At 72.6% G+C, this 57,671-nt stretch carries 44 protein-coding genes and 3 pseudogenes (1 of these 47 running past the window's edge); 21 read left to right on the top strand and 26 right to left on the bottom strand.

Going from position 1 to position 57,671, the window contains the following annotated elements:
• The 7 genes from gap to uvrA all read right to left on the bottom strand — a co-directional run.
• Positions 1-85, bottom strand: partial view of a type I glyceraldehyde-3-phosphate dehydrogenase gene (gap, locus tag ACIQ87_RS13155; protein ID WP_392878528.1) — the start only. The gene continues 923 nt to the left of window position 1, outside the view; the window shows 85 of its 1,008 coding nt (coding positions 1-85); its start codon is at positions 83-85; its stop codon lies beyond the left edge, outside the window.
• A gap of 360 nt (positions 86-445) precedes the next feature.
• The gene (whiA, locus tag ACIQ87_RS13150; protein ID WP_360340925.1) at positions 446-1,426 is read right to left on the bottom strand and encodes a DNA-binding protein WhiA; all 981 of its coding nucleotides are present in this window, start codon (positions 1,424-1,426) and stop codon (positions 446-448) included.
• A complete protein-coding gene (gene yvcK, locus ACIQ87_RS13145) occupies positions 1,417-2,514 on the bottom strand; it encodes a uridine diphosphate-N-acetylglucosamine-binding protein YvcK (protein WP_402405799.1) in 1,098 nt (365 codons plus the stop codon). Before yvcK ends, whiA begins: the two co-directional genes overlap by 10 nt.
• A 63-nt stretch (positions 2,515-2,577) precedes the next feature.
• Entirely contained in the window at positions 2,578-3,462 is an 885-nt protein-coding gene (rapZ, locus tag ACIQ87_RS13140) for an RNase adapter RapZ (protein ID WP_380455137.1), read from the bottom strand.
• 118 nt (positions 3,463-3,580) lie between these two features.
• Positions 3,581-5,632, bottom strand: a complete 2,052-nt coding sequence (gene uvrC, locus ACIQ87_RS13135; protein WP_402405546.1) for an excinuclease ABC subunit UvrC — start codon at positions 5,630-5,632, stop codon at positions 3,581-3,583.
• A 93-nt stretch (positions 5,633-5,725) separates the two neighbouring features.
• Positions 5,726-6,163, bottom strand: coding sequence for a Rieske (2Fe-2S) protein (locus tag ACIQ87_RS13130; RefSeq protein WP_402405544.1), 438 nt, complete (start codon positions 6,161-6,163; stop codon positions 5,726-5,728).
• Positions 6,164-6,289: 126 nt separating this feature from the next.
• Positions 6,290-9,202 (bottom strand): excinuclease ABC subunit UvrA, encoded by a 2,913-nt coding sequence (uvrA, locus tag ACIQ87_RS13125; protein WP_402405542.1) that lies wholly within the window; start codon positions 9,200-9,202, stop codon positions 6,290-6,292.
• 269 nt (positions 9,203-9,471) lie between these two features.
• On the opposite strand from uvrA, the gene ACIQ87_RS13120 reads away from it, so the two are divergent.
• On the top strand, positions 9,472-10,224 hold the full coding sequence (locus ACIQ87_RS13120; protein WP_402405540.1) for a maleylpyruvate isomerase family mycothiol-dependent enzyme: 753 nt from the start codon (positions 9,472-9,474) through the stop codon (positions 10,222-10,224).
• Positions 10,225-10,269: 45 nt separating this feature from the next.
• On the top strand, positions 10,270-10,923 hold the full coding sequence (locus tag ACIQ87_RS13115) for an MBL fold metallo-hydrolase (protein ID WP_402405538.1): 654 nt from the start codon (positions 10,270-10,272) through the stop codon (positions 10,921-10,923).
• Positions 10,924-10,996: 73 nt separating this feature from the next.
• Here the strand turns inward: ACIQ87_RS13115 and ACIQ87_RS13110 are convergent, their stop codons facing one another.
• The 4 genes from ACIQ87_RS13110 to zapE form a co-directional block, all read right to left on the bottom strand.
• A complete protein-coding gene (locus ACIQ87_RS13110; protein ID WP_402405536.1) occupies positions 10,997-11,986 on the bottom strand; it encodes a TerC family protein in 990 nt (329 codons plus the stop codon).
• A 192-nt stretch (positions 11,987-12,178) separates the two neighbouring features.
• A complete protein-coding gene (locus ACIQ87_RS13105; protein ID WP_402405534.1) occupies positions 12,179-12,757 on the bottom strand; it encodes a TerD family protein in 579 nt (192 codons plus the stop codon).
• A gap of 266 nt (positions 12,758-13,023) precedes the next feature.
• On the bottom strand, positions 13,024-15,114 hold the full coding sequence (gene uvrB / locus ACIQ87_RS13100; RefSeq protein ID WP_402405532.1) for an excinuclease ABC subunit UvrB: 2,091 nt from the start codon (positions 15,112-15,114) through the stop codon (positions 13,024-13,026).
• A 36-nt stretch (positions 15,115-15,150) separates the two neighbouring features.
• Positions 15,151-16,194: a cell division protein ZapE gene (gene zapE / locus ACIQ87_RS13095; RefSeq protein WP_402405798.1), complete on the bottom strand. Its 1,044-nt coding sequence runs from the start codon at positions 16,192-16,194 to the stop codon at positions 15,151-15,153.
• A gap of 147 nt (positions 16,195-16,341) precedes the next feature.
• Here zapE and ACIQ87_RS13090 point away from each other — a divergent pair, with 147 nt between their 5' ends.
• The 4 genes from ACIQ87_RS13090 (at position 16,342) to msrB (ending at position 19,634) form a co-directional block, all read left to right on the top strand.
• The gene (locus tag ACIQ87_RS13090) at positions 16,342-17,127 is read left to right on the top strand and encodes a pyrimidine reductase family protein (RefSeq protein ID WP_402405530.1); all 786 of its coding nucleotides are present in this window, start codon (positions 16,342-16,344) and stop codon (positions 17,125-17,127) included.
• Positions 17,128-17,184: 57 nt separating this feature from the next.
• Positions 17,185-17,646 carry an indole-3-glycerol phosphate synthase gene (locus ACIQ87_RS13085; protein ID WP_392878555.1) on the top strand — a complete coding sequence of 154 codons (462 nt, stop codon included), beginning with the start codon at positions 17,185-17,187 and terminating at the stop codon, positions 17,644-17,646.
• A 111-nt stretch (positions 17,647-17,757) separates the two neighbouring features.
• The gene (murC, locus tag ACIQ87_RS13080) at positions 17,758-19,188 is read left to right on the top strand and encodes a UDP-N-acetylmuramate--L-alanine ligase (RefSeq protein WP_402405528.1); all 1,431 of its coding nucleotides are present in this window, start codon (positions 17,758-17,760) and stop codon (positions 19,186-19,188) included.
• A gap of 41 nt (positions 19,189-19,229) precedes the next feature.
• Positions 19,230-19,634, top strand: coding sequence for a peptide-methionine (R)-S-oxide reductase MsrB (gene msrB, locus ACIQ87_RS13075; RefSeq protein ID WP_392878559.1), 405 nt, complete (start codon positions 19,230-19,232; stop codon positions 19,632-19,634).
• Positions 19,635-19,709: 75 nt separating this feature from the next.
• On the opposite strand, the gene ACIQ87_RS13070 is transcribed toward msrB, so the two are convergent.
• The 7 genes from ACIQ87_RS13070 to ACIQ87_RS13040 form a co-directional block, all read right to left on the bottom strand.
• Complete coding sequence (locus ACIQ87_RS13070) at positions 19,710-20,903, bottom strand: cytochrome P450 (protein WP_402405526.1); 1,194 nt, start codon at positions 20,901-20,903, stop codon at positions 19,710-19,712.
• Positions 20,900-21,466, bottom strand: coding sequence for a GTP-binding protein (locus ACIQ87_RS13065; RefSeq protein ID WP_402405796.1), 567 nt, complete (start codon positions 21,464-21,466; stop codon positions 20,900-20,902). Before ACIQ87_RS13065 ends, ACIQ87_RS13070 begins: the two co-directional genes overlap by 4 nt.
• Positions 21,467-21,536: 70 nt before the next feature.
• Positions 21,537-21,890, bottom strand: coding sequence for a DUF742 domain-containing protein (locus ACIQ87_RS13060; RefSeq protein WP_402405524.1), 354 nt, complete (start codon positions 21,888-21,890; stop codon positions 21,537-21,539).
• A complete protein-coding gene (locus tag ACIQ87_RS13055) occupies positions 21,887-22,318 on the bottom strand; it encodes a roadblock/LC7 domain-containing protein (RefSeq protein ID WP_392878565.1) in 432 nt (143 codons plus the stop codon). Before ACIQ87_RS13055 ends, ACIQ87_RS13060 begins: the two co-directional genes overlap by 4 nt.
• A complete protein-coding gene (locus ACIQ87_RS13050; RefSeq protein ID WP_402405522.1) occupies positions 22,315-24,243 on the bottom strand; it encodes an ATP-binding protein in 1,929 nt (642 codons plus the stop codon). Before ACIQ87_RS13050 ends, ACIQ87_RS13055 begins: the two co-directional genes overlap by 4 nt.
• 101 nt (positions 24,244-24,344) lie before the next feature.
• Positions 24,345-25,355, bottom strand: coding sequence for an MBL fold metallo-hydrolase (locus ACIQ87_RS13045; protein WP_402405520.1), 1,011 nt, complete (start codon positions 25,353-25,355; stop codon positions 24,345-24,347).
• Between the two features lie 158 nt (positions 25,356-25,513).
• Complete coding sequence (locus tag ACIQ87_RS13040; protein WP_402405519.1) at positions 25,514-26,470, bottom strand: GNAT family N-acetyltransferase; 957 nt, start codon at positions 26,468-26,470, stop codon at positions 25,514-25,516.
• Between the two features lie 360 nt (positions 26,471-26,830).
• Between ACIQ87_RS13040 and ACIQ87_RS13035 the strand changes: the two are divergent.
• From ACIQ87_RS13035 to ACIQ87_RS13020, 4 genes and pseudogenes are all read left to right on the top strand, one after another.
• Positions 26,831-28,125: pseudogene (locus ACIQ87_RS13035) on the top strand (DUF692 family multinuclear iron-containing protein).
• A gap of 30 nt (positions 28,126-28,155) precedes the next feature.
• Positions 28,156-29,199: a TIGR04222 domain-containing membrane protein gene (locus ACIQ87_RS13030; protein WP_402405517.1), complete on the top strand. Its 1,044-nt coding sequence runs from the start codon at positions 28,156-28,158 to the stop codon at positions 29,197-29,199.
• A 113-nt stretch (positions 29,200-29,312) separates the two neighbouring features.
• Positions 29,313-30,095, top strand: a complete 783-nt coding sequence (locus ACIQ87_RS13025) for a TIGR04222 domain-containing membrane protein (RefSeq protein WP_402405515.1) — start codon at positions 29,313-29,315, stop codon at positions 30,093-30,095.
• Positions 30,096-30,156: 61 nt separating this feature from the next.
• Entirely contained in the window at positions 30,157-30,711 is a 555-nt protein-coding gene (locus tag ACIQ87_RS13020) for a hypothetical protein (RefSeq protein ID WP_402405514.1), read from the top strand.
• Between the two features lie 67 nt (positions 30,712-30,778).
• Here ACIQ87_RS13020 and hemQ read toward each other — a convergent pair whose 3' ends face one another.
• Both hemQ and hemG read right to left on the bottom strand, forming a co-directional pair.
• Positions 30,779-31,504 (bottom strand): hydrogen peroxide-dependent heme synthase, encoded by a 726-nt coding sequence (hemQ, locus tag ACIQ87_RS13015; RefSeq protein WP_402405512.1) that lies wholly within the window; start codon positions 31,502-31,504, stop codon positions 30,779-30,781.
• The gene (hemG, locus tag ACIQ87_RS13010; protein ID WP_402405510.1) at positions 31,501-32,931 is read right to left on the bottom strand and encodes a protoporphyrinogen oxidase; all 1,431 of its coding nucleotides are present in this window, start codon (positions 32,929-32,931) and stop codon (positions 31,501-31,503) included. Before hemG ends, hemQ begins: the two co-directional genes overlap by 4 nt.
• A gap of 140 nt (positions 32,932-33,071) precedes the next feature.
• On the opposite strand from hemG, the gene ACIQ87_RS13005 reads away from it, so the two are divergent.
• Positions 33,072-33,512, top strand: a complete 441-nt coding sequence (locus ACIQ87_RS13005; RefSeq protein WP_402405508.1) for a DUF523 domain-containing protein — start codon at positions 33,072-33,074, stop codon at positions 33,510-33,512.
• A 35-nt stretch (positions 33,513-33,547) separates the two neighbouring features.
• Here ACIQ87_RS13005 and hemE read toward each other — a convergent pair whose 3' ends face one another.
• Positions 33,548-34,561, bottom strand: a complete 1,014-nt coding sequence (gene hemE / locus ACIQ87_RS13000; RefSeq protein ID WP_392878862.1) for a uroporphyrinogen decarboxylase — start codon at positions 34,559-34,561, stop codon at positions 33,548-33,550.
• 236 nt (positions 34,562-34,797) lie between these two features.
• On the opposite strand from hemE, the gene ACIQ87_RS12995 reads away from it, so the two are divergent.
• The 5 genes from ACIQ87_RS12995 (at position 34,798) to ACIQ87_RS12975 (ending at position 41,649) form a co-directional block, all read left to right on the top strand.
• Positions 34,798-35,460, top strand: a complete 663-nt coding sequence (locus ACIQ87_RS12995; protein WP_402405506.1) for a DUF3000 domain-containing protein — start codon at positions 34,798-34,800, stop codon at positions 35,458-35,460.
• Positions 35,461-35,780: 320 nt separating this feature from the next.
• On the top strand, positions 35,781-36,497 hold the full coding sequence (locus ACIQ87_RS12990) for a LuxR C-terminal-related transcriptional regulator (RefSeq protein WP_392878593.1): 717 nt from the start codon (positions 35,781-35,783) through the stop codon (positions 36,495-36,497).
• 233 nt (positions 36,498-36,730) lie between these two features.
• Entirely contained in the window at positions 36,731-37,984 is a 1,254-nt protein-coding gene (locus tag ACIQ87_RS12985; RefSeq protein ID WP_402405504.1) for a ribonuclease D, read from the top strand.
• Positions 37,985-38,254: 270 nt separating this feature from the next.
• The gene (locus ACIQ87_RS12980) at positions 38,255-39,499 is read left to right on the top strand and encodes a thiolase family protein (protein WP_402405503.1); all 1,245 of its coding nucleotides are present in this window, start codon (positions 38,255-38,257) and stop codon (positions 39,497-39,499) included.
• A gap of 2 nt (positions 39,500-39,501) precedes the next feature.
• Entirely contained in the window at positions 39,502-41,649 is a 2,148-nt protein-coding gene (locus tag ACIQ87_RS12975; protein WP_402405501.1) for a 3-hydroxyacyl-CoA dehydrogenase NAD-binding domain-containing protein, read from the top strand.
• A gap of 194 nt (positions 41,650-41,843) precedes the next feature.
• On the opposite strand, the gene ACIQ87_RS12970 is transcribed toward ACIQ87_RS12975, so the two are convergent.
• The 3 genes from ACIQ87_RS12970 to ACIQ87_RS12960 form a co-directional block, all read right to left on the bottom strand.
• A complete protein-coding gene (locus ACIQ87_RS12970; protein ID WP_402405500.1) occupies positions 41,844-43,370 on the bottom strand; it encodes an ArnT family glycosyltransferase in 1,527 nt (508 codons plus the stop codon).
• A gap of 149 nt (positions 43,371-43,519) precedes the next feature.
• Positions 43,520-45,427 carry a 1-deoxy-D-xylulose-5-phosphate synthase gene (gene dxs, locus ACIQ87_RS12965; RefSeq protein WP_402405498.1) on the bottom strand — a complete coding sequence of 636 codons (1,908 nt, stop codon included), beginning with the start codon at positions 45,425-45,427 and terminating at the stop codon, positions 43,520-43,522.
• A 288-nt stretch (positions 45,428-45,715) separates the two neighbouring features.
• Positions 45,716-46,894, bottom strand: coding sequence for an ROK family protein (locus ACIQ87_RS12960; protein ID WP_402405496.1), 1,179 nt, complete (start codon positions 46,892-46,894; stop codon positions 45,716-45,718).
• Positions 46,895-47,364: 470 nt separating this feature from the next.
• On the opposite strand from ACIQ87_RS12960, the gene ACIQ87_RS12955 reads away from it, so the two are divergent.
• Entirely contained in the window at positions 47,365-49,032 is a 1,668-nt protein-coding gene (locus ACIQ87_RS12955) for a PQQ-binding-like beta-propeller repeat protein (RefSeq protein WP_402405494.1), read from the top strand.
• A gap of 159 nt (positions 49,033-49,191) precedes the next feature.
• Entirely contained in the window at positions 49,192-51,771 is a 2,580-nt protein-coding gene (gene pepN, locus ACIQ87_RS12950) for an aminopeptidase N (protein ID WP_402405493.1), read from the top strand.
• A 235-nt stretch (positions 51,772-52,006) separates the two neighbouring features.
• Here the strand turns inward: pepN and ACIQ87_RS12945 are convergent, their stop codons facing one another.
• The gene (locus tag ACIQ87_RS12945; RefSeq protein WP_402405492.1) at positions 52,007-52,180 is read right to left on the bottom strand and encodes a hypothetical protein; all 174 of its coding nucleotides are present in this window, start codon (positions 52,178-52,180) and stop codon (positions 52,007-52,009) included.
• A gap of 74 nt (positions 52,181-52,254) precedes the next feature.
• Positions 52,255-54,357 carry a 4-alpha-glucanotransferase gene (gene malQ, locus ACIQ87_RS12940; RefSeq protein WP_402405794.1) on the bottom strand — a complete coding sequence of 701 codons (2,103 nt, stop codon included), beginning with the start codon at positions 54,355-54,357 and terminating at the stop codon, positions 52,255-52,257.
• A 493-nt stretch (positions 54,358-54,850) separates the two neighbouring features.
• Here malQ and ACIQ87_RS12935 point away from each other — a divergent pair.
• The 3 genes and pseudogenes from ACIQ87_RS12935 to ACIQ87_RS12925 all read left to right on the top strand — a co-directional run.
• Positions 54,851-54,964, top strand: a pseudogene (locus tag ACIQ87_RS12935) (site-specific integrase); the annotation flags it as partial.
• A 111-nt stretch (positions 54,965-55,075) separates the two neighbouring features.
• Positions 55,076-56,297: pseudogene (locus ACIQ87_RS12930) on the top strand (IS256 family transposase).
• 197 nt (positions 56,298-56,494) lie between these two features.
• The gene (locus ACIQ87_RS12925; protein WP_402405491.1) at positions 56,495-57,580 is read left to right on the top strand and encodes an IS630 family transposase; all 1,086 of its coding nucleotides are present in this window, start codon (positions 56,495-56,497) and stop codon (positions 57,578-57,580) included.
• Positions 57,581-57,671: the final 91 nt, after the last annotated feature.

Below are 57,671 nucleotides of genomic sequence, written 5' to 3'. Positions count from 1 at the left end.
CGATGTCCGCGCCCTGGGCCTTGACCGCGCGGAAGAAGTTGCGGCCGATGCGGCCGAAGCCGTTGATGCCTACCCGGATCGTCACGAACCGATCTCCTCGTTAGGTACGCCGGGCGCGAGGCCCGGCGGGGGTGAGATTTGGGAAGTCCCCGACCGCCTACGACCCTACCCCTCCGGGGCCTCGCACGGCACATCGCACCGCCTGCCGAGACCGGGCGTGGCGCGGCCGAAACCCGATTTCAGGCCGTCCGGCCTTGCTTCGCCGGGCAGTTGGTCCCGGGCCAGTGGTCTCTACCAATTCGGGAGTGCCGGCGGGTCCGGAAACCCGTCCGGGACGCCCTCCGCGGCCCCGTCCTGGAAGCCGCCGGACGGCGGTCCCGGAACGCCGACGGCCGGCGCCCCGGGAGCGGGGTGCCGGCCGTGTGTTCGTCACGGAACGTGAACGTCAGTTCAGCGCCATCTCGTCGGTGAGGCTCGCCTCGGTGCTCGGCAGGCCGAGCTCGGAGGCCCGCTTGTCGGCCATCGCCAGCAGCCGGCGGATCCGGCCGGCCACCGCGTCCTTGGTCAGCGGCGGGTCGGCGAGCGCGCCCAGCTCCTCCAGCGAGGCCTGCTTGTGCTGCATCCGCAGCTGGCCGGCCGCGGCCAGGTGCTCCGGCACCTCGTCGCCGAGGATCTCCAGCGCGCGGGCCACCCGGGCGCCGGCCGCCACCGCGGCGCGGGCCGAGCGGCGCAGGTTGGCGTCGTCGAAGTTGGCCAGCCGGTTGGCGGTGGCGCGCACCTCGCGCCGCATCCGGCGCTCCTCCCAGGCGAGCACCGACTCGTGCGCGCCGAGCCGGGTCAGCAGGGCGCCGATCGCGTCGCCGTCGCGGATCACCACCCGGTCCACGCCGCGCACCTCGCGGGCCTTGGCCGGGATGCCGAGCCGGCGGGCGGCGCCGACCAGGGCGAGGGCGGCCTCGGAGCCGGGGCAGGTGATCTCCAGCGAGGAGGAGCGGCCCGGCTCGGTGAGCGAGCCGTGCGCCAGGAAGGCCCCGCGCCAGGCCGCCTCGGCGTCGCAGGTGGCCCCGGAGACGACCGCCGGGGGCAGGCCCCGGATCGGGCGGCCGCGGCCGTCCACGAGCCCGGTCTGGCGCGCGAGCAGCTCGCCGTCCTTGACCACCCGGACCACGAAGCGGCTGCCGCGGCGCAGCCCGCCGGGGGCCATCACCACGAGGTCCGAGGAGTGCCCGAAGATCTCCAGCAGGTCCTTGCGCAGCCGCCGTGCCGCCGCTCCGGTGTCCAGCTCCGCCTCGATCACGATGCGGCCGCTCACGATGTGCAGCCCGCCCGCGAAACGCAGGATCGCCGACACCTCCGCCTTGCGACAGCAGGCCCGGGTGACCGGGAGCCGGCTGATCTCGTCCTTCACCGCTGGAGTCATCGCCATGGCCCGATCCTTCCATGTGTCCGGAAAATCCGGTCGTACGCTGCCGCCAACAGCTCGGGGTCGTGTCGCGGTGTCCCGTCGGTACGGGCCACCGAGCCGAGCACCAGAGCCGCGCCCATCCGCTCGGCGGCCTTCTCCAGGCCGTCCAGGTCGGCCTGGCCGAAGGCCCCGCCGGTGACGGCGCGCTCGTCCACCAGGATCGCATCCACCACGAGGTCCGGAGCGTGGTCGGCGATGACCTCCAGGTGGCGCTGGGGGGTGAAGCCCTCGGTCTCGCCGGGCTGGGGGGCCAGGTTCAGGGTGAGCAGGCGGCGGGCGCGGGTCTCGGTGAGCGCCTTGGCCAGGTCGGGCACCAGCAGGTGCGGCAGCACGCTGGTGAACCAGGAGCCGGGGCCGAGCACCACCCAGTCCGCCTCCCGGACGGCGGTGACCGCCTCCGGGACGGCGGGCGGCCCGTCCGGCAGCAGCCGGATCGACTGCACGGTGCCCGGGGTCACCGCGACGTCGGCCTGGCCGCGGACCGCCGTGACCTCGGCGGGGTACCGCGGGTCGTGGCCGCGGACGGTCGCCTCGATGTCCAGCGGCACCGCCGACATCGGCAGCACCCGGCCCTGCACGTTGAGCAGCCGGCCGACCCAGTCCAGTGCCGCCACCGGGTCGCCGAGCTTCTCCCAGAGCGCGACGATCAGCAGGTTGCCGACGGCGTGGCCGCCGAGCTCGCCGTTGCCGGTGAAGCGCTGCTGGATCACCTCGGACCAGGTGCGGCCCCAGTCGTCGTCCCCGCACAGCGCGGCCAGCGCCTTGCGCAGGTCGCCGGGGGGCAGCACGCCGAGCTCCTCGCGCAGCCGGCCGCTGGAGCCGCCGTCGTCGGCGACGGTGACCACGGCGGTGAGGTCGGTGGTGAGCCGGCGCAGCGCGGACAGCGAGGCGGACAGGCCCTGGCCGCCGCCGAGCGCGGCGATCCTGGGCGCCGGATTGGCGCGGGCGGGACTGCTGCGCGGGCGGCCCGGCGCCGTGGGCCGGGCCGGGCTGCCCGCCCGGTCACCGGTCCTGCTCTGCGGCTGCCGCCCGGGCACGTATCCCGCCACAATCACCTCGCGTTCCTCGGCCCGCCGACCACTCCACCGGCGGGCCCGGCAGGGAGGCGGCGGTTACTCCCGTCCCATGTCACGGTGAACGAGCACCGTCTCGACTCCGTCGGCGATGAGACGCTTGGTCAGACGCTCGGACATGGCGACGCTGCGGTGCTTGCCACCGGTGCAGCCTACGGCAAGCGTCATGTAGCGCTTCCCCTCGCGGCGGTATCCCTCGGTGATGACGCGCAGCAGCTGGGCGTAACCGTCCAGGAACTCGTTGGCTCCGGGCTGCTGGAAGACGTAGTCGGCGACGTCCGCGTCGGTGCCGGTGCGGGCCCGCAGTTCGGGCACCCAGTGCGGGTTGGGCAGGAAGCGGCAGTCCACCACGAGGTCGGCGTCGACGGGCAGGCCGTACTTGAAGCCGAAGGACATCACGGTGGCGCGCAGCTCGGGCTCGTCGTGGTCGGCGAACTGGGCGTCCAGCTTGGCGCGCAGCTGGTGCACGTTGAGGTTGGAGGTGTCGATCACCAGGTCGGCCTCGCCGCGCAGGTCGCGCAGCAGGTCGCGCTCCTGGGCGATGCCGTCCACGATCCGGCCGTCGGCCTGCAGCGGGTGCGGGCGGCGGACGCTCTCGAAGCGGCGCACCAGCGCCTCGTCGGAGGAGTCCAGGAAGACGACCCGGAGCCGGACGCCGCGCTTCTCCAGCTCGTCCAGCGAGGTGAGCAGGTCGTCGAAGAACTGCCGGCCGCGGACGTCCACGACCACGCCGATCCGGGCGACGTTGCCCTGGGAACGGGCGCCCAGGTCGACCATGGTCGGGATCAGGGCCGGCGGCAGGTTGTCTACCACGAACCAGCCGAGGTCCTCCAGGCACTTGGCGGCGGTGGAGCGGCCGGCTCCGGACATGCCGGAGATGATCACCAGCTCCGGCGCGTTCTCGGCCACGTCTGACACGGTCACTTCGGTTCCCCGCTCTCGGTCTTTCTGCTGGGGAGAACGCGTACGGCTCGGCCGCCCTTCCCCGGCCCGGGCAGGCGGGCGGGGCCGGGGCACACCGGCTGACGGGCGGCGTCGGCCGTCATGGCGTCTCCTGGGATGGTGCGGTCTGGGGTGCTGCTGCCACCGGCTCGGTAGTCTCGTCGACCCCGTCCTCGATGATCTCGCCGGTCGCGGTGTTGACCGCGGGTGCGGCGGGTGTACGGGACGACAACGCCTCCGCAACAGTCTGCGCGGTGCGGCGTCCGATGCCGGGTACCTCGCAGAGCTCGTCCACGGTGGCGGCCCTGAGCTTCTTCAGCGAACCGAAGTGCTTGAGCAGCGCCCGGCGGCGAGTCTCGCCGAGGCCCGGGACGGAGTCCAGTTCCCCGGCGGTGAGTCGCTTGGAACGCTTGTTGCGCTGATAGCTGATCGCGAAGCGGTGCGCCTCGTCGCGGACCCGCTGGAGCAGGTAGAGGCCCTCGCTGGAGCGGGGCAGCACCACCGGGTCGTCCTCGCCGGGCAGCCAGACCTCCTCCAGGCGCTTGGCCAGGCCGCACAGCGCGACGTCGTCGATGCCGAGCTCGTCCAGGGCACGTCTGGCGGCGGCGACCTGCGGCTGTCCGCCGTCGACGACCAGCAGCTGGGGCGGGTAGGCGAAGCGCTTGGGGCGGCCGTCCTCGGTGCGCGGGCCGTCCTCGGGCCCGTCGTCCTCCAAGGGGCCCTCCCCGGGCTCGGGGACGGCCCACTCGCCGGTCTGCTCGCGCTCCTGGAGGTAGCGGCGGAAGCGCCGGCTGATCACCTCGTGCATGGAGCGGACGTCGTCCTGGCCCTCGAAGCCCTTGATCTGGAAGCGCCGGTACTCGCTCTTGCGGGCCAGGCCGTCCTCGAAGACGACCATGGAGGCGACCACGTCCTCGCCCTGGAGGTGGGAGATGTCGTAGCACTCGATGCGCAGCGGGACGGAGTCCAGCTCCAGCGCGTCGGCGATCTCCTGGAGGGCGCGGCTGCGGGTGGTGAGGTCGGAGGCGCGCTTGGTCTTGTGCAGCGCGAGCGCCTGCTGGGCGTTGCGCTGCACGGTGGCCATCAGGTCCTTCTTGTCGCCGCGCTGGGGGATCCGCAGGTCGACCTGGCTGCCGCGCAGGCCGCCGAGCCAGTCGCGCAGCGGCTCCACCGGGTCGGGCAGGGCGGGGACGAGCACCTCGCGCGGGACGGACTCGCCGCCGCCGTAGAGCTGCTGGAGGGCGTGCTCGACCAGGCCGGCGGTGTCGACGTCCTCGACCTTGTCGGTGACCCAGCCGCGCTGGCCGCGCACCCGGCCGCCGCGGACGTGGAAGATCTGCACGGCGGCTTCGAGTTCGTCCTCGGCGACGGCCAGCAGGTCGGCGTCGGTGGCGTCGGCGAGCACGATGGCGTTCTTCTCCATCGCGCGCTTGAGGGCGCCGATGTCGTCCCGCAGCCGGGCCGCCTTCTCGTACTCCAGGTCGGCGGCGGCCTCGCGCATCTGCTCTTCCAGCCGGCGCAGGTAGTTGCCGGTGCGCCCGGCCATGAAGTCGCAGAAGTCCTCGGCCAGCGCCCGGTGTTCGTCCGCCGAGACCTTGCCGACGCAGGGCGCGGCGCACTTGCCGATATAGCCGAGGAGGCAGGGCCGGCCGACCTGGCGGGCGCGCTTGAAAACGCCGTTGGAGCAGGTGCGGACGGGGAAGACGCGCAGCAGCAGGTCGACCGTCTCGCGGATCGCCCAGGCGTGGCCGTACGGGCCGAAGTAGCGCACGCCCTTCTTGTGCGCCCCGCGCATCACCTGGACCCGCGGGTACTCCTCGTTGAGGGTGACGGCGAGTTCCGGATAGCTCTTGTCGTCGCGGTACTTGACGTTGAACCGCGGGTCGAACTCCTTGATCCAGGAGTACTCCAGCTGGAGCGCCTCGACCTCGGTGCCGACCACGGTCCACTCCACCGAGGCGGCGGTGGTGACCATGGTCGCGGTGCGTGGGTGGAGGCCGGCCAGGTCCTGGAAGTAGGAGGACAGGCGCGGCCGCAGGCTCTTGGCCTTGCCGACGTAGATGACCCGGCCGTGGGCGTCACGGAACCGGTAGACGCCGGGGGACGTCGGGATCGCACCGGGCGCGGGGCGGTAGGTGCTCGGGTCAGCCATGGGTCCACCGTACCGACTGCGGCCGGGGCCGCGGGGCGGAGATCGTCAGGGGGGACCGTGGCGGTCGTGAGGCGGTCAACTCGGTCAACTCGGTCAGCTCGGGGTCACCTTGAGGTTGCCGCCCTCGACCGTGACGGTGTAGGCGGGCAGCGGGGTGGAGGCCGGTCCGTCCTGCACGGCGCCGTCGGCGATGGCGAAGCGGCTGCCGTGGCAGGGGCACTGGATCTGGGCGTTCTTCACCTGGTCCACGAGGCAGCCGGCGTGGGTGCACCGGGCGTTGAACGCCTTGTACTGGCCGGCGGTGGGCTGGGTCACCACGATCTTCTGCTCGCGGTAGACCTTGCCGCCGCCCTCCGGCACGGCCGAGGCCGGGCCGAGGTCGACCGGGCCCTTGAGGGCGCCCTTGTCGGAGGAGGACGAGGAAGAGCATCCGCTGACCGCCACGGTGCCGCCGGCCGCCAGGACGGCCGCGGCCCCGCAGAGCAGGGTGCGGCGGGAGGCGGCGGGGCTGGTCTCGGGGGCCTCGGACATCGGTGCGCTCCTACGGTTTGCTGCTGCTGCGAGGGACCACGGAAGTCTATGCGGCGCCCGCCCCGCCGTTCCCGGGGCGCCCCTGACTGTCAGGGTGACCGGGAACGGCGGGGCGGGCGGGCGGCGCTACTTCTTCGCGGCGGCCGCGCGCTTGCGCGGCGCCTTCTTCGCCGGGGCGGCGGCCGGGGCGTCCGTGAAGCCGGCCGGCAGGATGTCCCGCAGGAACTTGCCGGTGTGGCTCTCGGGGACGGCGGCGATCTGCTCCGGGGTGCCCTCGGCGACCACCGTGCCGCCGCCGGAGCCGCCTTCGGGGCCCATGTCGACGACCCAGTCGGCGGTCTTGATCACATCGAGGTTGTGCTCGATGACGATCACCGTGTTGCCCTTGTCGACCAGCCCGCTGAGCACCTTGATCAGCTTGCTGATGTCCTCGAAGTGCAGGCCGGTGGTGGGCTCGTCCAGCACGTAGACCGTCCGCCCGGTGGAGCGCTTCTGGAGCTCCGAGGCGAGCTTGACGCGCTGCGCCTCGCCGCCGGACAGGGTGGGCGCGGACTGGCCGAGCCGGACGTAGCCGAGGCCGACGTCGTTGAGCGTCCGCAGGTGCCGGGCGATCGCCGGGACGGCCTCGAAGAAGTCCAGCGCCTCCTCGATCGGCATGTCCAGCACCTCGGCGATGGACCTGCCCTTGTAGTGGACCTCCAGCGTCTCCCGGTTGTACCGGGCGCCGTGGCAGACCTCGCACGGCACGTAGACGTCCGGCAGGAAGTTCATCTCGATCTTGATGGTGCCGTCGCCCGAGCAGTTCTCGCAGCGGCCGCCCTTGACGTTGAAGGAGAACCGGCCGGGCAGGTAGCCGCGGACCTTGGCCTCCTGCGTCTCCGCGAAGAGCCGGCGGACGTGGTCGAACACCCCGGTGTAGGTGGCCGGGTTGGAGCGCGGGGTACGGCCGATCGGCGACTGGTCGACGTGCACCACCTTGTCCACCTGGTCGGTGCCGGTGATCCGGGTGTGCCGGCCGGGCACGCTGCGGGCGCCGTTCAGCTCCCGGGCGAGGTGGGTGTACAGGATGTCGTTGACCAGCGTCGACTTGCCGGAGCCGGAGACGCCGGTGATCGCCGTGAAGGTGCCGAGCGGGAAGCCGACCGTGACGTCCTTGAGGTTGTGCTCGCGGGCGCCGTGGACGGTCAGCTGGCGCTTCTTGTCCCGCTCGCGGCGGGCGTCCGGGATCGGGATGGACCGCTTGCCGGAGAGGTACTGGCCGGTCAGCGACTCCTTGTTGGTGAGCAGCTGCTTCAGCGAACCGGAGTGCACCACCTTGCCGCCGTGCTCGCCGGCGCCCGGGCCGATGTCGACCACCCAGTCCGCGGTCTTGATGGTGTCCTCGTCGTGCTCCACGACGATCAGGGTGTTGCCGATGTCGCGCAGCCGCACCAGCGTCTCGATCAGCCGGTGGTTGTCCCGCTGGTGCAGGCCGATGGACGGCTCGTCCAGCACGTACAGCACGCCGACCAGGCCGGAGCCGATCTGGGTGGCCAGCCGGATGCGCTGGGCCTCGCCGCCGGACAGGGTGCCGGCCGCGCGGTCCAGCGAGAGGTAGTCCAGGCCGACGTCGACCAGGAAGCGCAGCCGCTCGTTGACCTCCTTGAGGACCCGCTCGGCGATCTGCTTGTCCCGGGCGTTGAGCTTCATCGCGCCCAGGAACTCGGAGCAGTCGCTGATCGACATCGAGGAGACGTCGGCGATCGACTTGTCCTGGACGGTGACCGCGAGCACCACCGGCTTGAGCCTGGTGCCCCGGCACGTCGGGCAGGGCACCTCGCGCATGTAGCCCTCGAAGCGCTCGCGGCTGCTGTCGCTCTCCGCCTCGGTGTGCCGGCGCTGGATGAACGGGATCGCGCCCTCGAAGCCGGTGCTGTACGAGCGCTCCCGGCCGAAGCGGTTGCGGTAGCGGACCTGCACCTGGTGCTTGTGCCCGTGCAGCAGCGCCTTCTTGGCCCGGGCGGGCAGCCCGGCCCAGGGGATGTCGGTGCGGAAGCCGAGCTCCTCGGCCAGCGCGTCGATCAGGCGCTGGAAGTACTCCTTGGCGTGCCCGGCCGACCACGGGTGGATCGCGCCCTCGTCGAGCGAGCGCTCGACGTCCGGCACGACCAGCTCCGGGTCGACCTCCATCCGGTTGCCCAGGCCCGAGCAGTCCGGGCAGGCGCCGAAGGGCGAGTTGAAGGAGAACGAGCGCGGCTCCAGCTCCTCGAACGACACGTCGTCGTACGGGCAGTAGAGGTGCTCGGAGTACATCCGCTCGCGCTCCGGGTCGTCCTCGGGGAGGTCGACGAAGTCGAGGACGACCATGCCGCCGGACAGCCGCAGGGCCGTCTCCACCGAGTCGGTGAGCCGCCGCTTGGCGCTGTCCTTGACGGTCAGGCGGTCGATCACCACCTCGATGGTGTGCTTCTCCTGCTTCTTGAGCTTCGGCGGCTCGGCGAGCTGGATCGTCTCGCCGTCGACGCGGGCGCGGGAGTAGCCCTTGGACTGGAGGTCGGCGAAGAGGTCGACGAACTCGCCCTTGCGCTCGCGCACCACCGGGCTCAGCACCTGGAATCGGGTGCCTTCGGCGAGCTCCAGCACCTTGTCGACGATCGCCTGCGGCGACTGCTTGGCGATCGGGCGGCCGCAGTGCGGACAGTGCGGCTTGCCGATCCGGGCGAACAGCAGACGCAGGTAGTCGTAGACCTCGGTGATGGTGCCGACGGTCGAACGGGGGTTGCGGTTGGTGGACTTCTGGTCGATCGAGACGGCCGGGGAGAGGCCTTCGATGAAGTCCACGTCGGGCTTGTCCATCTGCCCGAGGAACTGACGGGCGTAGGAGGACAGCGACTCGACGTAGCGGCGCTGGCCCTCGGCGAAGATCGTGTCGAAGGCGAGCGAGGACTTGCCGGAGCCGGAGAGGCCCGTGAAGACGATGAGGGAGTCGCGGGGCAGGTCGAGCGAGACGTTCTTGAGGTTGTGCTCACGAGCACCGCGGACGATGAGGCGGTCGGCCACTGCTTCTGGCGCCTTTCTCCGGGGCGAGACGGCTTGCGGTGTGTATCGGTACTTCTTCCAGGATGCGGCAGCAAGCCTATAGCTCAGACGTTCGAATATCGACTCTGTCCAGCGGGGACCACCCGAACGAGTGATGGCCACCCCGGGACGGTCCGCACCCGGACCGAAATACCCCCTGCTCAGGGCCCCGATTCGGCGGTAGCGTCGCCTGGTCAACGAGCGAAGCCCCGCTTGGGCAACGCGCCGTCTCGTCACAGAAGGCAGATTCGATGACCGACCCGCAGCCGACCGACCCGCAGTCCGCCGCCGCCTCCGCCGCCCGGCACCTCGCCCAGGTCGAGGAGAGCACCCGGCACCTGCTGCACACCGCGGCCGAACTGAAGCCCGAGGCCCTCGCCGAACCCTCCGCGCTGCCCGGCTGGACCCGCGGCCACGTGCTGGCCCACCTCGCCCGCAACTCCGACTCCCTGGTCAACCTGCTGACCGGCGCCCGCACCGGCACCGACATCCCCCAGTACGCCAGCCACGAGGCCCGCGACGAGGGCATCGAGCGCGACGCGCCGCGGCCGCTGGAGGTCCAGCTCGCCGACCTGCGCGACTCCCACGCCCGCTTCGCCGAGGCCGCCGCGCTGCTGGGCCCCGAGGCCTGGGCCGCCCAGGTCAGGCACCGCTTCGGCTACGTCTTCCCGGCCTGCGACATCCCGGCCAAGCGCGTGGTGGAGCTGGAGTACCACCACGTCGACCTGGACGCCGGGTACACCCCCGCGCACTGGCCGGAGCCCTTCGCCGTCGCCCAGTTCCGCAAGCTCGCCGGGGGGCTGGCCGAGGAGGCCGGGCTGTCCGCCGTCGAGCTGGTCTCGGACGACACCGGGGACCGCGCCGTGATCGGCACCGGCGAGGTGTCCCTGACCGTCGAGGGCCCGGTCCGCGCGCTGACCGCCTGGCTCTCCGGCCGCTCCGCCGGGGACGGCCTGCGCCGCACCCCCGACACCGCCCTCCCCCAGCTTCCCCCGATGGGCTGACGGCGCGAGGATGATCCCAGGAGCCACTGCAGAGGGAGCGAACGGATGACGTACCACGGAGCGGTCAAGGTCGGCGGAGCGCCGGACGTGCGGGAACTGGCCCACCTGATCATCACCAAGGTGGCCGTCGGCCCGTACGACAACAACGCCTACCTGCTGCGCTGCCGGGCCACCGACGAGCAGCTCCTGATCGACGCGGCCGCCGACGCGCCGGTGCTGCTGGAGACCGTCGGGGACGACCTCGAGACGGTGGTCACCACCCACCGGCACCACGACCACTGGGGCGCGCTGGCCGAGGTCGTCGCCACCACCGGTGCCCGGACGGCCGCCGGCGAGCACGACGCCGAGGGCATCGACGTCCCCACCGAGCTGCTGCTCGCCGACGGCGACAAGCTGCGGGTCGGCGACGTGGAGCTGACCGTCCGGCACCTGGTCGGCCACACCCCCGGCGCGATCGTGCTGGTCTACGACGACCCGCAGGGCCACCCGCACGTCTTCACCGGCGACTGCCTGTTCCCCGGCGGCGTGGGCAACACCTGGGGGGACCCGGAGGCCTTCAGGTCCCTCTACCGGGACGTCACCGGGAAGATCTTCGACGTCCTGCCGGACGAGGCCTGGGTCTACCCCGGCCACGGCAACGACACCACCCTCGGGGCCGAGCGCCCGCACCTCGAGGAGTGGCGCGAGCGCGGCTGGTAGCCCGCCCCGCCCGAACGGCCGGGGCCCCCGCGACCGGTGGCGGTCGCGGGGGCCCCGGCGTGCTCCCAGCGGATCAGGCCTCGAGCTTCTCGCGCTCCTCGCGCTCCTCGCGCTCGGCCTTCTTCGAGGCCCGCAGGCTGGTGAAGGTGGTGATCGCCAGCACCACCACGATGAAGCCCAGCGAGAACGGGATGCCGATCTCCGGGGCCCACGTCGCGCCGGCCTCGTGGGCGGCGTGCAGCACCAGCTTCACGCCGATGAAGCCGAGGATCACCGACAGGCCGTACGACAGGTGGACCAGCTTCTTCAGCAGGCCGCCGATCAGGAAGTACAGCTGGCGCAGCCCCATCAGGGCGAAGGCGTTGGCGGTGAAGACGATGTACGGGTCCTGGGTCAGACCGAAGATCGCCGGGATCGAGTCCAGCGCGAACAGCACGTCGGTGGTGCCGATCGCCAGCATGACGATCAGCATCGGGGTGATCAGCCGGCGGCCGTTCTCCCGGACGAACAGCCGGGTGCCGCGGTAGTCCTCGGTGGCCGGGAAGCGGCGGGTGATCGACTTGAGGACGCGGTTCTCCTCGAACTCCTCCTCGCCCTCCTCCTCGGCGCGGGCCTCCTTGATCAGCTTCCAGGCCGTCCAGATCAGGAAGCCGCCGAAGACGAAGAACACCCAGGAGAACTCGGAGACCAGCGCGGCGCCGCCGGCGATGAACACCGCCCGGAGCACCAGCGCGATGATCACACCGAACATCAGCACGCGCTGCTGGTAGATCCTGGGCACCGCGAACTTGCCCATGATCAGGATGAACACGAAGAGGTTGTCGACACTGAGCGACTTCTCGGTGATGTAGCCGGCGAAGAACTCACCGGCGGGCTCCCCGCCGGAGTGCCACCAGAGGAAGCCACCGAAGAGCACCGCGAGGGCGACCCAGACGGCCGTCCAGATCCCGGCCTCCTTGATCGAGACCTCGTGCGGCTTGCGCCCTCCGATGAAGAAGTCGGCCACGATCAGTGCGATCAGCACCAGGATCGTGGAAACCCACATGGTCATGGAAACGTCCACTACTGCTCCTCCGGCAGGTAGGCGAGACAGTCATCGTCACTTGCCGGAGGTCTCTTCCGCCCATCGGGCCAGCGCCCCGGGGTGCCACGACGGGCACCCGTGATGACGGGGTCGGCTGTCGAGGAATACTCCCCTCCGCTGCCAACGAGAGTAACAGGAAGGGCAAAGAAAGGTAAAGAAGGTAAAGAACCGTCAGAGGAACGGCTCGATCGCCGGCAGCAGGTCCTGGAAGGTGCGCCCCTTGGCCGGTGCGCCGATCGCCTGCATCTCCCAGCCGCCGTTGCCGCCCCGGACCACCTTGGCCATGATCTGCCCGGTGTGCGGCCCGCCGCCCGCCAGCTCGTAGCGGGCCAGCTCCAGCCCCGTGGTCTCGTCCACCAGCCGGCAGTGCGCCCGCTGCACCTCGGCGAAGGTCTGCCCGGTGTACGAGCTCACCGTGAACACCACCTGGGTGATGTTCACCGGCACGTGCACGAGGTCGACCAGGATCGCCTCGTCGTCCTCGGCCCCCGAGCCGCCCTCCAGGTTGTCCCCGGTGTGCCGAACGGAGCCGTCGTTGCTCTCCAGGTGCGAGAAGAACACCACGTCGGACGGGGTCTTCTCGGCGTACAGCAGCGCCGAGGCGTCCAGGTCGATCTTCCGGGTGCGGCTGCCGAACAGCCCGCGCTTGGGGGCCGCCTGCCAGCCCAGGGCCATCCGCACCACGGTCAGGGCGCCGCCCTGCCCCTTCTGGAGGCTGACCTTCTGGCCCTTGGCCAGGTTCACCGACACGACGTTGTCCTCTCTGCCGGCCGCGCGGTCACACCCGCGCGGCTCCACGGTGGAACACCCCGTCGCCGTCCCCCGGCTGAGGCCCCCTCTGCGTACGGCCCGCCATCCCGTCCCGAGGGCACGGTGCCGCAGGCCAGCCTAGGGCCTGCGGCACCCCGCCCTCCCCCGGGTTTCCCCGTTTGTGGCAAGGCTGAGACACCTGTGGTCTTGACCGGTGCCATTCCGGCCAAGACCGTTCACCGCGCGGAGGCTCCCCTCCGGTGTGCCTACGCCACACCGGCCTCGCGCATCTGCCGCAGTTCCCTCTTCAGCTCCTTGACCTCGTCGCGCAGCCGGGCCGCGACCTCGAACTGGAGGTCGGCGGCGGCCGTGTGCATCCGGTCGGTCATCTCCTGGATCAGGTCCGCCAGCTCGGCGGCCGGCCGGGACTTGCCCGGCTTGCGCTCCGCGCCCAGCGCCGGCACCGGGGCCTTGCCCTTGCCCTGGTTGCGGTAGCCGGTGGAGAGCAGCTCATCGGTGTCGACGTCCTCGCGGGCGAGGGTGTCCAGGATGTCGCCGATCTTCTTGCGCAGCGGCTGCGGGTCGATCCCGTGCTTCTTGTTGTAGGCCTGCTGCACGGCCCGGCGGCGGTTGGTCTCGTCGATGGCCTTCTCCATCGCGGGGGTGATCTTGTCCGCGTACATGTGGACCTGACCGGAGACGTTGCGGGCCGCGCGGCCGATCGTCTGGATCAGCGAGGTGCCGGAGCGCAGGAAGCCCTCCTTGTCCGCGTCCAGGATCGCCACCAGCGACACCTCGGGCAGGTCCAGGCCCTCGCGCAGCAGGTTGATGCCGACCAGCACGTCGAACCGGCCCGCCCGCAGCTCGCGCAGCAGCTCCACCCGGCGCAGGGTGTCGACGTCGCTGTGCAGGTACCGGACCCGGATGTCCAGGCCGAGCATGTAGTCGGTGAGGTCCTCGGCCATCTTCTTGGTCAGCGTGGTGACCAGGACGCGCTCGTCCCGCTCGACCCGCTTGCGGACCTCGTGCACCAGGTCGTCGATCTGGCCCTCGGTCGGCTTGACGATCACCTCGGGGTCGATCAGGCCGGTCGGGCGGATGATCTGCTCGACCTGGCCGTCGCCGCGCGACAGCTCGTACGGGCCCGGCGTCGCCGAGAGGTAGACGGTCTGGCCGATCCGCTCCAGGAACTCCTCCCACTTCAGCGGGCGGTTGTCCATCGCGGAGGGCAGCCGGAAGCCGTGCTCGACCAGGGTGCGCTTGCGCGAGGCGTCGCCCTCGTACATCGCGCCGATCTGCGGGACGGTGACGTGCGACTCGTCGATGACCAGGAGGAAGTCCTCCGGGAAGTAGTCGAGCAGGGTGTTCGGCGGGGAGCCGGGCTCGCGGCCGTCGAAGTGCATCGAGTAGTTCTCGACGCCCGAGCAGGTGCCGATCTGGCGCAGCATCTCGATGTCGTACGTGGTGCGCATCCGCAGCCGCTGGGCCTCCAGCAGCTTGCCCTGCTTCTCCAGCTTGGCGAGGGTCCGCGTCAGCTCCGCCTCGATGCCGTTGATCGCGCGCTCCATGCGCTCGGGACCGGCCACGTAGTGCGAGGCGGGGAAGACGTGGAGGGAGGCGTCCTGGCTGATGATCTCGCCGGTGAGCGGGTGCAGGGTGTACAGCGCCTCGATCTCGTCGCCGAACATCTCGATCCGGACGGCCAGCTCCTCGTAGACCGGGAAGATCTCGATGGTGTCCCCGCGGACCCGGAAGGTGCCGCGGGTGAAGGCCACGTCGTTGCGGGCGTACTGGATGTCGACGAAGCGGCGCAGCAGGTCGTCACGGTCGATCTCCTGACCGACCTTCAGCCGCACCATGCGGTCCACGTACTCCTGCGGGGTGCCGAGGCCGTAGATGCAGGAGACCGAGGCGACCACGACCACGTCCCGGCGGGTGAGCAGCGAGTTGGTCGCCGAATGCCGCAGCCGCTCGACCTCCTCGTTGATCGAGGAGTCCTTCTCGATGTAGGTGTCCGTCTGCGGGACGTACGCCTCGGGCTGGTAGTAGTCGTAGTACGAGACGAAGTACTCGACCGCGTTGTTCGGCAGCAGCTCGCGGAACTCGTTGGCCAGCTGGGCGGCCAGCGTCTTGTTCGGCGCCATCACCAGGGTGGGCCGCTGGAGCTTCTCGATCATCCAGGCCGTGGTGGCCGACTTGCCGGTGCCGGTGGCACCGAGCAGCACGACGTCCTTCTCCCCTCCCCTGATCCGCCGCTCCAGTTCGGCGATCGCCGCCGGTTGGTCTCCGTTCGGCTGGAAGGGGCTGACGACCTCGAAGGGCGCCACGGACCGCTCAATACTCGTGATGGGACGCACCACTCAACGGTACGACCCACCACCGACAAGCGGGTCCTACCTGGCGCTGTCCCGGGCGAGGGCGACCAGGCGGGAGATGGCGCGCAGGTACTTCTTCCGGTAGCCGCCGCGCAGCATCTCCTCCGGGAAGACCCGGTCGAAGGGCAGGCCGGAGGCGGTGATCGGCAGCTCGCGGTCGTACATCCGGTCGGCCAGCACGACCAGGCGCAGCGCGGTGGACTGGTCGTCGACCTGCTTGACGCCGCGCAGGCAGACCGCGGTGACGTCGTCCAGCAGCGCGCCGTAGCGGCTGGGGTGGACGGCGGAGAGGTGGGCGAGCAGGGCGTCGAAGTCGTCCAGCGAGGCGCCGGGGGTGCGGCCCGCGGCGTCCGCGACGGCCTCGTCGGTGTACGGCGGCGGGGCGTCCGGCAGGCCGCGGTGGCGGTAGTCCTGGCCGTCGATCCGCATCGGGCGGAAGTGCGCGGACAGGCCCTGGATCTCGCGCAGGAAGTCGGCGGCGGCGAAGCGGCCCTCGCCGAGCTTCTCCGGCAGGGTGTTCGAGGTGGCGCACAGCTTCACGCCGTTGTCGACCAGCCGGCCGAGCAGGGTGGAGACCAGCACGGTGTCGCCCGGGTCGTCCAGCTCGAACTCGTCGATGCAGAGCAGGGTGTGCCCGGAGAGGGTCCGCACGGCCTGCTGGAAGCCGAGCGCGCCGACCAGGTTGGTCAGCTCGACGAAGGTGCCGAAGGCCTTGGGGCCGGGGGCGGTGTGCCAGAGCGAGGCGAGCAGGTGGGTCTTGCCGACGCCGTAGCCGCCGTCGAGGTAGACCCCGGCCGGGCCGGTGGGCGCGGGGGCGGAGCGGCGGAACCAGCTGCGCTTGGGCGCGGAACCGTTTCCTCCACCGAGGGTGGCCGCGAACTGCTCCAGGACCTGGACGGCCTCGTACTGGCTCGGCTGGGTCGGGTCCGGGATGTACGTCCCGAAGCTCACGTCGGCGAACCGGGGCGGCGGGACCATCTCGGCGACCAGCCGCTCGGCGGGCACCACGGGACGACGGTCGGTGAGCGCGATCGGGGAGCCGGACACGGGTGCGGCGGTTATCGGCTCGGGCGCGGTTGCGGAGTGGGAGGCTGCGGGCACATCAGTAGAGGGTACGCCTGCCGGGTGAGCCGTCCGAACGACGCACGGGTCCTGACGCGGGGCCCGCGGCCCCGGACGGCGCAGGGGCCGCGGTGGAAGACTGAGGACATGCAACAGTTGATCAGCCCGCTGGACGGGCGGCTCGAGGATCCGGCCGCACTGGAATCGCTCGCCGCCGTGTACGCGTACCCCGAACAGGTGAATCAGGGGCGCCCCTGGCTGCGCGCCAACATGGTGTCCGGCCTGGACGGCGGGGCCAGGCTGGACGGGCTCTCCGAGGGCCTCTCCGGCGACGCCGACAAGCGGATCTTCGGGGTGCTGCGGGCACTGTCGGACGTGGTACTGGTGGGCGCGGAGACGGTCCGCGCCGAGGGTTACCGGCCTGCCAGGGCGCGTAGGGAGTTCGCGGCGGCCCGAACGGCGGCCGGGCAGGCGCCCGCCCCGGCGATCGCCGTGGTGAGCCGCTCGCTGCAGCTGGACCTGACGGCTCCGCTGTTCACCGAACCGCTGGTCAGGACGGTGGTGATCACCACCGAGGACGCCTCCGAGGAGCGCCGCCGGGCGGTCGCCGAGGTGGCCGACCTGGTGCTCGCCGGAACCGGCGCGGTGGACCTGCGGGCGGGCGTGGCGGCGCTGGCCGCGCGGGGCTGGACCCGGCTGCTGACCGAGGGCGGCCCGCGCCTGCTGGGGCAGCTCGCGGCGGCCGGCCTGCTGGACGAGCTGTGCCTGTCGCTGGCCCCGCTGCTCACCGGCGGCGACGCGCCGCGCATCCTCCACGATGCGCAAATGCCGGACGTGCAGCGGATGCGGCTGGTCTCATTGATCGAGCAGAAAGGTTTCCTCTTCACCCGCTACCTGCGTCGCCCGGGTTCGGATGACCCCGTGACCCCCTGATCGTGAGCCCGTTATGCGATGCCGGGGCCCGGGGGCCGGCCACTGGAAGGGACTCACGTGTTCAAGACGGTACTGATGATCGAAAAAGCTCTCTCGGACGCGGACGTGGAACTCGTCACCACGCTCCACGGCGAGGAGGAGGTGTCCTTCGTCGTCCTGATGCAGCCACGCGGCAGGCAGGACGAACTGCTGCGGGCGCTCGACGACGTCGCCCTCGGCCACCTCGACAAGGTGGTGCACGAGCACGACGAGTCCGAGAGCGGCCCGACGGTGGCCACCGAGTCGCTGGAGCACAGCCTGCGCCACCTGCGCACGGCCGGGGCCGCGGCGGTGGGCGAGCTGGTGGAGGAGAAGCCGCTGGAGCGGCTGCGCGCGGTCGTCGAGGAGCAGCGGGCGGACGAGGTGGTGGTGCTCACCTCGCCGCACTTCGTCGAGGAGTTCTTCCACCGCGACTGGGCCTCCCAGGCCCGGCACAAGGTGGGGGTCCCGGTGCTCAGGCTGTTCGCCAGCGACTCCTAGCCCCGCCCGGTGGTGGTGCAGAATCGTCCTTGCGGTCCGCCCGCGAGGACGATTCCGTCTTCCCGTCCCGTCCGCCCGACCTGTCTGCCCCCGCCCGTACGGAGCCACGCCTTGAACGACGCCGCGCACGACCTGCACGCCCCGCACTTCATCGGCATCGGCGGCGCCGGGATGTCCGGCCTGGCGAAGATCCTCGCCGTGCGCGGGGCCAGCGTCTCCGGCAGCGACTCCAAGGAGTCCGAGACCGTCCTCGCGCTGCGCGCCCTCGGCGCCACCGTGCACGTCGGCCACGCCGCCGAGCACGTTCCGGACGGCACCAGCAGCGTGGTCGTCTCCAGCGCGATCCGCGCCGACAACCCCGAGCTGGTCGCCGCCCACGAGCGCGGCATCCCGGTGGTGCACCGCTCCGACGCGCTGGCCGCGCTGATGGGCGGCCGCAGGGCGCTGGCGGTGGCCGGCACCCACGGCAAGACCACCACCACGAGCATGCTCGCCGTCGCCCTCGGCGAGCTGGGCCTGGACCCGTCCTACGCGATCGGCGGCGACCTCGACGCCCCCGGCTCCAACGCCCACCACGGCACCGGCGAGATCTTCGTCGCCGAGGCCGACGAGAGCGACCGCAGCTTCCACAAGTACGCGCCCGAGGTGGCGATCGTGCTCAACGTGGAGCTGGACCACCACGCCAACTACGCCTCGATCGAGGAGATCTACGAGTCCTTCGAGACCTTCGTCGGCCGGATCGTCCCCGGCGGCACCCTGGTGGTCTCGGCCGACCACGACGGCGCCCGCGAGCTCACCTCCCGGGTGGCCGGCCGCGAGGGCCTGAACGTGGTGACGGTCGGCTCTGCCGAGGACGCCGACCTGCGGGTGCTCTCGGTGGTCGCCCACGGCATGACCAGCGAGGTCACCGTGCTGCTGGACGGCGCCGAGCTGGCCTTCACCGTCTCGGTGCCCGGCCGGCACTACGCCCACAACGCGGTGGCCGCGCTGGCCGCCGGCGTCGCGCTGGGCGTCCCGGCCGCCGACCTGGCCAAGGCGCTCGGCGCCTACACCGGCGTGCGCCGCCGCCTCCAGCTCAAGGGCGAGGCCGGCGGGGTCCAGGTGATCGACTCCTACGCCCACCACCCCACCGAGATGACCGCCGACCTGGAGGCGATCCGGGAGGGCCTGACCGGCGGCGGCCGGGTGCTGGTGGTCTTCCAGCCGCACCTGTTCAGCCGCACCCAGCAGCTCTCCGAGGAGATGGGCCGGGCCCTGGCACTGGCCGACTCCTCGGTCGTGCTGGACATCTACCCGGCCCGCGAGGACCCGATCCCCGGCGTGACCAGCGAGCTGATCATCGACGCGGCCCGCCGGGCCGGCGCCGAGGTCACCGCCGAGCACTCCTTCGCCGCGGCCCCCGCCCTGCTGGCCGGCCTCGCCCGCCCGGGCGACCTGCTGCTCACCATGGGCGCGGGGGACGTCACCAACCTCGGCCCGGCCATCCTTGACCATATCGAGGGAGGCCTGACGCACCTCGCGAACGTTGCATCCAACGTCTGACCCACGTCCGTCCGACGTACGCCGCGACCGGGAGCCGTGAGATGAGCTACGAGATCGAGAAGACCGAGGCCGAGTGGCGCGCCCAGCTCAGCCCCGAGGAGTACCACGTGCTCCGCGAGGCGGGCACCGAGCGCCCCTTCACCGGTGAGTACACCGACACCAAGACGGTCGGTGTCTACAGCTGCCGGGCCTGCGGGTCCGAGCTGTTCAGCTCCGAGACCAAGTTCGACAGCCACTGCGGCTGGCCGTCCTACTACGCGCCGCTGGCCGGGGACCGGGTCCAGTACATCGAGGACACCTCGCTCGGCATGCGCCGGGTCGAGGTGCGCTGCGCGAAGTGCGGCGGGCACCTCGGGCACGTCTTCGAGGGCGAGGGCTACGGCACGCCGACCGACCAGCGCTACTGCATCAACAGCGTCTCGCTGACGCTGAAGCCGGCCGAGTAACGGCGTACGCGAGGGCCCGGGCACCCCGAGGGTGTCCGGGCCTTCGCGCTGCCCTCGCGCACTGCCTCTCGCGCGCTACCCCTCGACCGGCTGGAAGCGGACCGGCAGGTGCATCAGCGCCCGGTGGAACGGGCCCGGGCGCCAGAGCAGGTCCTCGGCGGGCGTGGCCAGTTCGAGGTCGCTGAGGCGGCTGCCCAGCTGCTCGATCGCGGTGATCGCGATCAGCAGGGCCGGGTCCCGGGCCGGACAGGCGTGCGGGCCGGCCGCCCAGGCCAGGTGGGCGCTCTCGCCGCCGCGCGGCCCGCTGTCCTCGGCGGCCGGCGCGGCCTGGGAGTTGGCGGCCGCGTACGAGACCAGCATCAGCGAGCCCGCCTCGATCTCGCGGCCGTGGAAGGTGATGTCGTAGCGCGGGTAGTGGGCCGAGAAGTTGGCCATCGGCGGCGCGTGCCAGAGCACCTCGTCGATCGCCTGGTGGGCGGTCATCGCACCGCCGAACAGCGAGCCGGCGTAGCGGGCGTCGGTGAGCAGGCGCAGCAGGGCGTTGCCGATCAGGTTGGTGGTCGGCTCGTGTCCGGCGATCAGGGTCAGGGTGATCTGCCGGATCACCTCGTCGTCGTCCAGCCCGACCGGGTGGGTGACGTACCAGGAGGTGAGGTCGTGCCGGGGGCGCTCGCGGCGCTCGGCGACCATCGCGGTGACCACCGCGAGGAGCTTCCCGTACGCGGCGCCCGCCTGTTCGGTGGACTCGATCAGCCCGGTGATCGCGGCCACCATCTCGGCGTGCTGCGCCTCGGGCACGCCGAACCAGGTGGTCAGCACGAAGGCGGGCAGCTGGCGGGCGTACTCGGCGATCAGGTCGGCCCGCCCGACGGCGGCGAAGCGGTCGATCAGCCGGTGCGCGGTCCCGGCGACCTGGCGCTGGAGCCGGTGCGGTTCGAACAGCGCGAGGGCGTCGGTGATCACCGCCCGGTAGCGCGCGTGCGTCTCCCCGTCGCTGAACAGCGCGGTCGGACGGTAGCCGAGCATCGGCATCAGCGGGGAGTCCGGCGGCAGGTTGTGCTGCCAGACCCGGGAGTCCTTGGAGAAGGTGTCGGTGTCGCGCAGCAGGTCCAGCGCGGCCTGGTAGTCGGTGACCAGCAGGGCCTCGACGCCGGGGGCGATCTCCACCGGGGCGACCGCCCCGTGCCGCCGCAGCCGCTCGTAGACCAGCTGGGGATCGGCGGCGAAGACCGGGCCGTGGATCGGGGTCGGGCGGGACTCGGCGGTCACGGCTGCTCCGGTGGGGCGGGGGCGGCGGGCGCCGCGGGCAGGGAGTCCAGGACGTGCTCGGCCAGCGCGATCAGCGCGTCCAGGCTGCTGTCGCGGTCCCGGGCGTCGCAGAGCAGCAGCGGGGTGGCGGCGTGCAGGTCCAGGTGGGTGCGCAGCACGTCGACCGGGTGGTCCGGTGCGTCCGGGAAGCGGTTGACGGCGACGGCGTACGGCAGGCCCTGCTCCTCGACCATGTCCATGATCTCGAAGGAGTCGGCCAGCCGTCGGGTGTCGGCGAGCACCAGGGCGCCCACGGCGCCGCGGGCGATGTCCCGCCAGAGCGGGAAGAAGCGGCGCTGGCCGGGGGTGCCGAACATGTAGAGCACGACGTTGCCGGGCAGGGTGAGCCGGCCGAAGTCGACGGCGACGGTGGTGGTGACCTTCTCGGGCACGCCGGCCAGGTCGTCCACCGGACGGCCGGTCTCGGTCATCGCCTCCTCGGTGTGCAGGGTGGCGATCTCGGAGAGGGTGCGGATGAGGGTGGTCTTGCCGACCCCGAACGGGCCGGCCACCACCAGTTTCATCAGCGTCTGGTCCTGGTCGGGCAGGTAGCCCACCCGGCTCTGGTCTTCCGGGCCCGGCCGGCCGGCCGGGTCACCGGAGCGCACGGAGTCCAACGAGGAGCCTCTCGACGATGGAGCGGTCGGTCTGCTGGGCGCGCGGGATCGGCGCGCGGGCGTGCAGGCAGCCCGCCTCGACCAGGTCGGCCGCGAGGAAGACGGTGGCGCTGACCGGCAGTCTCAGGTGCGCGGCGGCCTCCACCACGGTGAGCGCGCCCGGTCGCAGCAGTTCCCACAGCCGGCGGTGTTCGGGTTCGAGTGCGTTCGGCGGGTCGGCGCGGTCGGCGAACAGCACGGTCAGCCGCTCGAAGCCCTTGGTGCCGGGGCGGGTGCGGCCGCCGGTGGCCAGGTAGGCGGGCACCATCCGCCTGCGGGGGGTGGCGGTCATGACCGCTCGTCGTCGTCCTGCCGCCGGGTCGGGCTCGCGAGCGCGCGACCGAGGGCGGCGACCTGCAGCTGCATCTGGTAGGCCACGTTGCCGAGTTGGGCTTCCGGCGAGGTGAAGACGGCGAGCGAGGTGTTCTCCCCGGCGGGCACCACGACGGCGTAGCCGAGGTCGGACTCCACCACGGTCTGGGCCAGCCGGGGCCGCTCGACGTCGGTGAACGCGGCGGTGAAGGCGCGGGCGGCGGCGTGCACGGTGGCGGTCATCGCGGCGACCCGCTCGGCCGAGGCCCGCTCCAGGCCGTCCGAGGCGCCCTCGACCAGGCCGTCCCCGGTGGCGATGACCGCGTGCAGCACCCCCGGCAGCTCCAGCAGCGGGGTCAGCACCCACGAGATCTCGTCGGTGGTGGTCGGGCTGGGCGTGCTGCTCACTGCTCTGCTCCTTCTAAGGTCGGACCGGCGCCCCGGGCGCCGGGGTCGTGGTCGGCGGCGGTGTCGCCGGAGGTGCGGGTGCGGCCGGTGCCGCTGGTGTCCGTGCCGGTCGTGCCGGTGCTGCTGATGTCCGTGTCGGTCGTGCCGGTGGTGCCGGTGGTGCTGTCGCTGTGTCGGGGAGCGGCCGGGCCGGGCGCGGCGCCGGCGGCCTCCTCGCGTGCGGCCCGGGCCACGGCGGCCCGGCCGGAGTCGGTGCCCCGCTGCAGCGCCTGCCAGTGGGCGGCGGCCCGCTCGGGGGTGCGGTCGGCCACGGGGGCGGGGGCGGGCTCCGCGGCGGCGGCCGGGCGCTCCGCGGCCAGCGGACGGCGGCGGCGCCTGGTCGGCAGGCCGGTGCCGTCGTCGACCACGGGTGCCTCGTCCGCGGGGGCGTCCACCGCGGGCGCACCGTCCGTCGGACCGGCCGCCGGCTCGTCGCCTTCCGGGCCGTCCGCGACCGGGTCCGGCACCACCCGGATCGCCGGGGCCGGGTGCGGGCCAGGCCGGTCGTGGCGGTCGGCGAGCCGCGGTCCGTCCTGCTCGTCCGCGTCGCGCATCGGCGGGACGGCCGCGACGGTGGGCGCCGGGGCCGGGCCGGGCCGTAGCGGCAGCGGGGTGAGCACCGACAGCTGCCGCTCGTCGTCCACGACGGTCACCAGCGCGGCCGGGATGCGCAGGATGGTCCGCATGCCGCCGTACGGCGAGGGCTCGATGTGGCAGGAGAAGCCGTACTGGCGGGCCAGCTTGCCGATCACCGCGAAGCCGGCCTTGGGCGGGTTGCCGAGTTCGGTGAGCAGCAGGTCGGGCGGGCCGGCCAGCAGTCGGCGGGCGCGGCGCAGCTGGTCCTCGTCCATGCCGATGCCGCTGTCGTCGATGATCACCAGCGCGCCGCGGCCGCCCTGCTGGACGGTGACCGGGACGTCGGTCTCCGGATGGGAGTAGGCGGTGGCGTTGGCGAGCAGTTCGGCGATGGTGACGGCGATCGGCTCGGCGGCCCTGGCGACCACGGCGAGGTGCTGCTCGCGCAGATGGTTGGCGACCTTGATGCGGGCGTAGCCGGGCACCCGGGAGAGTGCCCCGACGACCACCTCGGCGAGCGGCGAGTCGGTGCGGGCCAGGCCCGGCCAGGCCTCGCAGAGCACCGCGACGGTCTGGATCCGGCGCAGCGCGACCTCGTTGCGGAAGTCGACCTCCAGCAGCCGGGGGTCGTCGTTCTCGTGCTGGAGCTGCTGGACCAGGCTCTGGATCTGGTACAGCAGGGTCTGGATCCGGGAGGTGGCTCCGCGCATGGCGGCACGGGCGGCGGCGTCCACCCGCTCGCGCTCGTCGGCGAGGGCGGCGAGCGCGGCGTCCAGGACGGCCTGCAGCGCCTGGACCGCCTCGGGGCCGACGGCCTGCGGGTCCAGCGGGCCGACCAGCGGGGCGTTGGCGTGGGTGAGCCGTACGGCGGTGGCGGCGACCCGCTCCTGGGCGAGGTGGCCGATCTCGGCGAGCAGCGCGGCGCCCCGCGCCTCGGCGGCGGCGAGCGCGTGCTCGGCGCGCTCGGCGCGGGCGGTCGCGGCGTCGCCCTGCTGCACGGCCTCCCGGACGTCGGCCTGCGCCTGCCGGGCCGTCTCCTGGGCTTCGCGGACGCTGTCCTCGGCGGCCCGGGTGCGCTCCCGCTCCCGCCGGGCCTCCTCGGCGGAGTGCCGGGCGGCGTCCTGCGCCTCGCGCTGCTGCTGCTCGGCGCGGGCGAGCCTGCCCTCGGTGGCACGGGTGCGTTCCTCGCCCCGGCCGAGCGCGGTCTCGGCGGCCGTCGCCCGGGCGAGGGCCCGGGCCCGGCCGCGGGCGAGCACGGCCGCGGCCACGGCGGCGACCAGCGCCAGGACGATCAGCGCGATCAGCGTCATCGAAGTCCTCGGGAGTGCTTGCGGGGTGGACCGGGTGGTGCGGCGGGGCCGGGCAGGTGGTGCGGCGGGGCCGGGCAGGTGGTGCGGCGGCGCCGGGCGGGTCAGTTCCGGACGGTGCGAGGGCGCGGGGCCCGGGCGGAGTCCTCGGCCAGCTCCCGGGCCACCATGGCGACCTGACCCAGGGCCTCCAGGGCGCCGGGGGCCGCCGAGCCGTCCAGGTGCCGGTACTCGGCCGCGATGGTGATCACCAGCCGCTCGGGCAGGCCGAGTTCGGGGTAACGCTGCTCGGCGATCACCCGTCGGGCGGCGTCGAGGGCGGGTATCCCGGCGGCGTGCAGGGCGTGGGCGCGCTCGCGGACGTAGGCGAGGTAGCCGATGTGCTCCCGGACGCCGTCACGGTCGAGCACCGGGCCGTGGCCGGGCACGAAGATCTCCGCGCCGGTGGCGAGGGCCTGCTCGCAGGCGGCGATGACGTTCTCCAGCGGTCCGGCCCAGTGCGAGGGGTGGTCGCCGGGCTGCTCGGGCGTCGAGGAGAAGATCACGTCGCCGGTGAACACCGCGCGCTGGTGCGGGAGGTGGACCAGCAGGTCGCCACCGGTGTGGGCGGCGGGCAGGCTGGTGATCCGCACCGGGTGACGGCCGACGGTCAGTTCCAGCTCGCCGGTGAACACGGTGTCGGGGCGCACCGGCTCGGTGCCGGACCAGTCGAACCGCCCGAAGTGCTCCTTCAGGTAGCCGCCGAGCGGCGAGTCCGGGTCGCTGTTCGCGACCAGGGCGTGCTGCTGCTTCGGGGTGGGCTCCCAGTGGATGTGCTCCAGTGCCTCGCGGGTGGCGATCACCTCGGCGTCCGGCAGCACCCCGGCGCCCCACAGGTGGTCCCCGTTGGCGTGGGTGACGACCACCCGGTCGATCCCGACCCCGTCCGGCAGCAGCCGCCGGCTCGCGGCGAGGAACTCCCCGGCCATCGAGGGGTCGTACGGCGTGTCGATCCAGAGCGCGGTGGTCTCCGAGGCCAGCAGCCCGCAGTTGGCCAGGCCCCAGCCCCGCTTCGGCGGGAGCCACACGTACAGGTCCTCGGCAATCGCGCTCACGTTCGCACGGCTGATCATCATGTGCGCGATTATGCCCATGCAGTGTCAGGAATGGAGCAAAACTATTACAGTTCAAGCCACTTCGCGCCCGAAGAGGGATGATCTGCCCCGTTTCGCCCCACGTGGTCTGGACCACATCTGGCCGAAGTGACCCCGGCCCCCGCCCCGGTTCCTGAGCGTCAGATCCCCTGCTCCGAGGGCTGCTTCAGCTGCTTGATCGCCTTGCGCTCCCCCGCGCAGCGCTCGTAGCCCAGCCACGCGTTGATCGCCAGCATCGGCGCGTTGGTCGTGTCGTTGCTGGTGTACGCGTGCCGCAGGCCGGCCGCGGCGGCGAGCCGCAGGGACTCCAGCTTGGCCAGCTTGGTCAGTCCCCGGCCGCGGAACTCCCGGCGGCAGGCGGTGAACGCGGACCAGTAACGGCCCAGCCCGTCGGTCTGCGCCATGCTGAACGCGGCCGGGCTGCCGTCCACCACGGCGACCACGCTCAGGGCGAGGTCCCGGTCCGGCCGGGTCCAGTCGTTGCGCAGCCAGTCCTCGTACTCGTAGGCGTCCATCGGCACTTCGCTGCCGGGCTCGTCCAGGATGGCGTCCGACTCGACCAGGAACACCGGGTGCGGGTCGGCCGCCCAGTCGGCGGCCGGGCGCAGCTCGACACCGGCGGGCCGTACGGGCGCCGCCGGCAGCGGCAGCGCCAGGTCCCGCCCGGCGAACTGCATGGCGCGCCCGAGCCGGTAGCCCCGGGCGGTGGCGAAGGCCAGCGAGGCGGGCTCGTCGTCCACCCAGGTGTGCAGCTCCGTCACCCCGTGCCCGGTCAGGTGCCGTTCGGCCGCGGTCAGCAGCCCGGTGGCCGCGCCGTGCCGCCGGAACGCGGGCAGCACGCTGCCGTTGGCGTAGCCGATGCCCCGGGCCGTCGTCCCGAGCACCACCCCGCAGCGCACCGCGCCGACCACCCGGCCGTCCAGCTCGGCGACGAAGGTGCGGAAGTGCTCCTCGGGACTCGGCTGGGCGTTCAGCCAGATCAGGGTCTCCGCGGAGAGCACCAGGTGCTCGCGCCCGGCCCGGTGGGCCGCGGCCACGGCCTCGGCGTCCTCGGGGCGGAAGTCACGGATCGTCATGTGCGCGTTCGAAGAAGTCATGGGTTCCCACGCTAGCCGCGCCCTCCCGTCCGGCGCCCGCGATTTTCCCGCCGGCCGGGCGCCCCGAGCGCGGGGCCGGCCCGGACCCGGGACCGGAGTCCCGCACCCCCGGGGCGGCATGCTCAAATAATGCTCTGAGAAGACCGGGTGAGGCTTGGCAGCCACCCCACCCGGGGACATTCTCAGCAGCACGGCCGCGCGGTTCCGGCGACGACGCCCGCACCGGTCGACGGCCCTCCCATCCGGCCCTCCGAAGGGGGCGAACCGATGACTTCCCCTGCCCTGGAACTGCCCGCCTCCACCACCTCGACCCCGGGAACCGCGCCCCGAGCGGCCGCGGGCCCGCAAGCCCCGCCCCGCCTGGGCATCGGCCTCGGCTGGCGCAGCGAGATCGACACCGTGGTCGAACGCCAACCCGGCCTGGACTGGGTCGAGGTGGTCGCCGAGAACGTCTGCGCCGACCACCTGCCCGAATCCCTGACCGTCCTGCGCGGACGCGGCGTCACCGTCGTCCCGCACGGCGTCGGCCTCGGCCTCGGCGGCGCCGACCTGCCCGACCCCGGCCGCCTCGACCGGCTCGCCGGGGTCGCGCTGGCGCTCGGCTCCCCGCTGGTCACCGAGCACCTCGCGTTCGTCCGGGCCGGCGGCCTGGAGGCCGGCCACCTGCTGCCCGTCCCCCGCACCCGGGACTCGCTGCGGGTGATCGCCGAGAACGTCCGGATCGCCCAGGACCGGCTGCCGGTGCCGCTCGCCCTGGAGAACGTCGCCGCCCAGCTCGCCTGGCCGGACGACGAGTTCACCGAGGGCCAGTTCCTCGCCGAGCTGGTCGAGCGCACCGGCGTCCGGCTGCTGGTCGACGTCGCCAACCTGCACACCAACCGGGTCAACCTCGGCATCGACCCGGCCGCCGAACTCAACCGTCTGCCGCTGGAGGCGCTCGCCTACGTCCACGTCGCGGGCGGCACCCTGGTCGACGGCGTCTGGCACGACACCCACGCCCACCCCGTCACCGCACCGGTGCTGGAGGTGCTGGCCGAACTCTGCGCCCGGGTCGCCCCGCCCGGGGTCCTGCTGGAGCGGGACGCCGACTTCCCGCCGCCCAGCGAACTCTCCGGTGAGCTGGACGCCATCCGCCGGGTACTGGAGGGGAGCGCCCGGCGATGACCGACACCACGACACCGGAGCACAAGACGACACCGGAGCACGAGGGCCGGACCGCCGCCGACCAGGACCTCGCCGCCGCCCGGCGGCGCCTGGCCCGGCGCCAGGAGGAGCTGCTGGCCGCCCTGGTGGCCGGCGGCCCCGTCCCGCCCGGCTTCGACCGGCACCAGGTCCGCGCCCAGTCGGCCGGCCTGGCCGCCAAGCGGCGGTCCACCGCCGCCAAGGTGGCCCCGGAGCTGCCCCGCGCGCTCGGGGAGCAGTACGGGCCGCTCTTCCTCGACTACGCCCGCTCCCACCCGCAGACCGGCGGCTACCGCGCCGACGCCCGGGCCTTCGCCCAGTGGGCGCTCGCCGACGGCGGCCCGCTCGCGGACGAACGGCGCCGGGCCCTGGAGCAGTGGCTCCACCCGGCCCCCGTACGGCCGCCGGGGCCGCTCGCGCGCCTGCGCCGGGCGCTGCGCCGACGGCGGCCGACGGCCTCCGCAACGCCCTGACGAACCTTCACCACCTCGGGGGAACCATCCATGTGGCACAACAGCTACTTCGTCGTCCCGGCCCTCCTGCTGGCGGCCGCCGCCCTGTACGCCGCGCAGACCCGCCGGCGGATCGGCCGGGTCCGGTACGCCAAGGGCCTGCCCGGCCGCGGCCTGCCGCTGCTCGACGCCGCCTTCCTGTCCGGCGGACCGGGGCGGGTGTTCGACACCGCCGTGGTCCGGATGCACATGAACGAGCAGGCCGTGATCAGCCGCTCCGGCCTGGTCACGCTCACCGGCGCCAAGCCGTACGACGCCGTGGACAAGGCCGTCCACGACGCCGTCGGCCCGACCGGGAGCCGAGGACTCGGCGAACTGCGCCACACCGTGATGCGCTCCGCCGCCGTCCAGGAGATCGGCGACCGGCTCGCCGACCGCGGCCTGCTGCGCCGCCCCGAGCGGCTGCGGCACGCCCGCACCGCCCGCCGGCTGCTCTGGCTCGCGCTGCTCGTCGTGGCCGCCTCCGCGGTGGCCGCCCTGCTGCTCGACGACGGCGCCGCCGGGCACCAGCGCCCGAACCTCTGGACTCCGGGCCTCCTGCTGCTCGGCGGCTTCACCGCGCTGCTCGCCACCCGGCCGGTCAAGGGCCGGATCACCCCGGCCGGGCAGCGCCAGCTCTCCCTGATGGGGGGCACGCCGTGGACGCCCAACTCCGGGATGCCGGCGCGGCTGGCCGGCGGCGCGCTGCTGGGCGCACTGGCGCTCGGCGGGCTGGCCGCCGCCGGGCTGGACGACCAGGAGCTGGAGGCCGCGATGCTGGCCGCTGCGGCCGAGGAGGAGGCCGTGCGGCAGGCGGTCTCCGCGAACGCCTCCGGGGCGTCCTCGTCCTCGACGTCGAGCTCCTCGTGCTCCTCCGGGTCCGACGGCGGCTCCGCCTCCTGGTGCGGGTCCTCCGACTCCGGCTCCTCCGGTTCCGGCTGCGGTTCGTCCAGCTGCGGCTCCTCGTCCTCCTCCTGCAGCTCCGGTTCGTCCGGTTGCGGCTCGTCGTCCTCGTCCAGCTGCGGGTCCAGCTGCGGCGGCGGCTGCGGCTCCTGACGCCCCGGACGCGGGTGCGCGGGCCGGCCCCGGGGCACCGCCGGACGTCACAGTTCGGTATCGCGGGCCGGGAAGCGTTCCGCCCGCCGTCGACACAGGCATAGAACAAGCCCATGTGGTTGCTGTTCCTCATTCCGGCCTGTGTCGCGGCGGTCCTGTCCTGCCTCCAACTGATCCGGATGACCGCCACCGCCGATGCCCTCGCCGACCGGAGCGGCCTGCGGCCCCCCGAAGCCGTCGGCATCGGCCTGTACGAGACCGCCTACCTGGCCGGCGGCCCGGACCGGGTCGTCGAACTCGCCCTCGTCCTGATGGCCGGCCGCGGGCGGCTGCACCTGGCGCACACCGGCTGGACCACGGTGGTCGACCCCAAGGGCCGCAGCCGCCTGGAGCGGGCGGTGATCGCCACCGTCGGCCGCGAGGGCCAGTGCCGGACCGACGAGCTGCGCCGGGCGATGGCCGAGCACCCCACCGTGCTGGAGATCGGCGCCCGGCTCGCCCTGGCGGGACTGGCCACCCCGGCCCCGGTGCAGCGCGACACCGTGGTGGTGATCCGGCAGGTCCGGCACGCGCTGCTGCTCACCCTGATGCTGCTGGCCGCCTCGCTGGCCCTCGGCGGCTTCACCGGCGGCGACACCCTCGCCCCGCTCGCCTGGTTCTCGCTGCCGCTGGTGCTCACCTCGGGCACCCTGCTGATGGCCCGGGTCGACGTCTACCCGTACACCCGGTGGGCCTCCCCGATCGGCCAGGAGGTGCTGCGCGAGGTCCGTCCGGCCCGCCAGCGCGGCCTGGCCGACGACGAGGAGCGCGAGCTGCTCACCGCCGTCGCCATGAACGGCCCGGCCGTCCTGCCCGACGCCCGGCTCCGCGCCGCCCTGCGCCCACACCGGACCTGAGCCCGCGCCCCGAAGGAAAAGCGGCTGCGCCGCCCCCTGTGACCAGGGCAGACTTCCGCCCATGGACAACCGCGACCGCGCCGTGCTCGACCGTGCCCAGGCCGAGGGACGGCTGGTCCGGCTGCGCCGCACGCTCCCCGGCGCCGACCGGCTGGAGGGCTTCGTCCTCGGCACCGGCCCGGTCTGGACCCTGCTCGCCGACTGCGTCGACCACCGCCTCGACGGCTGGACCGCCGTCCTCACCCCCACGCTGCACAAGGGCCGCGACCGGGGCGGCCCGGAGGCCCTGACCGTGAGCGCGCTGCGCGGCCGCGGCCTGTGGCCGGTCCCCGCGCCCGGCACCGAGCTGCCGCTGGACGACCTGTCCGGCCTGATCGCCGCCGCCTCGGCGGAATACGGCCTGATCGCCCTGCACACCGAGGTCCTCGATCCGGACGTCTGCCGGGTCGGTACGGTCGCCGAGCTGCGCCCCCGCTCGCTCCGGCTGCACGAGGTCGATCCGGAGGCCCGCTGGTACCCCAAGCCGTCCAAGTACCGTGCCCGCGACATCACCCGGGTCGACCTCGGCACCCACTACGTGGACGTGCTGCGCGAGTTCGCCGGGCCGCGCCCCTGACAGGCCGGAGGCCGGCCCCCCCGTGGGGGAACCGGCCTCCGGGAACCGCTCGGACCGCTCGGACCGCTCAGACCAGGCCGTTCAGCAGCTCGCTCACCGGCTTGCGGCGACCGGTGAAGAACGGCACCTCCTCGCGGACGTGCAGCCGGGCCCGGGAGGGGCGCAGGTCGCGCATCAGGTCGACGATCCGGTGCAGCTCGTCCGCCTCGAAGGCGAGCAGCCACTCGTAGTCGCCGAGCGCGAACGAGGCCACCGTGTTGGCCCGCACGTCGGGGTAGCCGCGGGCCATCTGGCCGTGCTCGGCGAGCATCGCGCGCCGCTCGGCGTCCGGCAGCAGGTACCACTCGTAGGAGCGGACGAACGGGTACACGCAGACGTAGTCGCGCGGGCGCTCGTCGGCCAGGAACGCCGGGATGTGCGACTTGTTGAACTCGGCGGGGCGGTGCAGCGCCATGTTCGACCAGACCGGCTCCAGCAGCCGGCCGAGGCCGGTGCGGCGGAAGCGGTTGTACGCCTCCTGGAGGTCGTCCGAGTCGGCGGCGTGCCACCAGACCAGGATGTCGGCGTCCGCGCGCAGACCGGAGACGTCGTACGTGCCGCGCACGGTCACGTCCTTGGCGGCCAGCTGGGCGAACAGCTCGTCCACCTCGGCAGCCAGCGCGGTGCGGTCCTCGGGCAGGGCGCCCTTGAGCTTGAACACCGACCACATGGTGTAGCGGATGACCTGGTTCAGGTCGCGCGCCTTCTTCTTCTCGGGCTGCTGCTCCGGCTCCCGCTCAACACTCTCAGTCATGCGTCCATTGTCCTCTCCGTGGAACCTGCCCCGGTCTCCGGGGTCAACAGTCTGTCGACGAGCGCCGCGGCGGCGGCCGCCGATCCGATGCACGCCGGAATGCCCACCCCGTCGTACGCGGCGCCGCACAGCGCCAGCGCGCCCACCCGCCCGGCCGCGGCCCGCACCCGGGCCACCCGGTCCAGGTGCCCCACCGGGTACTGCGGCAGCCCGGCCGAGAAGCGGGACACGAAGGTGTCGTACGGCCGGGCGGTCAGCCCGATCGCCTCCTTCAGGTCCGCCAGCGACCGCGCCACCAGCTCCTCGTCCGGCAACCCCAGCGCCTCGTCCTCGCGGTACCGGCCCAGCGAGGTGCGCAGCAGGAACGCGTCCGGCGCGGAGCGCTCCAGCCACCCCCACTTGTTGGAGGAGAAGGTCGACGCCTTGATCCGCCGCCCGTCCACCGGCGGCACCAGGAAGCCGCTGCCGCTCGGCGGTTCGGCCAGGTCGGCGCGGCGGAAGGCCAGGGTCACCAGGGCCATGCCCGCGTACTCGACGGCGTCCAGCTCGGTGGCGGCCGCCGGGGCGTCCTCGCGCAGCAACCGGGCCGCGGCGGGGGCCGGGACGGCCAGCACCACGGCGTCCGCGTGCAGCACCTCGCCGCCGGTCACCACCCGCCAGCCGTCGGGGGTGCGGCGCAGCTCGTCCACCGGGGCGTCGGTGCGCAGGTCCACGCCCGCCTCGACGCAGGCCGCGGCGACCGCGCCGGGCAGCGTGCCGAGGCCGCCGCGCAGGCCCTGGAACACCGGGGTGCCGACCACCTTCGGCCGGGAGGCCAGCTCGTGCACCCCGTCGACCAGCGAGCCGCCACCGCGGGCGATCGACAGCAGCTGCGGTACGGCGGCGCGCAGCGAGATCTCGTCGGCGCGGCCGGCGTAGACGCCGCCGAGCAGCGGCTCGACCAGCCGGTCCACCACCTCCTGGCCCAGCCGGTCGGCGACGTAGCGGCCGATCGCGACGTCCTCGCCGACCTCGCCGGGCCGCTCGTGCCGGGCCCGCTCCAGCCCCTCGTCGGTCAGCACCCCGGAGGCGGCCAGCGCCTCCAGGTCACCGGGGACGCCCATCACCTGCCCGCCGGGCAGCGGACGCAGCGCGCCGCGGGTCCAGATCGCGGCCTTCGCGGTGGTCGGCGGCTCCAGCTCCTCGCCGAGCCCGACCGCCCGCGCCAGCTCCACCGCCTCCGGCCGCCGGGCCAGCACCGACTCGGCCCCGAGGTCCACCCGGACCCCGCCGACCTCCCCGCCCCACAGCTTCCCGCCGACCCGCCCGGACGCCTCCAGCAGCGTCACCCGCGCCCGCGCCGGCCCCCCGGCCGCCCCGCTCAGGAACGCGGCCGCGGCCAGCCCCGCGATCCCACCACCGACGACGACGACCCGTGCATGCGACATGCTCCGCAGTCTCGCAGGTCTTTACGTGGATGCCTCAATCCCCTGCACGCCTGAGGTCGATCGCGATCGGGAACGGCACCGGACGCTCCGATCCGGCGGGTCAAAGTATCGGAAATGCCGTGTCCCGTAGGCTGATTCGCATGGAACCGATCATGGTGAGTGCGTGTCTGGCCGGGATTCCCTGCCGGTACGACGGGCGGGCGAAGACCTCCGAGGGCGCCGTGCGCCTGGTCGAGGAGGGGCGGGCCGTGGTGGTGTGCCCGGAGGGGGCGGGCGGGTTGCCGACGCCGCGGCCGCCGGCGGAGATCGTGGGCGGGGACGGCGCGGACGTGTTGGACGGGCGGGCCCGGGTGGTGGACGCGACCGGGGCTGACTGCACCGCGGAGTTCCTGGCCGGCGCCCGGGCGGCGCTGGCCGCCGCCGAGGAGGCGGGGGCCCGGCGGGCGGTGCTGATGGCGCGCAGCCCGTCCTGCGGCTGCGGGCAGGTGTACGACGGGACGTTCACCGGGGAGCTGCGCCCCGGTGACGGCGTGACGGCGGCGCTGCTGCGCCGGGCCGGGATCGAGGTCACGGCCGGGTAGCGGGCCTCCGGCTCCGGAGGCCCGCCACCGGGAGGTCAGCGGGCGCTGGCCTCGTGGACGAAGGCGACGAGGCGGCTGAGCGCGTCCGGGTCCATGGACGGCAGCACGCCGTGGCCGAGGTTGAAGATGTGGCCGCTGGTGCCGAGCGCCTGGGCGGCGTGCAGCACCTCGCGGGCCTTGGTCTCCACGACCTTGGTGGGCGCGAACAGCACGGCCGGGTCGAGGTTGCCCTGGAGGCCCTTGCCCTGGCCGACCCGCTCGGCGGCGACGTTCAGCGGCACCCGCCAGTCGACGCCGACGATGTCGGCGCCGGCCTGGCCCATCAGGCCGAGCAGCTCGCCGGTGCCGACGCCGAAGTGGATCCGCGGCACGCCGTACTCGGCGACGGCGTCGAAGACCTTGGTGCTGGACGGCATCACCGAGCGGCGGTAGTCGTCCGGCGCGAGCGCGCCGACCCAGGAGTCGAACAGCTGGACCGCCGAGGCGCCGGCCTCGATCTGCACCTTGAGGAAGGCCGAGGTGATGTCCGCGAGCCGGTCCACCAGGGCGGCCCACAGCTCGGGCTGCCCGTACATCATGGCCTTGGTGTTCTCGTGGTTCTTGGACGGGCCGCCCTCGATCAGGTAGCTGGCCAGCGTGTACGGCGCTCCGGCGAAGCCGATCAGCGGGGTCCCGCCGAGTTCGTCCACCAGCAGGCCGACGGCCTCGGTGATGTAGGGGACGTCGTCCGGCTCCAGCGGGCGCAGCCGCTTCAGGTCCTCGAAGGTGCGGATCGGGTCGGCGATGACCGGGCCGATGCCGGGCTTGATGTCGACGTCGATGCCGACGGCCTTGAGCGGCACCACGATGTCGCTGAAGAAGATCGCCGCGTCCACCTTGTGCCGGCGCACCGGCTGGAGGGTGATCTCCTTGACCAGCTCGGGCCGCATGCAGGACTCCAGCATGGGGATGCCCTCGCGGACCTTCAGGTACTCGGGCAGCGAGCGGCCGGCCTGGCGCATGAACCACACCGGGGTGTGCGGCACGGGCTCGTGCCGGCAGGCGCGCAGGAACGCGGAGTCGTACGCGGCGCCGCGGCGCCCGGGGGTGCTCGGGCCGTCGTGGGTGGCCGCCGTGGTGTCTGCCGTAGTCTCGCTCACGGGTCAAATCTTCGCACGCGTGCGGCGCCCGGTTTCCCGGCCGGTCTCGTCGGTTCCTCCAAGATCTGTCCGGGTTTGCCGTTCCGGCACGCCGCTGGGAGAGAAGTTGCGGCGATAACCCCGTTCTTCGACCTAGTCTTCGGGGCATGGCAGCGGTCGGAGGGCACCCCGCGCAGGGTGGCGGAGCAGGTGGCGGAGCGGGTCGCGAGGGGGCGCCGGGCGAGTTCAGGGCGGCGGTGGCGGCTCTGGACGGGGCCCGGTTGCGGCCCGAGGTGCAGCTCTCCCCCGCGCCGGCGCCGCGCCGGCTGGCTCCGTACTCCTTCGCGGTGACCGCCTCGGTCGAGGTCGACGGCGAGGAGCTGGCGGACGGCCGGCTGGTGCTGCTGTACGACCCGGCCGGGCAGGAGGCCTGGAACGGGGAGTTCCGGGTGGTCACGATGACCCGGGCGGAGCTGGAGCCGGAGATGGCCGGCGACCCGATGCTCTCCGAGGTCGGCTGGGCCTGGCTGCTGGACGCCCTGCAGGCGCACGGCGCCGGGTACGCGGAGCCGTCCGGCACGGTGACCCTGGCGTCCTCCCAGTACTTCGGCGGTCTGGCGGACCGCCCGTCCTCGACCGAGGTCGAGATCCGGGCCTCCTGGACGCCGGCCGACGGCCGCTTCGAGCGGCACCTGGCGGCCTGGGGCGACCTGCTGTGCATCAGCGCCGGTCTGCCGCCGGCCGCCCCCTCCGGGCAGGGCCCCGCCGAGGTTCCTTCACTCGGTGGGGTGGTCCCGATGCCCGCCCGGCGACGCCCCCGGTCGCACTGACGGGTGGTGCGGGGCCCCGGCGCCGCTCCGGGGCCGGACGCCACCCCCAGGGCTGACGGAGTGTGACTTCGGACCCGCTCTGCGTCAATTCACCGGTCGATACCGACCGATCGGCATCGAATCTGATCGATTTTGTGCGAATAGCAGGCATGTCGCATCAATCATTTGCGCGATTTGTCCGTATTGTTACTCACTAGATCGTGATCTTTCGCTAAAGCCGGGCACGGTTGCTGCCGAAGCAGACTGTGACCCTTTCCGAACGCGGAACACTCCGACCGCCCCCATCGGGGTTCCGTCCGCCACTCCCCGCAGGAGGCCTGGTGTCGGTCCTTCTTGAGCACCCCGCAAACGTGGTCGCCTACCGGCCGACCAAGCCCACCGCCATGGTGGTCATCGCCGATCCCCGCGTCCGTAACACCGTCACCCGCCACCTGTGGGCACTCGGCGTCCGGGACGTGATCGAGGTGTCGTCCATCGCCGAGGCCCGCCCCAGGGTCTCCACACCGCGCGACATCTGCGTCGCCGACGTGCACCTTCCCGACGGCTCCGGACTGACCATCCTCGCCGAGACCCGCGCCGCGGGCTGGCCCAACGGCCTGGCACTGTCCGCCGCCGACGACATCGGCGCGGTCCGCAGCGCGCTGGCCGGCGGCGTCAAGGGCTACGTAGTGACCGGTACCCGGACGAACGTCGCGATGCCGGGCCGCCCGGGCCTGCCGCTCGGTGCCGCCGGGCTGGCCGGCCGGATGCGCCGCCCCGGGATGCCGGGCATGCCAGGCGCGGGCGGTGCTCCGGGCGCCCCCGGAGCGCCGGGTGCGCCGGGCGCGCAGCAGGCCGCGTACCGCGAGCTCTCCGGTCGCGAGGTCGAGGTGCTGCGACTGGTCGCCGAGGGGCAGTCCAACAAGGCGATCGGCGTGGCGATGGGCCTGTCGGCGCTCACCGTCAAGAGCCACCTCGCCCGGATCGCCCGGAAGCTGGGCACCGGCGACCGCGCCGGCATGGTCGCGGTCGCGCTGCGCACCGGCATCATCCACTGAGCCGGGCACTCCGGACCGCTGCGGCGGCCGAGGAGGAACGTTTCCTCCTCGGCCGCCGCCAAGCTGTCTCCCCCTCGGCCGCCGGTGCGCCGTCCCGGCCCCGGCGGCGCCCCGGGCACGGTCCCGGCACGGCCCGGCCACCGACCCGGTCGCCCTCCCGAGTGAGCGGGCGATCAACAGTCTGACCAGTCCGACAACACTCCCGGCCGCGAGGACCGTCGTACCCTTGGGGGGTGACCGACGCCGTAGCAGCCATCCCAGAAGAAGCAGCCCCGGTCCCGCTCCTCGAACCGAGGGAGGGGATCCCGCCCGTGGTGGCGGACGAGCACACGCTGGCCGACATCGTCGCCGCCTTCGCCTCGGGCACCGGACCGGTGGCCATCGACGCCGAACGGGCCTCCGGCTACCGCTACGGGCAGCGCGCCTACCTCATCCAGCTGCGCCGCGAGGGTTCCGGCTCCGCCCTGATCGACCCGATCGCCTGCCCGGACCTCAGCGCGCTCGGCCGGGCCGTCGAGGACGCCGAGTGGGTCGTCCACGCGGCCAGCCAGGACCTGCCCTGCCTGTCCGAGGTCGGCATGAGACCCCGGCGCCTGTTCGACACCGAGCTGGCCGGGCGGATCGCCGGCTTCGCCCGGGTCGGCCTCGGGCCGATGACCGAGAACATCCTCGGGCTGAGCCTGGCCAAGGAGCACTCCGCGGTCGACTGGTCCACCCGCCCGCTGCCCGAGCCGTGGCTGCGCTACGCCGCTCTGGACGTCGAGGTGCTGGTCGAGCTGCGCAACGCACTCGAACGGGAGCTGGACGCCCAGGGCAAGCTCGACTGGGCGATGGAGGAGTTCGCCTCGATCGCCGCCGCGCCCCGCCCGGCCCCGCGCACCGACCCGTGGCGCCGCACCTCGCAGCTGCACAAGATCCGCCGCCGCCGTCAGCTGGCCGTGGTGCGCGAGCTGTGGCTGGTCCGCGACCGGATGGCCCAGGAGCGCGACGTCTCTCCCGGCCGGGTGCTGGCGGACGCCGCGATCGTCAACGCCGCGCTGGCCATGCCGCTGAACATCGCCTCCCTGCAGGCCGTCCAGGGCTTCGGCCCCCGGGTGCACCGGCGCCAGCTGGAGCAGTGGCTGGCGGCCGTGCAGCGCGCCCGGGAGATCCCGGAGAACCTGCTGCCGCCGGCCACCGCGCCACACGACGGACCGCCGCCGCCGCGGGCCTGGGCCGAGAAGGACCCGGTGGCCGCCGCCCGGCTCACCGGCGCGCGCGGCGCGATCGCCGAGCTGGCCGAGCGGTACCACGTGCCGGCCGAGAACCTGATCACCCCGGACCTGGTCCGGCGGGTCTCCTGGCAGCCGCCGGCCGAGCCGGACCCGGAGCACGTGGCCGCCGCACTGCGCGGGCTCGGCGCCCGGCAGTGGCAGGTGGACCTGGTGGCGCCGGCGGTGGCCGCCGCGTTCGCCGCGGCCGCGACCGCGACCGCGACCCAGAGCTGATCGCGGCGCGGGCCTGTCCGCGACTCGATCCGGCAACCCGTGGAAGGGGATGTCGTCCGTACGGGCGACATCCCCTTCGTCGCACCCGGACGGACGCTCCTGGTCGGACGGGGCGGGGAACGTGTCGGGGGACACATGGTCCGATCCCTCCGAGGGGCCTGGGCAGGTTGGTTACCGGCGGGTAGCATGACCGTGATGCGGCGCCGCTCGGGTCTTCGACGGCGGCAGCCTGCTCACCTCGAAATGTTGGTCCCTGGGAGGAGAGCCCCCGTGCCTCGTACCGCGAGGGACGTCGTCTTCGTCGATGGCGTCCGCACCCCGTTCGGCAAGGCCGGCCCGAAGGGCATCTACCACGAGACGCGCGCCGACGACCTGGTCGTCAAGTGCATCCGGGAGCTCGTGCGCCGTAACCCGAACCTGCCCGTCGAGCGCATCGACGAGGTCGCCGTCGCGGCCACCACGCAGATCGGCGACCAGGGTCTGACCATCGGGCGCACCGCCGCCCTGCTGGCCGGCCTGCCGAAGTCCGTCCCGGGCTACGCGATCGACCGCATGTGCGCCGGCGCGCTGACCGCCGTGACCACCACCGCCGGCGGCATCGCCTTCGGCGCGTACGACGTGGTCGTGGCCGGCGGCGTCGAGCACATGGGCCGCCACCCGATGGGCGAGGGCGTCGACCCGAACCCGCGCTTCGTCTCCGAGAAGCTGGTCGACGAGTCCGCCCTGTTCATGGGCATGACCGCGGAGAACCTGCACGACCGCTTCCCGCACCTGACCAAGGAGCGCTGCGACGCCTTCGCCGTGCGCTCCCAGGAGAAGGCCGCCAAGGCGTACGCCAACGGCGACATCCAGCCCGACCTGGTGCCGATCTCGATCCGCAACACCAACCCCGAGGTCGGCGAGACCGGCTGGGGCCTGGCCACCGTGGACGAGCCGATGCGCCCGGGCACCACGATGGAGAACCTGGCGGGCCTCAAGACCCCGTTCCGCCCGCACGGCAACATCACCGCGGGCAACTCGGCCGGTCTGAACGACGGTGCCACCGCCTCGCTGCTGGCCGCCGAGGACGTCGCCGAGGAGCTCGGCCTCCCGGTCAAGATGCGCCTGGTCTCCTTCGCCTTCGCGGGCGTCGAGCCCGAGGTCATGGGTGTCGGCCCGGTGCCGGCCACCGAGAAGGCGCTGGCCAAGGCCGGTCTGACCATCGACGACATCCAGGCCTTCGAGGTCAACGAGGCCTTCGCCGTCCAGGTGCTGGCCTTCCTGGACCACTTCGGCATCGCGGACGACGACGAGCGGGTCAACCCGTACGGCGGTGCGATCGCCTTCGGGCACCCGCTGGCCTCCTCCGGCGTGCGCCTGATGAACCAGCTGGCCCGCCGCTTCGAGCAGCGCCCGGACGTCCGCTACGGCCTGACCACGATGTGCATCGGCTTCGGCATGGGCGGCACCATCATCTGGGAGAACCCCCACTGGAGCGGAGAGACCCGGAACACCGAGCTCGAGGGTGGTATGTGACCATGGCCGACACCACTGAGCTGCTCACCCGCGGCGCCGAGCTCTTCCCGGGCGAGGTCGTCACGACCGCGCACGTCCGCCACCTCGACCTGCCGCTGCAGGCCGGCAAGCTGGCCCTGATCACCCTGGACAACGGCTTCGACCACACCAAGCCGACCACCTTCGGCCCGGGCTCGCTGCTCAAGCTGAACGCGGCGCTGGACCAGGTCGAGGCCGAGGCCGCCGAGGGCAGGATCGTCGGTGCCGCGATCACCGGCAAGCCGTTCATCTTCGCGGTCGGCGCCGACCTCAAGGGCGTCGAGCTGCTCAAGGAGCACGCGGACGCGCTGGCCATCGGCAAGGGCGGCCACGACGTCTTCAAGCGGATCGCCTCGCTGCCCGTCCCCACCTTCGCCTTCTACAACGGCGCGGCGATGGGCGGCGGCGTCGAGGTCGGCCTGCACTGCGACTACCGCACGGTGTCGGCGGGCGTCCCGGCCTTCTCGCTGCCCGAGGTCTTCCTCGGCCTCGTCCCCGGCTGGGGCGGCTGCACCATCCTGCCGAACCTGGTGGGTGCCGGTAAGGCCGTCAAGGTCATCGTCGAGAACTCGATGAACCAGAACAAGCAGCTCAAGGGCAAGGACGTGTTCGAGCTGGGGATCGCCGACGCGATCTTCGAGCCGGCCGACTTCCTGGAGCAGTCGCTGCTCTGGGCCGCCAAGGTCGTCAAGGGCGACGTCGTCGTCGAGCGCGAGGCGATCGACCGCGGCAAGGCCTGGGACGACGCCGTCCTCTGGGGCCGCATGGTCGCCGACGGCAAGGTGCACGGCGCCGCTCCGGCCGCCTACAAGGCGCTGGACATCATCGCCGCCGCCAAGGACTTCGACCTGGCGGACAAGGCGAGCCTGCAGGCCGGCTTCGACGCCGAGGACGCGGCCCTGGCCGACCTCATCATGAGCGGCGAGCTGCGCAGCGGCATCTACGCCTTCAACCTGGTGCAGCGCCGGGCCAAGCGCCCGGTCGGCGCGCCGGACAAGTCGCTGGCCCGCCCGGTCACCAAGGTCGGCGTCGTCGGCGCCGGTCTGATGGCCTCGCAGCTGGCGCTGCTGTTCGCCCGCCGTCTGGAGGTGCCGGTGGTCCTCACCGACATCGACCAGGAGCGCGTCGACAAGGGCGTCGGCTACGTCCACGCCGAGATCGACAAGCTGCTCGGCAAGGGCCGGATCAGCCCGGACAAGGCCAACCGCCTCAAGGGCCTGGTCTCCGGCTCGCTGGACAAGGCCGCCGCCTTCGGCGACGCGGACTTCGTCATCGAGGCCGTGTTCGAGGAGATGGGCGTCAAGCAGACCGTCTTCGCGGACCTGGAGAAGGTCGTCTCGCCGACCTGCGTGCTGGCGACCAACACCTCCTCGCTGTCGGTCACCGAGATGGCCTCGAAGCTGCAGCACCCCGAGCGGGTCGTCGGCTTCCACTTCTTCAACCCCGTCGCGATCCTGCCGCTGCTGGAGATCGTCCGCGGCGACAGCACCGACGACGCCTCGCTGGCCACCGCCTTCGCGGTGTCCAAGAAGCTGAAGAAGACCTCGGTCCTGTGCAAGGACCGCCCGGCGTTCGTGGTGAACCGGATCCTGACCCGCTTCATGGGCGAGATCCAGAACATCATCGACGAGGGCACCCCGATCGCCGACGTCGAGAAGGCCGTCGAGCCGCTCGGCCTGCCGATGTCCCCGATCGTGCTGCTGGAGCTGGTCGGCCCGGCCATCGCCCTGCACGTCTCGGAGACCCTGCACGGCGCCTTCCCGGAGCGGTTCACCGTCTCCGAGAACCTCGCCAAGGTGGTCAAGGCCGGCAAGCGCGGCTTCTACACCTGGACGGACGGCCAGCAGGTCCTCGACCCCGAGGTGCTGGAGCTGCTGTCCTTCGGCGACTCGGTGCTCACCGAGGAGCAGGTCCGCGCCCGCGCCCTGGAGGCCGTGGCGCAGGAGATCGGCCTGATGCTGGAGGAGGGTGTCGTCGCCGAGGCGCAGGACATCGACCTCTGCATGATCACCGGTGCCGGCTGGCCCTTCCACCTGGGCGGGATCACCCCGTACCTGGACCGTGAGGGCATCTCCGAGCGGGTGAACGGCAAGCCGTTCCTCGCCGTCGGTGTGGCCTCGGTGCCCGCCTAGGCGAGGCCCGTACCGGAACACGGAGGAGCCCCGGTGACCTGCTGGTCACCGGGGCTCCTCGGTGTGTACGGGGTTCTCGCCCGATGTGTTGTGCACGGGGTTGTCGGGCACCTGCTCCGTGTACGCGGGTCTCGGTGCTATCGGTGCTGTCAGTGCTCTCTGGGCTCTCTGGGCTCTCTGGGCTCTCTGGGCTCTCAGTGCTTGAGGCGGTAGACCACGGTGTCGGCGAAGACGCCGACCATCTCGTAGTGGGTGTCCAGCAGGTTCTCGATCCTGGGGACCATGACCGGCTGGTACGGGGCGATGCCGGAGTCGTCGACCACGACCTCGGGCAGGCCGTTGGCGAGCTCCTTGTCGAAGGTCTGCCAGGCGTTGGAGACGCTGAACTGCTCGCCGACGTTCTGGTTGCCGTCCTTGCCGCCGCTGTAGTTGGTCAGGAAGCCGGCGGTCAGGTAGCGGGTGGCGGGCTTGCGGTCGGCCAGCCAGTAGAGCTCGGGGTGCATGCCCCAGACCAGCACGGTGTCCTTGGGGGTGGTCTGGGCGGCGACGGCGGTGGCCACCTCGGTGGTGCGGTTGAGCCGCTCCCCCGGCCAGGCCAGTGCCAGACACCAGAACACCGTGGCGGCGACCGTGGTGTAGAGCAGAACGGGCTTCCAGCGGATCGCCGAGGTGGCGACCGCCCCGGTGCCGAGCAGGACCAGCGGCGGCATCAGCTGGAGGTAGTAGTGACCGAAGAAGTGGAAGCCCACGCTGACCGCGACGACCGAGGAGAGCAGCCAGACCCACAGATCGGTGGTCGAGCCGTGCTCCTCGCCGGCCACCGGCAACGGGCGGTGGCGGTACTTGAGCCAGAGCCGTCGCCCGACCGGAAGCAGGAAGCCCAGGCCGGCCACGGCCAGGATGGCCGAGTTGCCGAACGCCCGGCCGAGCATCTGGAGCCAGGCACCGCCGAAGGAGGCGTAGTCGCCGCTGCCGGTGACCACCCAGAACAGGAAGCCCTTGGGTTTGGTGAGGATCACCGCGACCAGCGCTATCGGCAGGGTGAAGCCGAACCCGATCTTGAACAGCGCGGGCGGCCAGCGCACCCCGCGTCGGCGGGCGTCCTGGAACAGCATCCAGAGCACCGGCAGCAGCACCGCGCCGCCGGTCTGCTTGGTCAGTGAGCACAGGGCGACGGCGATGCCCGCGGCCAGCCAGCGGCGCCGTTCGGCGTACCGGAAGGCGGCCACCATGGCGGGCAGCATGAAGACCTCGAAGGTCGCCGCCTGGGTGTCCTCCGGGGAGAGCCCGATGGAGACCAGCAGGTAGAGCAGTCCGGCCCCGGCCCCGGCCCGGTTGCCCCAGCGGCCGCGGGCGATCGAGGCCAGCAGGATCGCGGTGACCAGGTGGGCCACCACCGCCAGGGTGCGCAGCGGCCAGAGCGAGGCGGAGCCGAAGACCGCGAAGCAGGCCTGGTAGAGCCAGGGCAGCAGCGGCGGCTTGCGGTCGACCACGGTGTCGTACAGCACCCCGCCGTCCGCCAGCATCCGGGCCTGGGTGGCCAGGAAGCCCTCGTCCGGGCTCCAGACGGGCCGGGCGAAGGAGGGGATGTGGGTGAGCAGGGCGACCAGCGCGAGCACCGGCACCAGCCTGGTCCAGTACCCGCTCAGCACACGGGTACGGACGCGCTCGGGCAGGCGCTCGGCCAGTCCGGTGAGGCGGGGGCGGGTGGGGGTCGACACGGGTGACAACCTACCGGGCGGGACCGGTGCCGATGGCGCCGGTCCCGCCTTTCGGTGCGATTGTCAGCTTGTCTGGCGACGAACTGTTACGGAGTTACGACAAATGGTCGCCGGTGGAACGGAGAGCGGCCCGCGGGGACCGCCCCCGGTCAGGCCTTGACCGGCGCGGCGTCCAGCTTGGCGACCAGCGCCGTCACCTTCCGGGCGATGTCCGGGGCGTTCAGGCCGATCTCGGCCAGGATCTCGGCCCGGCTGGCGTGGTCCAGGAACTCCTGCGGGATGCCGAAGTCGCGCACCGGCAGGTCCACGTCCGCGTCCCGCAGCGCCTGCGCCACGGCCGCGCCGACGCCGCCCACCCGGCCGTTGTCCTCGATGGTGACGACCACCCGGTGCTCGGCGGCCAGGCCCGGCAGGGCCGGGTCCACCGGCTTGACCCAGCGCGGGTCCACCACGGTGGCGGTGACGCCCTGGGCGGCCAGCAGGTCGGCCACCTCCAGGCTGGTGGGGGCCATCGCACCGACCGAGACGATCAGCACGTCGGCGCGGTGGGCGCCGGAGGGCTCCTCGGCGGCGCGCAGCACGTCCATGCCGCCGACCCGGCCGACCGCGGGGACGGCCGGGCCGACCGTGCCCTTGGAGTAGCGGACCACGGTCGGGGCGTCCTTGACCTCGACGGCCTCGCGCAGCTGGGCGCGGACCTGGTCGGCGTCGCGCGGGGCGGCCAGCCGCAGGGTCGGGATGATCTGCAGCATCGACATGTCCCACATGCCGTTGTGCGAGGCGCCGTCGTCACCGGTGACGCCGGCCCGGTCCAGGACGAAGGTGACGCCCAGCTTGTGCAGGGCGACGTCCATCAGGACCTGGTCGAAGGCCCGGTTCAGGAAGGTCGCGTAGACCGCGAACACCGGGTGCAGGCCGTTGGTGGCCAGGCCGGCCGCGCTGGTGACGGCGTGCTGCTCGGCGATGCCGACGTCGAAGATGCGGTCCGGGAAGGCCTCGGCGAACGGGGCCAGGCCCACCGGGTGGAGCATGGCGGCGGTGATGCCGACGATGTCCTCGCGCTCGTGGCCGAGCGCGACCATCTCCTCCGCGAAGACCGAGGTCCAGCTCTGCCCGCCGCCGCTCTGGATCGGCAGGCCGGTCTCCGGGTGGATCTTGCCGACCGCGTGGAAGCGGTCCTCGTCGTTGTTCTCGGCGGCGTGGTAGCCGCGGCCCTTCTCGGTGAGGCAGTGCACGATCACCGGGCCGCCGAAGCCGCGCGCCTTGGTCAGCGCGGACTCCAGGGCGGTCAGGTCGTGGCCGTCGATCGGGCCGATGTACTTGAGGCCGAGGTCCTCGAACATGCCCTGCGGGGCGATGAAGTCCTTGAGGCCCTTCTTGGCGCCGTGCAGCGTCTCGAACAGCTGCTGGCCGACCACCGGGGTGCGCTGGAGCGCGTCCTTGCCCCAGGACAGGAAGCGCTCGTAGCCCTGGGTGGTGCGCAGGGTGGCGAGGTGGTTGGCCAGGCCGCCGATGGTCGGCGAGTACGAGCGCTCGTTGTCGTTGACGACGATGACCAGCGGACGGTCCTTGGCGTCGGCGATGTTGTTGAGCGCCTCCCAGGCCATGCCGCCGGTGAGCGCGCCGTCGCCGATCACGGCGACGACCGGGTCGTTCCTGCCCAGCAGCTGGTTGGCCTTGGCCAGGCCGTCGGCGTACGACAGGACGGTGGAGGCGTGCGAGTTCTCGATCACGTCGTGCTCGGACTCGGCGCGGGACGGGTAGCCGGACAGGCCGCCCTTCATCCGCAGCCGGGAGAAGTCCTGGCGGCCGGTGAGCAGCTTGTGGACGTAGCTCTGGTGGCCGGTGTCGAAGAGGATGCGGTCACGCGGTGAGTCGAAGACCCGGTGCAGCGCGATGGTGAGCTCCACCACGCCGAGGTTGGGGCCGAGGTGGCCGCCCGTCTTGGAGACCTCGGTCACCAGGAAGGTCCGGATCTCCTGGGCCAGCGCGGCCAGCTGTCCGGGCGTGAGCCGGTCGAGATCGCGCGGTCCCCGAATGCGGGTCAGCAGGGCCACCCGTTCCTCCTCGTTCAGTGTTCGCGGACCACGGACGGTCCGACGGGCGTCGCTGCCCGGTCCGGTGGCACGCCGACGGTCCCGGGCGGTGCCGACCGGTCGAGTCTAATGTCCGCCTGCCGAACACCGAGCGGCGCGCCCGGCACCACTGTTCGGTCGTGCCGTTCCGGGAGGTCGGGCAGGGAGGCGGGTCATCTCAGATTGACGCACATGCGTTCGAGCGTCTTTATGCGGTCGCTCGGGACCGACCGTCCGGAGGCCGCCACTCGGCCGCCCCGGCCGGCGCCGTCACGCGCGGCCGAGCGCGCCGGACTCCCCCATCTCGCTCATCACCAGGGCCAGCGCGCCGAGCACCTCGGCCCGGCCGCCGAGGGTGCCGGGGACGACCGAGAGCTGACGGGCGGCGCTCGGGATCGCGTAGCGGGCCACCGAGTCCCGGATCGGGGCGAGCACCAGCTCGCCGGCCTCGGCGAGGTCGCCGCCGAGGATGACCCGGCGGGGGTTGAGCAGGTTGCACAGGGTGGCGACGCCGGTGCCGATCTGCCGGCCCGCGTCGGCGATCACCCGGCGGCAGCCGAGGTCGCCCTGCTGAGCCAGCTCGACCACCCGGGGCAGGCTGAGGTCAGGGCCGAGGGTGGAGACCAGCAGCGAGAGCAGGTAGCGGGAACCGACGAAGGTCTCCAGGCAGCCGCGGTTGCCGCAGCGGCAGACCGGCCCGGCCTCGTCCAGGGTGATGTGCCCGATCTCGCCCGCGGTGCCACCGGGACCCCGGTAGATCTGGCCGTTCACCACCAGCCCGGCGCCGACACCGCTGGCGACCTTGATGTAGGCGAGGTCGCTCAGCCCGCGCCCGGCGCCCCAGACCAGCTCGCCGAGCGCGCCCAGGTTGGCGTCGTTGTCCACGTGCACCGGCATGCCGAGCCGCTCGGCCAGCTCCCGGCCCGGGGCGATGCCCGTCCAGCCGGGCAGGATCGCGGTGGAGCCGAGCGCGCCGGTCTCCACGTCGATCGGGCCGGGCACGCCGAGGCCGACGCCGATCACCTTGTCCGAGCGGAACCCGGCCTGCGCCAGCAACCGCTCGACCATCGCCTCGGCACGGTCGAAGCCCTGCTGGGCGGAGACGTCCACGTCGATCGGGGCGCTCTCCTCGGCCAGCACCCGGTGGGCCAGGTTGCCGACCGCGACGCGCAGGTGGGTGTGGCCGAAGTCGATGCCGACCACGATGCCGGCGTCCCCGCTGAGCGAGACGCTGCGGGCGCGGCGGCCGCCGGAGGAGGTGTCGGCGACCACGACGGTGCCGCTCTCCTTCAACTCCCGCACGATGTTGGAGACGGTGGCCGCGGACAGGCCGGTGCCGCGGGCGATCTCGGCCTGGGTGAGCGACCCGGCCATCCGCACCGCGCGGAGCACCCGCTCCAGGTTCGCCCGGTGCAGTGACGACTGCGAGCCCGGTGTGTCCGTCGACATGATCCACCCTCCCAGGGCGGGGACCCCTCCGCCGGGTGTCCCCTTCAACTCCTGAAGGGTACGGCCCGGGGGCCGGGCCGGGGATCCCGGCCGGAAGGCACCGGAGTGGAAGGGAGCGCGGAGGGCGGCGGGACGGCGCGGGCCGGGACAGCGGGCGCCGGCGTGGGGGCACGGTGATCGGGGGGTGAAGGTGTTGCACGGCCTGGACCTGCGGGGACGGGGAACCGCGGTCCTGGCGGCGGCCGAAAAGCACACACCACTAGCATGGTGCCCACTTCTCACCGTCCCACCGGAGCCGTGGACGGCGCCGGCGGGGGACGCTTCCAGACATGACGGGGAATCAGATGGCAGGGGATCACCCTACGCCGGGGGCAGCCGAAACGCCCGGCAGCGGTCCGCAGGACAACCGGGGCGTCTCGTTCGGGCGCCCGCCGGGCGGCGGTGTGGATCCGGCCGCCGTCGCGGACCAGATGACGCAGCTCGACGGCGCGGCCGTCCCCGGCCCGGCCGCGCCCGCGGGCCCGCCGCCCGCCCAGCCACCGGCGCCGCCCGCGCAGCCGCCGGCACAACCGCCCGTCGGCAGCCCGGAGTACGCGGCGTACGCGCCGACCGCGACCGGGTTCCCCACCCAGGCCCCGCCGCCGCCCGGCGCCGCACCGGTCGGCCCGTACGACCCGGTCCCCGGTGCGTACGGCGCCCCGGACTCCGGGCAGGCCTACAACGCGGGCGGCTACAACTACCAGCAGCAGCCCGGCTACAGCTACCCCGTCGCGCCCGTCGCACCCGTCGCGCCCAAGCAGCGCAACCCCGTGCTGCTGTGGGGCGGGATCATCGGCGGCGTGCTGGCGATCTCGATCGTGATCGCCCTGGTCGTCCTGCTCAAGGACCCCAAGCACGACACCGACCCGACCCCGGGCCCGGTCGCCGGCGGCGACACCGGCGGCACCGGCGACGGCGGGACCGGCCCCACCCCTCTCCCCAAGGGCGGCACCTTCAACGTCGCCTGGAGCGCCCCCAAGCCGGCCGGTGCGGACGGCTCGCCCCAGATGCTCGGCATCTGGGGCACCGACAAGCTCGCCGTGCGCGTCGACAGTTCCGGCATCAAGGCCTACACCCTGGCCGACGGCAAGGAGGTGTGGACCATCCCCGTCCCGAGCGGCAGCAAGGAGGTGTGCACCGCCTCGTACGGCGCCAACTCCAAGGGCGTCGCCGCCGTCTCCTTCAACACCGGTGACAGCGACTGCTCCACCGTCGGCGCCGTCGACCTGGCCCAGGGCAAGCTGCTCTGGAGCGTCAAGGTCTCGGCCGACCGGATGTCCTCGCCGACCCTCAGCGTCACCGACAACGTCGTCGCCGTCGGCGGCAACGCCGTCGGCGCCCTGAACATCGCCAACGGCCAGCCGGCCTGGCAGTACCAGCCGCGCGACAAGGACTGCGTCCTGCGCGGCAAGGCGGCCGGCGCCCAGATCGCGGTCAGTGACCGCTGCTACGGCAACAGCGGCCCGAAGTCGCAGCTGGTCATCGTCAACGCCGAGACCGGCAAGCCGGCCAGCACCCCGGTCACCCTCACCGGCAACATCGAGCAGGTCGACTCGGTCGTCCAGGACAAGCCGCTGGTCCTGCTGATGTCCAGCGGCCCGCAGGGCGACTACATCCTGCCGTTCGACAAGGACAACAAGCCGGGCAACCAGATGTCCGTCAAGGAGCCCGGCTCGGACAGCCTGCGGCTCTCCGGCCAGGACGAGGCCGTCACCCACAACGTGGTCAGCGGCACCACGCTGTACGTCCAGGTCAGCGGCAGCAAGGCGGGCATCAACGCCTACGACCTGACCACCGGCAAGAGGCTGTGGTCGGCCAACTCCGGCTCGACGAGCAACGACATGCGCCTGGTCGCCGGGACGGACAAGGACGGCAAGGTCCGCGCGATCGTCGACCAGGGCTACAACAAGCCGGCCCGGCTGGTGACGCTCTCGCCGACCGACGGCTCGATGACCGACCTCGGCACCATGACCATGCCGAGCAGCATGAACATCGGCAGCAGCAGCAACGAGTACATGATCTCGGAGGACGGCGCCGCGATCTACGCCTTCCGCCGCCTCAGCTCCAGCGACGGTCCGCTGACCAAGTGGAAGAAGTGACGCCGGGGTGACCCCGGGGGCATGACCCCACGTCGTGACCGACCCGGCGGGGCGGGAACGGGCAGAGCGCCCGGTCCCGCCCCGCCGTGATTTTCCGGTCGCCCCGTACGTTGGACGTGCGAGGATTCGGACCATCAGTCTGACAAAGGAGTGCAGCGAGTGCCCGGCACAAACCTGACCCGTGAGGAGGCCCGCACCCGGGCCGACCTCCTCCACGTGGACGCGTACGACATCGAGCTCGACCTCGGTTCGGCCCGCGAGGGCGGCACCTTCCGGTCCACCACCGTGGTCCGGTTCACCGCCACCACCCCCGGCGCGGAGACCTTCATCGACCTCGTCGCCCCGAGCGTCGAGGAGATCACCCTCAACGGCGTGCGGCTCGACCCGGCGAGCTTCGCCGACAGCCGGATCCCGCTGCCGGGCCTGGCGGCCGAGAACGAGCTGCGGGTCGTCGCGAACTGCGAGTACACCAACACCGGTGAGGGCCTGCACCGGTTCGTCGACCCGGTCGACGGCGAGACCTACCTGTACACCCAGTTCGAGGTGCCGGACGCCCGCCGGGTCTTCGCCAACTTCGAGCAGCCCGACCTGAAGGCCGCGTTCGCGTTCACCGTGACCGCGCCCGCGGGCTGGGTCGTGGTCTCCAACTCGCCGACCCCGGAGCCGGTCGGCGAGGGCGACACCCGGGTCTGGACCTTCGAGCCCACCGGCCGGATCTCCAGCTACATCACCGCGCTCGTCGCCGGCCCGTACGTCGGGGTCTTCGACACCTACGAGAACGGCGAGCAGAAGGTGCCGCTGGGCGTCTACTGCCGGCCCTCGCTGCGCGAGTACCTGGACCCGGAGGCCGTCTTCGAGGTCACCAAGCAGGGCTTCGACTACTTCCAGGAGAAGTTCGACTTCCCGTACCCGTTCGCCAAGTACGACCAGCTCTTCGTCCCGGAGTTCAACGCCGGCGCGATGGAGAACGCGGGCGCCGTCACCCTGCGCGACCAGTACGTGTTCCGCTCCAAGGTCACCGACGCCGCGTACGAGGCCCGCGCCGCGACGATCCTGCACGAGCTCGCCCACATGTGGTTCGGCGACCTCGTCACCATGGAGTGGTGGAACGACCTCTGGCTCAACGAGTCCTTCGCGACCTACGCCGAGGCGGTCTGCCAGGCCGAGGCCCCCGGCTCCAGGTGGCCGCACTCCTGGACCACCTTCGCCAACCAGATGAAGACCTGGGCGTACCGGCAGGACCAGCTGCCGTCCACCCACCCGATCATGGCGGACATCAACGACCTGGAGGACGTCCAGGTCAACTTCGACGGCATCACCTACGCCAAGGGCGCCTCGGTGCTCAAGCAGCTGGTGGCGTACGTCGGCCAGGACGCGTTCTTCCAGGGCGTGCAGGCGTACTTCAAGCGCCACGCCTGGGGCAACACCCGGCTCAGCGACCTGCTCGGCGCCCTGGAGGAGGCCAGCGGCCGCGACCTCAAGGCCTGGTCCAAGGCCTGGCTGGAGACCGCCGGCATCAACGTGCTGCGGCCCGCCGTCACCGTCAACACCGACGGTGAGATCGAGTCCTTCGCGGTGCTCCAGGAGGCCCCCGCGCTGCCCGCCGGCGCCAAGGGCGAGGCCGTGCTGCGCCCGCACCGCATCGCGATCGGCCTGTACGAGCTGAACGGCGACGCGCTGGTGCGCACCGACCGGATCGAGCTGGACGTCGACGGCCCGCGCACCGAGGTGCCCGAGCTGGTCGGCCGCCACCGCCCGGCCGTCGTGCTGCTGAACGACGACGACCTCTCCTACGCCAAGATCCGGCTGGACGAGGACTCGTTGGCCGTCGTCACCGAACACCTCGGCGGCTTCGCCGACTCGCTGCCGCGCGCGCTGTGCTGGGCCTCCGCCTGGGACATGACCCGCGACGGCGAGCTGGCCGCCCGCGACTACCTGTCGCTGGCGCTGTCCGGCATCGGCCGCGAGAGCGACATCGGCGTGGTGCAGTCCGTACACCGCCAGGTCAAGCTCGCCCTCGACGCCTACGCCGACCCGCAGTGGCGCGAGCAGGGCCTCGAGCGCTGGGCCGCCGCCGCGGAGGAGCACCTGCGCGCCGCCGAGCCCGGCAGCGACCACCAGCTGGCCTGGGCCCGCGCCCTCGCCTCGGTGGCCCGTACGGACGGTCAGCTGGACCTGCTCGCCGGGCTGCTGGACGGCTCGGTCGAGGTCAAGGGCCTCGCCGTGGACACCGAGCTGCGCTGGACGCTGCTGGTGCGCCTCGCGGCCACCGGGCGGGCCGACGAGGCCGCCATCGCCGCCGAGCTGGAGCGGGACAACACCGCGGCCGGCCAGGAGCACGCGGCCACCTGCCGCGCCGCCCGGCCGACCGCCGAGGCCAAGGCGCAGGCCTGGGCGTCGGTGGTGGAGTCCGACAAGCTGACGAACTATGTGCAAGAAGCGGTCATCGCGGGCTTCCAGCAGTCCGACCAGCGCGAGCTGCTCGCGCCGTACGCGGCCAAGTACTTCGCGGCGGTGAAGGGCATCTGGGAGACCCGCAGCCACGAGATCTCGCAGCAGATCATCGTCGGGCTGTACCCGGCCCTGGAGGTCACGCAGGGGACGCTGGACACGACCGACGCGTGGCTGGCCTCGGCCGAGCCGGCGCCGGCCCTGCGGCGCCAGGTCGTCGAGTCGCGGGCGGGCGTCGAGCGCGCGCTCAAGGCCCAGGCGGTCGACCGTGCGGCGGGGGCCCGCTGACGGTGCGCGGATAGCCCGAAGGGGCGCCGGACGGGATCGTCCGGCGCCCCTTCGGGGTTGGTGCGGGCCCTGGGTGGACGCGTACGGGTTTTGGTGGACGCGTGTGTCCGTGGCGGAGGCGTGTGTCCGCAGCGGAGGCGTGTGTTCGCGGTGGACGCGTGGTCCGTGGCGAACGCGTGCTTCCGTGGCGGGCGCGTGCGTCCGTGGCGGACGCCGCGGTCGCCTCTACGCGGAGTTACTTCTTCTTGCCCTTGCCGTAGGGCAGGCCGGCCAGACCGGCGATCACCGCGAAGGCGACGAGCGGGAGGAACACGAACAGGCCGAGGGTCTGGCCGACGCTCAGGCCGGAACCGGGGTCGTCACCGTCGTCCCGGGTGAAGGCCATGGCGGGCGACGACAGCAGCATCATCAGCGTGACCGTTGCGCAAACCGCGCCGGCTCGCAAAGCGTTCCTCTTGTCCACGTTTCCAACTTACTCGCTGCTTATGGGAGGGCGCGCGTCGGGGTCCGCCTGACGGAGTCGGGCAGGGCGAGGAGCTGCGCGAGCAGGCCGGCTGCGGGGGCGGCGGCGAGGCGTTCGAGGGTGACCGGGTCGCCGGCGCCGTCGGCGACCGGGAGGCGCCAGTTCGGGTACTGGTCCCAGGTACCGGGCAGGTTCTGCGGGCGCGGGTCGTCGATCAGGTCCGGCAGCCAGACCCCGACCAGCTCCGCCGGGGTGGCCCGCAGGAAGCGGTACAGCACCGGCATCGACAGCGGCTCGTCCGGGCCGATCAGCCCCAGCCGGGCCAGCTCGGCCCGCCAGTCCGCCAGCTCCGCCGCCGCCCGCTCCTGCTCCTCCCCCAGCGGCCTGGCCAGCAGGCCCAGCCGGTGCCGCAGCTCGACGTGCTCGCCGGAGAGCCGGGCCGCGGTGCTCGGCAGGTCGTGAGTGGTGAGGGTGGCCAGGCAGCCCGGCCGCCAGCGGTCCGGGTCCAGGATCGCGCCGTCGGCCTGCCAGTCCCGCTCGAACCAGAGCACCGAGGTGCCGAGCACCCCACGCGCCGCCAGCTCCTCCCGCACACCCGGCTCCACCGTGCCGAGGTCCTCGCCGATCACCGCCGTACCGGCCCGGTGCGCCTCCAGCGCCAGCACGCCGAGCATCGCCTCCGCGTCGTAGCGCACGTACACGCCCTCGGTCGGCGGGTGACCGTTCGGCACCCACCAGAGCCGGAACAGGCCCATCACATGGTCGATCCGCACCGCCCCGGCGTGCCGGGCGGTGGCCCGCAGCAGCTCCGCGAACGGGACGTAGCCGGCCTCGGCGAGCGCGTCCGGGCGCCACGGCGGCAGGCCCCAGTCCTGGCCGTGGGCGTTGAAGGCGTCCGGCGGGGCGCCGACCGAGATGCCGCCGGCCAGCACGTCCTGCAGCGCCCAGGCGTCCGCGCCGTCCGGATGGACGCCGACCGCCAGGTCGTGGATCAGCCCGACCGGCATGCCCGCCTCGCGGGCCGCGCGCTGGGCGTGGGCGAGCTGCTGGTCGACCTGCCAGGCGAGCCAGCGGTGGAACTCGACCCGCTCCGCCAGCTCCTTCTCCGCCCGCTCCACCTGGGGGCCGTCCGGGTGACGCAGGCCCTTCGGCCAGTGGTGCCACACCGGTCCGTGCTCCTCGGCCAGGGCGTTCCACAGCGCGTGCCGGCGCAGCCACTCCCCCTCGCGGCGCCGGTACGCCTCGTACTCGGCCTGCCGCCCGGGGCCGCGCGGCACCTCGTGCAACAGCTCCAGCGCCTCGCGCTTGAGCCGCCAGACGGCGTCCCGGTCGATCAGGGCGTCGTGGCCGAGGACCTCCTCGCGCAACCGGGCCGCGCGGCGGGTCAGCTCCTCGGCGTGGTCGCGCCGGTCGCCGTCCAGGTAGGCGTACTCGGGGACGGCCTCGATCCGCAGGTGCACCGGGTCGGCGAAGCGGCGCGAGGACGGACGGTACGGGGAGGGGTCGGAGGGGGTGCCGGGAAGGGCCTGGTGCAGCGGATTGATCTGCACGAAGCCCGCGCCGAGCCCGGCCCCCGCCCACCGGGCCAGCTCGACGAGGTCGCCGAGGTCGCCCATGCCCCAGGAGCGCTCGGACAGCACGGAGTACAGCTGGGCGAGGAACCCCCAGCCGCGGCCCGGGAGTTGCGGCAGCCGTTCGGGGGCGACGATCAGCGCGGCCCTGGCGGTCCCCGTGGTGGTCTCCGCCGTGAGCACGTGGCGGCCCAGCGGGAGGTCCCCCGGCACCCAGTGCGAGTGCCCGCGCGGCAGCTCCCAACTCCCGCCGTCCTCCAGCTCCACGAGCAGCCGGGCGTCGGCCGGCAGGTCCAGCGCGGTGCGCCGCCCCTGTCGCACCACCACGCAGGGCGGCAGCAACCGGCCCCGCTGCTCGGCCCGGTGACGCTCCAGCGCCTCCCCCACCTCCTGCGGCGACCCGGCCGCCACCCCCATCGCCCCCAGCACCGCCACCAGCGTCCGCGCCCCCACCGCCTGCCCACCCGGCCCCGGATACCGGGTGTCCACCCCGTACGCCTGCGCCAGCGCCACCAGTTCGGCGGGCGGCGGCGGGGCATCCTGCGCCGGCACCTGCTCGGCTCCGTCACTGTCGTGGTAAGCGGCCACTCGCGGCTCCTGCGATGTCTCGGCAACGCCCGGTCAGGACAGCCACAGTCCTACCCGCGTGACGCCTCGATCACCCAGCGCGACACAGCGTCAACCGCTCCGGACACGACGAAGGGCCCGGTTCGGAACAACCGAACCGGGCCCCTGACACTCGAACCGGACCTCCTCAGGCCTGGACCTGAGGATCACCGAACCGGTGGAGCTCCACCGCGACACCCCGCCGACGGGCGAAATTCGCGACGCCCTCCACGGCGGCCTCCAGTGCGGCCCTGAGCTTTTGGAGCTCGGAGTTCCGCCGCTCCTTGTCGGGCGCGGCCTCCAGTGCCTGCCAGGCCGCCCGACAGCCTCTTCCAGCGGACCGATCTCCTCGTCGTACTCGATGAGGTCGTCCAGCTCGCAACCGGGCCGACGGCCCTGTGCGGCGGCCATGTCCAGCTGGGCGGCGACGGATACGAGAGTCCGCGTGGGCACATCCCGGCCCCGCCGCTTCGAACCCCTCACCACCGCCGAGGCCCGTCAGTTCCTCATTGCCACCGGCGGCCACCGGCTGAACGCACTCCTCGAGCTCGCCCGATGGTGTCCCGCTGAGTGGTGTAGCAGGGATCTTGACGTGACCCCTGGTCATAAAGGAGCCATCGCGCAACTCTCCGAGTAGGCATGCTCGTTGAGTGAGAGGTGCGCGATGGCCTTGTCCCAGTCTGACCTACTCCGCCTCATGGAGTCACTGCGTACGGCAGACGGAATCGAGTTGATCAGGACCCTGGCCCAGCGGCTCCTGCAGGAGCTGATCGAGGCCGAGGCCACCGCTCGGATCGGCGCCGAGCCCGGTGAGCACACCGACGCCCGCACCACCTGGCGCAACGGCCACCGCGACAAGACCCTGACCACACAGGCTGGCGACCTGGAACTGGCCATCCCCAAGGTCCGCTCCGGCAGCTTCTTCCCCAGCCTGCTGGAGCGCCGGCGCCGCATCGACCAAGCCCTCTATGCGGTCATCATGGAAGCCTACGTGCTGGGCGTGTCCACCCGATCGGTCGACGACCTGGTCAAAGCCCTCGGCGCGGACACCGGCATCTCCAAGAGCGAGGTCTCGCGGATCTGCGCGGACTTGGACGACCAGTTGACCGCCTTTCGGGAACGGCCGCTCGACCACACCCGCTTCCCCTACGTCTACCTGGACGCGACCTACTGCAAGGCGAGGGTGAACCACCAGATCGTCTCCCGAGCCGTGGTCGTCGCCACCGGCATCACCGAGGACGGCGGCCGCGAAGTGCTTGGGCTGATGGTCGGCGACAGCGAGACCGAGCTGTTCTGGGCCGAGTTCCTGCGCTCTCTGCGCGAACGCGGTCTGACAGGGGTTCGGCTGGTCATCGGCGACCACCACAGCGGCCTGGTCAAGGCGATCCGCAAGGTCATGCTCGGCGCCGCCTACCAGCGCTGCCGCGTCCACTTCGATGCGCAACACCTTCGCGGTCATCCCGAAGGAGGCCGGCGAGACGGTCGCCGCGACGATCAGGACGATCTTCGCCCAGCCCGCCGAAGCCGCGGTCCGGGCCCAGCTGGACACCGTCGCCGACATGCTCGGCAAGCAGTTCCCCAAGGTCAGCCAGATGCTGCTGGAGGCCAAGGACGACCTGACCGCCTTCGCCGCCTTCCCCGAACGACATTGGAAGAAGATCCAGTCCACCAACCCGCTGGAACGGATCAACCGCGAAATCAAACACCGCACCGACGTCGTCCAGGTCTTCCCCAACGACGACGCGCTCCTGCGACTGGTCACCGCCGTGCTCTTCGAGATGCACGACGAATGGATCGCCTTCCCCCGCCGCTACCTGCCCGAGGCCAGCATGGAGAAGATCTACCCCACCAGGCCCGACCGCAACGAACTCCCGCCCACTTCCTGACCGTTGGCGTACGACCACTACACCACTTCATGGGACACGACCCAGGACACGCCACCAGCGCGTACACCTGACCAAGCCCTACTAGTGAGCTGGTCTTGAGATCTGCGGTCGCCACGTGAGGCGCTTCGCGTCACAGTTCCGGTGTTCTCCGCGCTCCGGGTGGTGACATGGCGTCAGCCCTGCAGTCTGCTGTCCGTATGGGTGACAGCAGACTGCGGCCGCTAATCCTGTCGGAATCGGAGCGGCTGACCTTGCAGGGATGGGCGACCCGACGCAGGACCGCCCAAGGGCTCGCGATGCGGGCGCGAATCGTGCTGGCTTGCGCGGAGGGCGGCAGCAACATCGCGGTGGCCGCCCGGTTAGGGGTCAACCGGGGCACCGTCAACCGGTGGCGGGCCCGGTTCCTGCACGAGCGTCTGGACGGTCTGGCCGACGAACCGCGGCCCGGAGTCCCGCGCACCATCACCGACGCCCAGGTGGAAGAGGTAGTGGTGCGCACGCTGGAGGAGACGCCGGAGGGCTCCACCCACTGGTCCAAGCGGGAGCTGGCCGCGAAGGTCGGCATCTCACCGTCGAGCGTGCTGCGAATCTGGCGGGCCTTCGGGCTGCAGCCCTGGCGGACGGAGACCTTCAAGGTCTCTCCGGACCCACTGCTGATCGACAAGATCCGGGACGTGGTCGGCCTCTACCTGGCCCCGCCGGCGAACGCGGTGGTCTTCGCGGTGGACGAGAAGCCGCAGATCCAGGCCCTGGAACGGACCGCGCCGGTGCTGCCGATGTTGCCCGGGGTCCCCGAACGCCGCAGCTTCGACTACGTCCGCCACGGCACCGTGGATCTGTTCGCCGCGCTGAACGTCGCCACCGGCAAGGTCATCAGCCGAGTGTCCGACCAGCATCGCTCCGTCGACTTCCGGGACTTCCTCGACGAGATCGACCGCCAGACCGAGCCGGACCTGGCGGTCCACGTGATCTGCGACAACCTGTCCACCCACAAGTCACCCGTGGTGCACCGCTGGCTGGTCGCGCATCCCCGCGTCCAGCTGCACTTCACACCGACGTACTCGTCCTGGATCAACCAGGTCGAGCGGTGGTTCGCGGAGCTGGAACGGCGCTGCCTCGAGCGTGGAGTGTTCTGCTCGCTCGACGACCTGAGGACCACGCTCGAGGACTGGACCAAGAACTGGAACGACAGCGCCCACCCATTCAAGTGGACCAAGACCGCCGACCAGATCATCGACCGAATCTGCCGCTACTGCTCAAGAATCTCCGGACCAGCTCACTAGTAGGGCTTGGTCAGGTGTACGCGCTGGTGGCGTGTCTCGACGAGGCTTTGCGCGTTGATGGTGTGTGACACCTGGGGAGTTGGATCAGGTC

Origin of the sequence: Kitasatospora sp. NPDC096204 (assembly GCF_044763205.1) — a bacterium.
Lineage (GTDB): Bacteria > Actinomycetota > Actinomycetes > Streptomycetales > Streptomycetaceae > Kitasatospora.
This window is presented reverse-complemented; position numbering and strand designations above follow the sequence as displayed.

Coding starts and splice junctions, on each gene's coding strand:
- ACIQ87_RS12945 (WP_402405492.1), bottom strand. CDS start 52,180: ATGATGCTGCTGTCGTCGCCCGCCATGGCCTTCACCCGGGACGACGGT.
- ACIQ87_RS13030 (WP_402405517.1), top strand. CDS start 28,156: ATGTGGCACAACAGCTACTTCGTCGTCCCGGCCCTCCTGCTGGCGGCC.
- ACIQ87_RS13090 (WP_402405530.1), top strand. CDS start 16,342: ATGCAACAGTTGATCAGCCCGCTGGACGGGCGGCTCGAGGATCCGGCC.
- ACIQ87_RS12960 (WP_402405496.1), bottom strand. CDS start 46,894: ATGTCGACGGACACACCGGGCTCGCAGTCGTCACTGCACCGGGCGAAC.
- uvrC (WP_402405546.1), bottom strand. CDS start 5,632: ATGGCTGACCCGAGCACCTACCGCCCCGCGCCCGGTGCGATCCCGACG.
- ACIQ87_RS13065 (WP_402405796.1), bottom strand. CDS start 21,466: ATGAAACTGGTGGTGGCCGGCCCGTTCGGGGTCGGCAAGACCACCCTC.
- hemG (WP_402405510.1), bottom strand. CDS start 32,931: ATGTCGCATGCACGGGTCGTCGTCGTCGGTGGTGGGATCGCGGGGCTG.
- ACIQ87_RS13025 (WP_402405515.1), top strand. CDS start 29,313: ATGTGGTTGCTGTTCCTCATTCCGGCCTGTGTCGCGGCGGTCCTGTCC.
- ACIQ87_RS13050 (WP_402405522.1), bottom strand. CDS start 24,243: ATGACGCTGATCGCGCTGATCGTCCTGGCGCTGGTCGCCGCCGTGGCC.
- ACIQ87_RS12995 (WP_402405506.1), top strand. CDS start 34,798: ATGGCAGCGGTCGGAGGGCACCCCGCGCAGGGTGGCGGAGCAGGTGGC.
- ACIQ87_RS13020 (WP_402405514.1), top strand. CDS start 30,157: ATGGACAACCGCGACCGCGCCGTGCTCGACCGTGCCCAGGCCGAGGGA.
- ACIQ87_RS13045 (WP_402405520.1), bottom strand. CDS start 25,355: ATGATGATCAGCCGTGCGAACGTGAGCGCGATTGCCGAGGACCTGTAC.
- ACIQ87_RS13005 (WP_402405508.1), top strand. CDS start 33,072: ATGGAACCGATCATGGTGAGTGCGTGTCTGGCCGGGATTCCCTGCCGG.
- ACIQ87_RS12925 (WP_402405491.1), top strand. CDS start 56,495: ATGGGTGACAGCAGACTGCGGCCGCTAATCCTGTCGGAATCGGAGCGG.
- msrB (WP_392878559.1), top strand. CDS start 19,230: ATGAGCTACGAGATCGAGAAGACCGAGGCCGAGTGGCGCGCCCAGCTC.
- ACIQ87_RS13130 (WP_402405544.1), bottom strand. CDS start 6,163: ATGTCCGAGGCCCCCGAGACCAGCCCCGCCGCCTCCCGCCGCACCCTG.
- ACIQ87_RS13060 (WP_402405524.1), bottom strand. CDS start 21,890: ATGACCGCCACCCCCCGCAGGCGGATGGTGCCCGCCTACCTGGCCACC.
- ACIQ87_RS13115 (WP_402405538.1), top strand. CDS start 10,270: ATGACGTACCACGGAGCGGTCAAGGTCGGCGGAGCGCCGGACGTGCGG.
- hemQ (WP_402405512.1), bottom strand. CDS start 31,504: ATGACTGAGAGTGTTGAGCGGGAGCCGGAGCAGCAGCCCGAGAAGAAG.
- whiA (WP_360340925.1), bottom strand. CDS start 1,426: ATGGCGATGACTCCAGCGGTGAAGGACGAGATCAGCCGGCTCCCGGTC.
- ACIQ87_RS12955 (WP_402405494.1), top strand. CDS start 47,365: ATGACGCAGCTCGACGGCGCGGCCGTCCCCGGCCCGGCCGCGCCCGCG.
- ACIQ87_RS13120 (WP_402405540.1), top strand. CDS start 9,472: ATGACCGACCCGCAGCCGACCGACCCGCAGTCCGCCGCCGCCTCCGCC.
- ACIQ87_RS13040 (WP_402405519.1), bottom strand. CDS start 26,470: ATGACTTCTTCGAACGCGCACATGACGATCCGTGACTTCCGCCCCGAG.
- ACIQ87_RS12975 (WP_402405501.1), top strand. CDS start 39,502: ATGGCCGACACCACTGAGCTGCTCACCCGCGGCGCCGAGCTCTTCCCG.